Annotated in this window: 48 protein-coding genes (2 of these 48 running past the window's edge); 27 read left to right on the top strand and 21 right to left on the bottom strand. The window is 66.7% G+C overall.

What is annotated here, in order from left to right; translation table 11 throughout:
• Nucleotides 1-393, top strand: partial view of a protein translocase subunit SecF gene (gene secF / locus ACO056_RS13790; RefSeq protein ID WP_421847671.1) — the final stretch only. It extends 585 nt beyond the left edge of the window; only the last 393 of its 978 coding nucleotides appear in the window; the start codon falls outside the window, past its left edge; it ends in the stop codon at nucleotides 391-393.
• Between the two features lie 131 nt (nucleotides 394-524).
• Here secF and ACO056_RS13785 read toward each other — a convergent pair whose 3' ends face one another.
• Both ACO056_RS13785 and ACO056_RS13780 read right to left on the bottom strand, forming a co-directional pair.
• The gene (locus ACO056_RS13785) at nucleotides 525-1,727 is read right to left on the bottom strand and encodes a glycosyltransferase (protein WP_421847669.1); all 1,203 of its coding nucleotides are present in this window, start codon (nucleotides 1,725-1,727) and stop codon (nucleotides 525-527) included.
• 157 nt (nucleotides 1,728-1,884) lie between these two features.
• On the bottom strand, nucleotides 1,885-2,454 hold the full coding sequence (locus ACO056_RS13780) for a helix-turn-helix domain-containing protein (RefSeq protein WP_421847667.1): 570 nt from the start codon (nucleotides 2,452-2,454) through the stop codon (nucleotides 1,885-1,887).
• Nucleotides 2,455-2,589: 135 nt separating this feature from the next.
• Here ACO056_RS13780 and ACO056_RS13775 point away from each other — a divergent pair, with 135 nt between their 5' ends.
• Nucleotides 2,590-3,081, top strand: a complete 492-nt coding sequence (locus ACO056_RS13775) for a DUF6456 domain-containing protein (RefSeq protein WP_421847665.1) — start codon at nucleotides 2,590-2,592, stop codon at nucleotides 3,079-3,081.
• 91 nt (nucleotides 3,082-3,172) lie between these two features.
• Nucleotides 3,173-4,987 (top strand): DUF885 domain-containing protein, encoded by a 1,815-nt coding sequence (locus tag ACO056_RS13770; RefSeq protein ID WP_421847663.1) that lies wholly within the window; start codon nucleotides 3,173-3,175, stop codon nucleotides 4,985-4,987.
• Nucleotides 4,988-5,005: 18 nt separating this feature from the next.
• Here the strand turns inward: ACO056_RS13770 and ACO056_RS13765 are convergent, their stop codons facing one another.
• Both ACO056_RS13765 and ACO056_RS13760 read right to left on the bottom strand, forming a co-directional pair.
• Entirely contained in the window at nucleotides 5,006-5,995 is a 990-nt protein-coding gene (locus ACO056_RS13765) for a c-type cytochrome (RefSeq protein ID WP_421847661.1), read from the bottom strand.
• Nucleotides 5,996-6,081: 86 nt separating this feature from the next.
• Nucleotides 6,082-7,875, bottom strand: a complete 1,794-nt coding sequence (locus tag ACO056_RS13760) for an ABC-F family ATP-binding cassette domain-containing protein (RefSeq protein WP_421847659.1) — start codon at nucleotides 7,873-7,875, stop codon at nucleotides 6,082-6,084.
• 160 nt (nucleotides 7,876-8,035) lie between these two features.
• Here ACO056_RS13760 and ACO056_RS13755 point away from each other — a divergent pair, with 160 nt between their 5' ends.
• The 3 genes from ACO056_RS13755 to ACO056_RS13745 all read left to right on the top strand — a co-directional run bounded on the left by ACO056_RS13755 (nucleotide 8,036) and on the right by ACO056_RS13745 (nucleotide 10,744).
• Nucleotides 8,036-8,353 (top strand): hypothetical protein, encoded by a 318-nt coding sequence (locus tag ACO056_RS13755; protein ID WP_421847657.1) that lies wholly within the window; start codon nucleotides 8,036-8,038, stop codon nucleotides 8,351-8,353.
• A gap of 274 nt (nucleotides 8,354-8,627) precedes the next feature.
• Nucleotides 8,628-9,305 carry a response regulator transcription factor gene (locus ACO056_RS13750; protein ID WP_421847655.1) on the top strand — a complete coding sequence of 226 codons (678 nt, stop codon included), beginning with the start codon at nucleotides 8,628-8,630 and terminating at the stop codon, nucleotides 9,303-9,305.
• A gap of 116 nt (nucleotides 9,306-9,421) precedes the next feature.
• Nucleotides 9,422-10,744: a sensor histidine kinase gene (locus ACO056_RS13745; protein ID WP_421855510.1), complete on the top strand. Its 1,323-nt coding sequence runs from the start codon at nucleotides 9,422-9,424 to the stop codon at nucleotides 10,742-10,744.
• A gap of 2 nt (nucleotides 10,745-10,746) precedes the next feature.
• On the opposite strand, the gene ACO056_RS13740 is transcribed toward ACO056_RS13745, so the two are convergent.
• Genes ACO056_RS13740 through hemW form a run of 4 tightly spaced genes read right to left on the bottom strand, consistent with a single transcriptional unit; the run spans nucleotide 10,747 to nucleotide 13,396 of the window.
• Complete coding sequence (locus ACO056_RS13740) at nucleotides 10,747-11,043, bottom strand: type II toxin-antitoxin system RelE/ParE family toxin (protein WP_421847653.1); 297 nt, start codon at nucleotides 11,041-11,043, stop codon at nucleotides 10,747-10,749.
• Entirely contained in the window at nucleotides 11,040-11,312 is a 273-nt protein-coding gene (locus ACO056_RS13735) for a type II toxin-antitoxin system ParD family antitoxin (protein ID WP_421847651.1), read from the bottom strand. Before ACO056_RS13735 ends, ACO056_RS13740 begins: the two co-directional genes overlap by 4 nt.
• A gap of 42 nt (nucleotides 11,313-11,354) precedes the next feature.
• Nucleotides 11,355-12,248: a tyrosine recombinase XerC gene (locus ACO056_RS13730; protein ID WP_421847649.1), complete on the bottom strand. Its 894-nt coding sequence runs from the start codon at nucleotides 12,246-12,248 to the stop codon at nucleotides 11,355-11,357.
• Complete coding sequence (gene hemW / locus ACO056_RS13725) at nucleotides 12,245-13,396, bottom strand: radical SAM family heme chaperone HemW (protein ID WP_421847647.1); 1,152 nt, start codon at nucleotides 13,394-13,396, stop codon at nucleotides 12,245-12,247. The genes ACO056_RS13730 and hemW overlap by 4 nt, the downstream gene beginning before the upstream one ends.
• 48 nt (nucleotides 13,397-13,444) lie before the next feature.
• Here hemW and ACO056_RS13720 point away from each other — a divergent pair, with 48 nt between their 5' ends.
• On the top strand, nucleotides 13,445-14,077 hold the full coding sequence (locus ACO056_RS13720; protein ID WP_421847645.1) for a CAP domain-containing protein: 633 nt from the start codon (nucleotides 13,445-13,447) through the stop codon (nucleotides 14,075-14,077).
• Here the strand turns inward: ACO056_RS13720 and rdgB are convergent.
• A complete protein-coding gene (gene rdgB / locus ACO056_RS13715) occupies nucleotides 14,022-14,651 on the bottom strand; it encodes an RdgB/HAM1 family non-canonical purine NTP pyrophosphatase (RefSeq protein ID WP_421847643.1) in 630 nt (209 codons plus the stop codon). The two genes, ACO056_RS13720 and rdgB, sit on opposite strands and share 56 nt — an antisense overlap.
• A gap of 127 nt (nucleotides 14,652-14,778) precedes the next feature.
• The gene (gene rph / locus ACO056_RS13710) at nucleotides 14,779-15,495 is read right to left on the bottom strand and encodes a ribonuclease PH (RefSeq protein ID WP_421847641.1); all 717 of its coding nucleotides are present in this window, start codon (nucleotides 15,493-15,495) and stop codon (nucleotides 14,779-14,781) included.
• Between the two features lie 128 nt (nucleotides 15,496-15,623).
• On the opposite strand from rph, the gene hrcA reads away from it, so the two are divergent.
• The gene (gene hrcA / locus ACO056_RS13705; protein ID WP_421847639.1) at nucleotides 15,624-16,688 is read left to right on the top strand and encodes a heat-inducible transcriptional repressor HrcA; all 1,065 of its coding nucleotides are present in this window, start codon (nucleotides 15,624-15,626) and stop codon (nucleotides 16,686-16,688) included.
• Nucleotides 16,685-17,248, top strand: coding sequence for a nucleotide exchange factor GrpE (locus ACO056_RS13700; RefSeq protein WP_421847637.1), 564 nt, complete (start codon nucleotides 16,685-16,687; stop codon nucleotides 17,246-17,248). The genes hrcA and ACO056_RS13700 overlap by 4 nt, the downstream gene beginning before the upstream one ends.
• A gap of 134 nt (nucleotides 17,249-17,382) precedes the next feature.
• Here the strand turns inward: ACO056_RS13700 and ACO056_RS13695 are convergent, their stop codons facing one another.
• Nucleotides 17,383-18,051 carry a cysteine hydrolase family protein gene (locus tag ACO056_RS13695; RefSeq protein ID WP_421847635.1) on the bottom strand — a complete coding sequence of 223 codons (669 nt, stop codon included), beginning with the start codon at nucleotides 18,049-18,051 and terminating at the stop codon, nucleotides 17,383-17,385.
• Nucleotides 18,052-18,208: 157 nt separating this feature from the next.
• Here ACO056_RS13695 and ACO056_RS13690 point away from each other — a divergent pair, with 157 nt between their 5' ends.
• Nucleotides 18,209-18,466 carry a glycine zipper domain-containing protein gene (locus tag ACO056_RS13690; RefSeq protein WP_421847633.1) on the top strand — a complete coding sequence of 86 codons (258 nt, stop codon included), beginning with the start codon at nucleotides 18,209-18,211 and terminating at the stop codon, nucleotides 18,464-18,466.
• A gap of 21 nt (nucleotides 18,467-18,487) precedes the next feature.
• Here the strand turns inward: ACO056_RS13690 and ACO056_RS13685 are convergent, their stop codons facing one another.
• Nucleotides 18,488-18,985, bottom strand: a complete 498-nt coding sequence (locus tag ACO056_RS13685; protein ID WP_421847631.1) for a vgr related protein — start codon at nucleotides 18,983-18,985, stop codon at nucleotides 18,488-18,490.
• On the bottom strand, nucleotides 18,982-19,542 hold the full coding sequence (locus ACO056_RS13680) for a copper chaperone PCu(A)C (protein WP_421847629.1): 561 nt from the start codon (nucleotides 19,540-19,542) through the stop codon (nucleotides 18,982-18,984). Before ACO056_RS13680 ends, ACO056_RS13685 begins: the two co-directional genes overlap by 4 nt.
• Before the next feature lie 169 nt (nucleotides 19,543-19,711).
• Between ACO056_RS13680 and dnaK the strand changes: the two genes are divergently transcribed.
• Together dnaK and dnaJ are read left to right on the top strand one after the other, a co-directional pair.
• Complete coding sequence (dnaK, locus tag ACO056_RS13675) at nucleotides 19,712-21,619, top strand: molecular chaperone DnaK (protein WP_421847627.1); 1,908 nt, start codon at nucleotides 19,712-19,714, stop codon at nucleotides 21,617-21,619.
• A gap of 74 nt (nucleotides 21,620-21,693) precedes the next feature.
• Complete coding sequence (gene dnaJ / locus ACO056_RS13670) at nucleotides 21,694-22,824, top strand: molecular chaperone DnaJ (RefSeq protein WP_421847625.1); 1,131 nt, start codon at nucleotides 21,694-21,696, stop codon at nucleotides 22,822-22,824.
• 205 nt (nucleotides 22,825-23,029) lie between these two features.
• Here dnaJ and ACO056_RS13665 read toward each other — a convergent pair whose 3' ends face one another.
• Nucleotides 23,030-25,348 carry a patatin-like protein gene (locus tag ACO056_RS13665; RefSeq protein ID WP_421847623.1) on the bottom strand — a complete coding sequence of 773 codons (2,319 nt, stop codon included), beginning with the start codon at nucleotides 25,346-25,348 and terminating at the stop codon, nucleotides 23,030-23,032.
• Nucleotides 25,349-25,585: 237 nt separating this feature from the next.
• Here ACO056_RS13665 and ACO056_RS13660 point away from each other — a divergent pair, with 237 nt between their 5' ends.
• From ACO056_RS13660 to ACO056_RS13640, 5 genes are all read left to right on the top strand, one after another.
• Complete coding sequence (locus ACO056_RS13660; RefSeq protein ID WP_421847621.1) at nucleotides 25,586-26,971, top strand: TIGR03013 family XrtA/PEP-CTERM system glycosyltransferase; 1,386 nt, start codon at nucleotides 25,586-25,588, stop codon at nucleotides 26,969-26,971.
• 20 nt (nucleotides 26,972-26,991) lie between these two features.
• Complete coding sequence (gene prsK / locus ACO056_RS13655) at nucleotides 26,992-29,121, top strand: XrtA/PEP-CTERM system histidine kinase PrsK (protein ID WP_421847619.1); 2,130 nt, start codon at nucleotides 26,992-26,994, stop codon at nucleotides 29,119-29,121.
• Complete coding sequence (gene prsR / locus ACO056_RS13650) at nucleotides 29,118-30,509, top strand: PEP-CTERM-box response regulator transcription factor (protein ID WP_421847617.1); 1,392 nt, start codon at nucleotides 29,118-29,120, stop codon at nucleotides 30,507-30,509. Before prsK ends, prsR begins: the two co-directional genes overlap by 4 nt.
• A gap of 16 nt (nucleotides 30,510-30,525) precedes the next feature.
• Complete coding sequence (locus ACO056_RS13645) at nucleotides 30,526-32,094, top strand: tetratricopeptide repeat protein (protein ID WP_421847615.1); 1,569 nt, start codon at nucleotides 30,526-30,528, stop codon at nucleotides 32,092-32,094.
• A 70-nt stretch (nucleotides 32,095-32,164) separates the two neighbouring features.
• Nucleotides 32,165-33,232 carry a CaiB/BaiF CoA transferase family protein gene (locus tag ACO056_RS13640; RefSeq protein WP_421847613.1) on the top strand — a complete coding sequence of 356 codons (1,068 nt, stop codon included), beginning with the start codon at nucleotides 32,165-32,167 and terminating at the stop codon, nucleotides 33,230-33,232.
• Between the two features lie 194 nt (nucleotides 33,233-33,426).
• Here the strand turns inward: ACO056_RS13640 and ACO056_RS13635 are convergent, their stop codons facing one another.
• Complete coding sequence (locus ACO056_RS13635; protein WP_421847611.1) at nucleotides 33,427-34,494, bottom strand: DUF475 domain-containing protein; 1,068 nt, start codon at nucleotides 34,492-34,494, stop codon at nucleotides 33,427-33,429.
• Nucleotides 34,495-34,539: 45 nt separating this feature from the next.
• Nucleotides 34,540-35,409 carry a 3-methyl-2-oxobutanoate hydroxymethyltransferase gene (gene panB / locus ACO056_RS13630; protein ID WP_421847609.1) on the bottom strand — a complete coding sequence of 290 codons (870 nt, stop codon included), beginning with the start codon at nucleotides 35,407-35,409 and terminating at the stop codon, nucleotides 34,540-34,542.
• A 251-nt stretch (nucleotides 35,410-35,660) separates the two neighbouring features.
• Here panB and ACO056_RS13625 point away from each other — a divergent pair, with 251 nt between their 5' ends.
• The 5 genes from ACO056_RS13625 (at nucleotide 35,661) to ACO056_RS13605 (ending at nucleotide 44,015) form a co-directional block, all read left to right on the top strand.
• Nucleotides 35,661-37,181, top strand: a complete 1,521-nt coding sequence (locus ACO056_RS13625) for an amino acid permease (protein WP_421847607.1) — start codon at nucleotides 35,661-35,663, stop codon at nucleotides 37,179-37,181.
• 135 nt (nucleotides 37,182-37,316) lie between these two features.
• A complete protein-coding gene (locus tag ACO056_RS13620) occupies nucleotides 37,317-38,093 on the top strand; it encodes a hypothetical protein (protein ID WP_421847605.1) in 777 nt (258 codons plus the stop codon).
• Entirely contained in the window at nucleotides 37,993-39,591 is a 1,599-nt protein-coding gene (locus tag ACO056_RS13615; protein ID WP_421847603.1) for a DUF6504 family protein, read from the top strand. Before ACO056_RS13620 ends, ACO056_RS13615 begins: the two co-directional genes overlap by 101 nt.
• Nucleotides 39,592-43,284, top strand: a complete 3,693-nt coding sequence (locus ACO056_RS13610; protein ID WP_421847601.1) for an error-prone DNA polymerase — start codon at nucleotides 39,592-39,594, stop codon at nucleotides 43,282-43,284. It abuts the gene before it with no gap.
• 239 nt (nucleotides 43,285-43,523) lie between these two features.
• Nucleotides 43,524-44,015: a GNAT family N-acetyltransferase gene (locus tag ACO056_RS13605; protein ID WP_421847599.1), complete on the top strand. Its 492-nt coding sequence runs from the start codon at nucleotides 43,524-43,526 to the stop codon at nucleotides 44,013-44,015.
• Here the strand turns inward: ACO056_RS13605 and ACO056_RS13600 are convergent.
• Complete coding sequence (locus ACO056_RS13600; protein ID WP_421847597.1) at nucleotides 44,012-46,675, bottom strand: hypothetical protein; 2,664 nt, start codon at nucleotides 46,673-46,675, stop codon at nucleotides 44,012-44,014. The genes ACO056_RS13605 and ACO056_RS13600 overlap by 4 nt on opposite strands.
• Here ACO056_RS13600 and ACO056_RS13595 point away from each other — a divergent pair.
• The 4 genes from ACO056_RS13595 to ACO056_RS13580 all read left to right on the top strand — a co-directional run bounded on the left by ACO056_RS13595 (nucleotide 46,647) and on the right by ACO056_RS13580 (nucleotide 50,776).
• Nucleotides 46,647-47,051 carry an Hpt domain-containing protein gene (locus ACO056_RS13595; RefSeq protein WP_421847595.1) on the top strand — a complete coding sequence of 135 codons (405 nt, stop codon included), beginning with the start codon at nucleotides 46,647-46,649 and terminating at the stop codon, nucleotides 47,049-47,051. The genes ACO056_RS13600 and ACO056_RS13595 overlap by 29 nt on opposite strands.
• Nucleotides 47,052-47,141: 90 nt before the next feature.
• Nucleotides 47,142-48,365, top strand: a complete 1,224-nt coding sequence (locus ACO056_RS13590) for a hypothetical protein (RefSeq protein ID WP_421847593.1) — start codon at nucleotides 47,142-47,144, stop codon at nucleotides 48,363-48,365.
• Nucleotides 48,366-48,416: 51 nt separating this feature from the next.
• The gene (locus tag ACO056_RS13585) at nucleotides 48,417-49,373 is read left to right on the top strand and encodes a hypothetical protein (RefSeq protein WP_421847592.1); all 957 of its coding nucleotides are present in this window, start codon (nucleotides 48,417-48,419) and stop codon (nucleotides 49,371-49,373) included.
• On the top strand, nucleotides 49,370-50,776 hold the full coding sequence (locus ACO056_RS13580) for a sensor histidine kinase (RefSeq protein WP_421847590.1): 1,407 nt from the start codon (nucleotides 49,370-49,372) through the stop codon (nucleotides 50,774-50,776). Before ACO056_RS13585 ends, ACO056_RS13580 begins: the two co-directional genes overlap by 4 nt.
• Before the next feature lie 3 nt (nucleotides 50,777-50,779).
• On the opposite strand, the gene ACO056_RS13575 is transcribed toward ACO056_RS13580, so the two are convergent.
• From ACO056_RS13575 to gltX, 3 genes are all read right to left on the bottom strand, one after another.
• On the bottom strand, nucleotides 50,780-50,971 hold the full coding sequence (locus ACO056_RS13575) for a hypothetical protein (protein ID WP_421847588.1): 192 nt from the start codon (nucleotides 50,969-50,971) through the stop codon (nucleotides 50,780-50,782).
• A 32-nt stretch (nucleotides 50,972-51,003) separates the two neighbouring features.
• Nucleotides 51,004-52,290, bottom strand: a complete 1,287-nt coding sequence (locus tag ACO056_RS13570) for a citrate synthase (RefSeq protein WP_421847586.1) — start codon at nucleotides 52,288-52,290, stop codon at nucleotides 51,004-51,006.
• Between the two features lie 83 nt (nucleotides 52,291-52,373).
• A complete protein-coding gene (gene gltX, locus ACO056_RS13565; RefSeq protein ID WP_421847584.1) occupies nucleotides 52,374-53,846 on the bottom strand; it encodes a glutamate--tRNA ligase in 1,473 nt (490 codons plus the stop codon).
• 112 nt (nucleotides 53,847-53,958) lie between these two features.
• Here gltX and ACO056_RS13560 point away from each other — a divergent pair, with 112 nt between their 5' ends.
• Entirely contained in the window at nucleotides 53,959-56,106 is a 2,148-nt protein-coding gene (locus ACO056_RS13560; protein ID WP_421847582.1) for a ComEC/Rec2 family competence protein, read from the top strand.
• On the opposite strand, the gene lexA is transcribed toward ACO056_RS13560, so the two are convergent.
• Nucleotides 56,103-56,141: the 3' portion of a transcriptional repressor LexA gene (gene lexA / locus ACO056_RS13555; RefSeq protein ID WP_421847580.1), read on the bottom strand. Its footprint extends 654 nt past the window's final position; only the last 39 of its 693 coding nucleotides appear in the window; the start codon falls outside the window, past its right edge; the stop codon is at nucleotides 56,103-56,105. The genes ACO056_RS13560 and lexA overlap by 4 nt on opposite strands.

Below are 56,141 nucleotides of genomic sequence, written 5' to 3'. Positions count from 1 at the left end.
TTCGACCTCACGATCGTCGCGGCGCTGCTGACGCTGATCGGCTATTCGCTCAACGATACGATCGTGGTCTACGACCGCATCCGCGAGAACCTGAAGAAATACCGCAAGATGCCGATGCCCGAGCTGCTCGACCTCTCGGTCAACGAGACGCTGCACCGCACGCTGGCGACCTCGCTTTCGATGCTGATCACGCTGACGGCGCTGCTGCTGCTGGGTCCGGGGGTGATCTTCGGCTTCACCGCGGCAATCACGCTGGGCATTTTCGTGGGTACCTACAGCTCGATCTATATGGCGGCGCCGATCCTGATCTGGCTCAAGGTGACGTCGAAGAGCTTCGTGCCGACCGAGAGCCCGCTGGACAAGCAGGAGCGGATGGCGCGCGAAGGCGCCTGAAGGCGGACGGAGCGCTGGCATCCTTCGACAGGCTCAGGATGAACGGATGTTTGCAAATGAGAGAGCTGACGGGATGATGGCTCAAATCACTACCCGCTCGTGCTGAGCTTGTCGAAGCACGTTGCGCACCCTCAGCGGCTGGCGGCTTTTTCGTAGATTTGCGCGAGGGCTGCAGCGTTGGCGTCCCAGCTGAAGCGGGCGGCGCTGGCGGCGACGTCTGCTTGCGCGGGGGATGCGGCCAGCACCTCGGCAATGGCGGCGGCGATTGCGGTGGGGGTGCGTTCGGCGAGGCGGCCGGCGGCGGGGCAATCGACCACTTCGGGTGCGCCGCCGACGGGCGGGATGACGAGCGGAGTGCCGCAGGCGAGCGCTTCGATCCAGGCATTGGCAAGCCCTTCGCGCTCCGACGGCAGCACCATGACATCGGCGGCGCTGAGCAGCACGGGCAGCGTCTCGTGGCTCACTGCGCCGAGGAAATGCACCCGGCTCGACACCCCATGCGCGGCGGCGCGGGCGCGCAGTGCGGCTTCGTCCGCACCGGTGCCGGCCAGCGCGAGCTGGATATCGCCGGGGAGGCTGGTCAGCGCTTCGATGGCGAGCGCCTGCCCCTTGATCGCGATCAGCGCGCCGACGCAGACGGCGAGGCGATCTGCCGGGCGCAGTGCGAGGGCGGGCAGGCGGGCGGCAAGCTGCGCGCGGGCTTCGGGGCGGGGCAGCGGCTGGAAGCGCGCGCGGTCCAGCCCGGTGTAATGGACGGTGATGCCGCCGGGCGGGGCGAGGCCGAGCGCGTTCATGTCGCGCGCGAGGGCGCCCGATACGGCCAGTACGGCCGCTGCGCTGCGGGCTGCACGGCGCATCTGGAGGAGCGCTGCGGGGCGGTCTCCCCACAAGTGGATATCAGAACCGCGCGCCTTGATCGCATGGGGCAGGCCAAGCGCGGCGGCGACATCTGCGGCGGCAGGGCCATCGGGGTAGAAGAACTGCGCGTCGACCAGATCGAACGGCGCCTCGCGGTGGAGTTTGCGCGCCAGCGGCAGGACCGCGCGGGTGATCGCCCAGGGATTGAAACGGCCGGACAGGCCCGGGACCAGCAGGAAGCTCGGATGGTGCACGGTGACGCGCCCGCTGGTCTCGAGCGGGGGGATGGCCGCGAGCGGCTTGTAGCGGCCCATCGCGCTGAACGGGGCCGGGGGGAGGCCAATCGGGTTGATCACGGTGACGTCCCAATCCTCCCGCGCGGCCAGCGCCTCCATCTGGCGCGCCACGAAGCGGCCGAAACCCGGACGGGTCGGCGCGGGATAGAGCGTCGAGATCGACAGCAGGCGGCGTTTCACCGGAGGATCACACCATGGTCTCAGTTTGGGGCACACGTGTTTGCAAAGGCCCGCTCATGCTGAGCTTGTCGCAGCACTTCGGCGCTACCGTCGCGCCAGCACCCTTCGACAAGCTCAGGGTGAGCGGGCCTTTGGTGTTTGCGGCTGGCACAGGCAATCAGAGCGAGCGGACGAGCAATTCGGCGACGCCGATCCAGGTGGGGTGATCGATCACCACCTGGCGCTGGCCGATGCCGGGGGGAAGCAGCGCGACGCGGTCTCCATCGCGATCGATCATCCGGCCGAACGCGAAGCGGCCACCGGGGCGAGGGGCAAGCACATCGCGGTTGAGCGCGCGGCCGAAATCCTCAGGACCGATCTGCCGCAGCCAGACCTGATCTCCGGCACGATATTCGCCGGCGCTGGCCTCGACCGATAGGACGACAAGCTGGGCCGAGCCCGGGCCGACCGGGAACACCGCAGACATCGGTTTGGCGAGCGCTTCGGCGCCATTTGCGGCGAGGCGGGCGATGATCTGCGGCTCGCGGTCCACTTCTGCCTTCACCAGCAGCTGGGGATCGACGTCCAGCGCGGCGGCGATGCGGTTCATCCAGCCGAGCGAGAGCGAGCGCATGCCCGTTTCCAGCCGCCCAATGGTCTGCGCCGTCGTCGGCGGCACGCAGCGCGCAGCGACATCGGCCAAGGTTAGGCCCTTCTGACGACGAATATCGCGGATGCGGTTGATCATGGTCGGGGCACTCTTGGGGGCCTCATACTTACGTTTTACAGCTTTTGTGCGATGCGGCAAGTTTTGTACTTTCCTACATGCGGAGCATTACGGCAATAGATGCTTCGTTCCTGATTTGTTCGAGAGGAGAGGGCCGTGGCGCAAGTGCTGGTGGAGCGTGAACTGACCGAAGAAGGTCCGCGGCGGCTGGCGGGTCTGCGTCCGGGCGCAAGCGGAGTACGCGGCGCGGTGCGCAGCGTGAAGGTCAATCTCGCCGAATCGCCGCTGACCTGGCTGCACGCGCGCGGCCATCTGAGCGACCGGCAATTTGCCGCGGGCGAGCGGCTGCGTGCCGACTGGGAGCGCGCTGACCTCGCGCCATCGGTGACGATGCGCTGGGACCCGGTCCGCGTGGCTGGCGGCGAGCCGGGCCTGACGGCGGGCGAGCGGCAGTTTGCCGCGCGGCGCCGCTTCGATGGCGCGATCGCGGCGGCGGGGCCGGGGCTCGCCGATATCCTCTGGCGGGTGGTCTGCGCCGGGGAAGGCGTGCCGGTGGCGGAGAAAGCGCTGGCCTGGCCCGCGCGTAGCGGCAAGCTGGTGTTGGAGCTGGCGCTCGACCGGGTGGCAGGGTTTTACGGCATGCCGTGATGATTTCCACTGCCCGCCCCGGTGGACCACTTGCCTCCCGGCAGCGGAATATGCCACCAGATTGGTTCTTTCGCAGTGCGGAGCTTAGTCCATGGAAAGACGTGAATTTCTTGCCGGAGCGGCGACTGCCGCGCTGACGACCTTGCTGCCTGCAAAGTCCCTTGCAGCTGCGGTTGCGGCGCCCGGCGATGCCGCTTTTGCGGGGCTGGCCGACCGGCTGTTCTACGACAATCTGCTGCTGACACCGCAGCACGCGACCGGGCTTGGGCTCGATACCGGTGTGCGCGCGGCGCTGCGTTCGCGGCTCGATGACGGTAGCGAGGCGGGCCGCGCAGCCAAGCAGGCGTTCAACCGGGCCGGGCTTGCCGCCATGCGCGGGGTCGATCCTGCAAGCCTCAGCCCCGGGGTGCAGCGGCAGCGCGAGCTCCTTGCCTACATGTTCGAGCGGCGGCTGGCGGGCGTGCCGTTTGGCATCGAGAGCGTGCAGCAGCCCTATCCGATCACGCAGCAGCAGGGCGTCTATTTCGAAGTGCCGGACATGCTCGACAGCCAGCATCCGGTTGAGACGGCGGCGGATGCCGAGGCCTATCTTGCACGGCTCAAGGCCTTTGCTTTTGCGCTGGATGAGGACACGCTGGGCCAGAAGCGGCTGGCGGCGCGCAGGGTGATCGCGCCGCGCTGGTCGCTCGATCTGGCGCTCGGCCAGCTGGCCAAGCTGCGCGGGCCGGCGCCCGAGGCAAGCGCGCTTGTGCGTTCGCTAACGCGGCGTACCACGGCCAAGGCGATTCCCGGCGACTGGGCGGCGCAGGCGGCTAAGATTGTTGGCGGCGATGTCTATCCCGCGCTCGACCGGCAGATCGCGCTGGTGCGGTCGCTGCGCATGAAGACCCCGGCGGGCGACGGCGCATGGCGCGTGCGCGGCGGCGATGCGATCTATGCGGCGGCCTTGGCCGAGGCGACGACGACCAAGCTGAGCCCCGAGGAAATCCACAAGATCGGGCTTGAGCAGGTCGCCGATATTACCGGCAAGCTCGATGCGATCCTCAAGGCCGCGGGCTATACCAAGGGCACGGTGGGCGAGCGGCTGACCGCGCTGAACCATGCGCCGGACCAGCTTTACCCCGATACGGACGCGGGCCGGGCGGACCTGATCGCCTCGCTCAATGCGGGTATCGCGGCGATGGCGAAGAAGCTGCCGCAGGCCTTTGCGAACTATCCCAGCGAGCCGCTGGAAATCCGCCGCGTGCCGGTGGAGATTCAGGATGGGGCCTCGAACGGATACTACTACAGCGCCAGCCTCGATGGTTCGCGCCCGGCGATCTACTGGATCAACCTCAAGTCGGTGGGCGATTGGCCGCGCTATTCGCTGCCTTCGCTGACCTATCACGAAGGCATCCCGGGGCACCACTTGCAGGGTGGCTATGCGCAGAAAGCCGGCGCGCTTCCGCTCTATCTCAAGAACTTCTTCCTTTCGGCGCACGGCGAGGGCTGGGCACTTTATGCCGAGCAGCTGGCGGACGAACTGGGCGGCTATTCCGCGCTGGAGCGGGCCGGATACCTGCAATCGTTCCTGTTCCGCGCGGCGCGGCTGGTGGTCGATACCGGCATTCACCACTATCGCTGGAGCCGCGAGAAGGCGGCCGCCTATCTGGTCGCTACCACCGGCTTTGCTGAGGCGCGCAGCCAGCGCGAGGTGGAGCGCTATTGCGTGCTGATCGGGCAGGCGTGCAGCTACAAGATCGGCCACACCGCATGGGTTGCGGCGCGCACGAAAGCGCAAGCGGCGCTGGGGGACAAGTTCAGCCTGCCGTGGTTCCATGGCATTCTGGAAGAAGGCACGATGCCGCTGTTCATGCTGGAAAAGCGGATCGAGGAGCGGACGGCGGAGCGGCTGGCGGCGGGTTGAGGGGGCTAACGCCCCAAATCATGCAGGCGGCGGCGGGGCTTGTGCGGCCAGATAGGCGGCAACGTCTCTGATCTCGGACGGTGTCAGACCTCTTGCGACGGCCCGCATGGGCGCTACGGCTTGGTTTCGTCTTGCTCCTGTCCGGATATCCCACAGCGTTCGTGCGATATAGCCGGCCGGACGCCCGGCAATCGGAGGCACGGAGCCGGATCCGGTCAACTCTGCGCCGTGGCAAGTCTGGCATGGCATGGCTGAGACACCGCCGGTCTCGGCGATCCGCTTGCCGCGCGCGATCGCACCGCGTGGAACGTAGTCTGTTAGCAGAACGTGATCATCACCGAGCATCGCACGAGGCAGATCGGCGGACAATTCGACGATCCGGTCACCTAACGGCTCCGACCCGCCGCCCGGTGCTGGATTAAGCCAGCCATATTTGTCGGGGAAGGTTCGCGGTGCGGTGTCGCTTTCAATGACCCGCAGCCAGCGTGATCTTGGCAAACGTGAGAAGTATGCTGCCGCCTGCTGAAGGGCCACAGGATCGACGCCTTGGGCTGTCTTGATCATTTCCGCGGTATTTGGCTGACCCGCATTGGCGGATTTCCGCTCACCTGATCGGAACGCATTGACCTGTTCGATGATGTAGGCTGCTGGCAATCCGGCAAGATCGGCCGACGCGGGGACGCCAGCACCGTTTAGAAAATGGCACTCTGCGCATGGTGTTGCCGCGCCGCCATATGGGCCACCGACGACCGGCGGAGCAGTTGGATGGTCTTCCGGGTGCCAATCGATCGGCCCTTTGGACTGAGCAACTTGCGCGCGGGTCAAGATCAGTTTGCTTCCCGGCACCTGGAATGGCCCCGGGCCGAGCGGCTGGCCGAAAGTGGTCGTCGCGCCTGTGGGATAGGCCCAGGCCAGAGCCGCAGTTGGGTCCGTCTCACGCTGACAGCCTGAAAGTGCCATCGTGGCGGCGATCAGCGATACGGCGACAAATCGGACTTGCTTGCTCATCATACGCGCCGATGCGCTAACCCTTCAAACTATCGCGAGCGCGAACTTAGGCGATCGAGCAGACTTGCCAACCTGTTTGACGCCTCTCACCCCTCGACCATCTCCGCCAGTTCCAGCCACCGCTCTTCCGCTGCGTCCTTTTCCGCGCGGGCCTTGTCGATTGACGCGGTGAGGGCGGCGAATCGGGTGGGGTTTTTGGTGTAGAGGTCGGGGTCGGCCAGCGCGGCTTCGTCGCGGGCGATGGCTTTTTCCAGCTCGGAGATGCGATCCGGAAGGATCTCGTAGTCGCGCTGGTCCTTGTAGGTGAGCTTGGCCTTTTTGGGCGGCGGAGGCGGGGGCGGCGCGGCGGCGGGTTTGTCTGCCGTTTCGCGCGCCACGGGCTTGCCGGCGAGGCGCTGTTTGCGCTGCTTTTCCCAATCGGCATAGCCGCCTGCAACGATATCGACTTTGCCTGAGCCATCCATGCCGAGCGTGATCGTGACGGTGCGATCAAGGAAATCGCGGTCGTGGCTGACGATGAGGACGGTGCCTTCGTAGTCCGAAATCACTTCCTGCAAGAGGTCGAGCGTTTCGAGATCGAGGTCGTTGGTCGGCTCGTCGAGCACGAGGAGGTTCGAGGGGCGGGCGAACTCGCGCGCGAGCAGCAGGCGCGAGCGTTCGCCGCCGGAGAGCGTGCCGACGCGCGCCTCGACCATGCCGGGATCGAACAGGAAGTCCTTGAGATAGCCGTGAATGTGCTTGCGCACCCCCTGCACGTCGATCCAGTCGCTGCCTTCGGCCACCACATCGCGGATGCGCTTTTCAGGTGACATCAGGCTGCGCTGCTGGTCGATGATGACGGGGGTGAGCGTTTTTGCCAGCGTGACGGTGCCGCTGTCGGGCTCCAGTTCGCCGGTGAGGAGCTTGAGCAGCGTGGTTTTCCCTGCGCCGTTCGCGCCGACGAGGCCGATGCGGTCCTTGCGGGTGATGCGGAGGCTGAAATCCTTGACGATCACGCGTTCGCCGAAGCGCTTGGTGATCTTGTCCGCGACGATCACCGCCTTGCTCTTGGCATCGTCGCTGCCGAGGCTGAGCTTGGCGGTGCCTTGCGGGCTGAGCATCGCGGCGCGGGTGGCCCTCATTTCCCAGAGTTTTTCGAGGCGGCCCATGTTGCGCTTGCGCCGCGCGGTGACGCCGCGTTCGAGCCAGTGGGCTTCGATCTTGAGCTTGGCGTCGAGCTTGTCGGCCGCGCGGGCTTCTTCGGCGTAGACCGCTTCCATCCACGCTTCATAGCCGCCGAAGCCGATCTCGCGGCGGCGGAGCGCGCCGCGATCCAGCCATAGCGTGGCCTTGGTCAGGCGTTCGAGGAAGGTACGGTCATGGCTGATGACGACAAACGCGCCGTTGTAGCGCTGGAGCCACGATTCCAGCCATTCGATGGCGGCGAGATCGAGGTGGTTGGTCGGCTCGTCGAGCAGCAGCAGATCGGGCTCGCTGGCGAGCGCGCGCGCCAAGGCGGCGCGGCGGCGTTCCCCGCCCGAGGCGCTGTCGGCTTGTCGCGACAAGTCGATGCCCAGCTGGCCGGCGATGGCTTCGACTTCGTGGCGCGGCGGGGCATCCTTGCCCGAAAGCGCGAAGTCCATGAGGGTTTCGTAGCCGGTGAAGAACGGGTCCTGCTCAAGCGTCACGACGCGCGTGCCCGGCTGGACCGAGCGGGTGCCCTTGTCGGCATCGACTGTGCCGGCGATCAGCTTGAGCAGCGTGGTCTTGCCCGCGCCGTTGCGGCCGATAAGGGCGAGCCGGTCGCGCGGGCCGATCTGGACGTCGAGGCCCTGGAACAGCCAATGCGTGCCCTGGTTCAGGCCGAGGCCTTCCCAGCTGAGGATTGGTGCTGCTGCCATGATGCAGCGGCGCTTAGCGGGGCGGGACGGCGAGGTCCAGTATCTGCGAAAGGCGGCTTGGCACCGGCTTGCCTGATCTGCCATAAGTATGTGCAGGGGAGCGGACATTGGGGGACCAGACCCGGCCGCGCGTTCACAAGCTATTCAAAGGCCGCAGCCTATGGCGCTTCGCATTATGCGCTCTACATCAGCAATCATCGCCCTGGGCCTCCTCGTTCTGCTTGCCCCTGCTGCCGATGCGCAGCAGCGGCGGACCGATGAACAGCGTGAGGCGCGGCTCGATTTGCGCAACGGCAACGTGCGCTCGCTCCGCGAGATCGAGGCGCGGGTGCTGCCGACAAAGCGGGGCATGCAGTACCTCGGCCCCGAATACGATCCGACCGCGATGGCCTATCGGTTGAAGTTCATTCAGGACGGGCGGGTCGTGTTCGTCGATGTCGATGCGCGGACGGGGCAGATCCTGGGCGAATCGCACTAGCGGCGAGGTTTCGAATTTCGCGCAGAGGCGCAGAGGCGCAGAGATCATGGTCATTGCGATAAAGCTGCTCGCCATGCCGGGCTGATGAGTTGGAGCAAACGGCCTTTGGCCGGGCAAAGCCTCTCCGCGCCCGCTGCGCCTCTGCGCGAAATCTTTGTTCGCCGTACCTCTGAAGACAAGCCTGCCCCCGTTCCTTGACCGTTCAGGTTTGTCGCTCCATCAAGCCAATACATGAGAAGGGCCGCCCAGCAGGCGGCGCAGCAAGGGGCAAGTGATGCGTATCCTGATCGTCGAGGATGAACCGACCCTCGGCAAGCAGCTCAAGTCAACGCTCGAGGCCAATGGCTATGCGGTCGATCTTTCGGTCGATGGCGAGGACGGGCATTTCATGGGCTCGACCGAGGATTATGACGCGGTGATCCTCGATCTCGGCCTGCCGGAAATCGACGGGCTGACCGTGCTCGGCATGTGGCGCAAGGAGGGGCGCAAGTTCCCGGTGCTGGTGCTGACCGCGCGCGACAGCTGGTCGGACAAGGTGGCAGGCCTCGATGCGGGGGCGGATGATTACCTCGCGAAGCCCTTCCAGAGCGAGGAACTGATCGCCCGCCTGCGCGCGCTGATCCGCCGCGCTTCGGGCAATTCCTCGTCAGAGCTGATTGCGGGCGGCGTGCGGCTGGATACGCGTTCGGGCCGGGTGACCCTGGACGGCGAGCCGGTGAAGCTGACCGCGCAGGAATACAAGCTGCTCTCCTACCTGCTTCACCACAAGGGCAAGGTGGTGAGCCGCACCGAGCTGATCGAACATATCTACGATCAGGATTTCGACCGCGATTCCAATACGATCGAGGTGTTCGTCACGCGCATCCGCAAGAAGCTGGGACCTGATGTGATCACCACCATCCGCGGGCTGGGCTATAGCCTCGACGATCCGGCACAGCCCGGGCGCGGCTGAGCGGCGACGGGGCGCACGGCGTGGAACACAGCGTGATTGCCCCCGGGGAAACCCCAGCCGCGGTGCCCGACGCCCCGCGCGCGACGGCCGCGCACACGGGTTCGCTCTCGCGGCGCATGCTGCTGATTGCGGTCGCATGGATTTCGGTGCTGCTATTGGGCGGCGGCTTTACGCTCGATCGCACGATGACGGGGCTTGCCACGAGCAACTTCGACAAGCAGCTCGACTATATGCTGACCGCCATGGTCGGCTCGGCGGAGATCGGGCCGGACGGCGAAGTGTTCTTCAACCGCGCGCTTGGCGATCAGCGCTTCCTTGAACCGAACAGCGGACTTTACTGGCAGATAAGCGGCAAGGGGCATGAGGATTTCCCCTCACGCTCGCTGTGGGACCGCACGCTGAAGCTGAAGGGCGATCACTTCGACGGGACGCCGCACGTTTATGACAGCGCGCAGTTCGGCGACGAGCGCCTCAGGATCATCGAGCGTTCGGTGATCCTGCCGGGCAGCCCGATCAACTGGCAATTCGCAGTCGCCGCAAGCCGTAGCGATCTCGACGCACAGATCCGGCGGATCCGGGCGATCCTGATCTGGTCGTTCGTGGTGCTGGGGCTGGGCCTGATCGCGATGGCGGCGATGCAGACTTACTACGGCCTTGGCCCCTTGCGCCGCGTCCGCCGCGCGATTGCCGACATGCGCGAGGGGCAGGCGCGCCGGGTTGACGAGCCGCTACCGCTCGAGGTGCAACCGCTGGTCGAGGAAATCAACGCGCTGCTCGCGCATTCGGAGCGGCAGGCCGAGGAAGCGCGCACCCATGCGGGCAACCTTGCGCATGCGCTCAAGACACCGCTGACGGTGGTGATGAACGCAGCGACGGCGAAGGCGGAGGACCTTTCGGATACGGTAATCCGCGAGGCGGCGGTGATGCGCCGGCAAGTCGACCACCACCTTGCCCGCGCCCGCGCCGTGGGGCGCCGCGCGACAGGCCTTGCCCGCGCCAGCGTGGGCGAAAGCGCGGAGGCGGTGGAGCGCGCGGTGGTGCGGCTCTATCCGCATGTGCGCTTTGACATGGATGGCAACCGTGAGGCCAGCGTTGCGATCGAGCGGCAGGATCTCGACGAGATTCTCGGCAACCTGATCGAGAATGCCGCGAAGTATGGCGGCGGCTCGGTTTTCGTGACGATCGATGCCGTGCCGGAGGACCCCAAGACCTGCGAGATATGGATCGAGGACGACGGCATGGGCATCCCCGACGCGGCCCGGGACACGCTGTTCGCGCGTGGTGCCCGGCTCGATACCGGCAAGCCCGGCACCGGCCTCGGCCTTGCCATCGTGCGCGATGTTGCCGAGCTCTACGGCGGTTCGATCACGCTGGGTGAAAGCGAGGATCTCGGCGGATTGATGGCAGTGCTGCGGCTGCCGCGATCAGCGGGGAAGTAGGGTTACTTCAGGCCCAACAGGCGGTCGTGATCCTGCCCGGGGCCAAGAACACGCAAGATAGCTATCGTATCGTTCCGAAGCACATAAAGAATGCCATAACCGCGCCATGACCGACGGCGGATACCTTGCTGCTCATGTCTTGGGACCAGAGGAAAGCCGCGTGGTGCGTCACTGATCCGAAGCGCGACCTCCTCCAATGCCGATATGAATGATTCGGCTCTTGGTGGGTTGTCCTGAGCTATGAAGCGGGCAACCGTAGCCAGATCACGGCGCGCCGCACGCAGGAATATAACCTTCATTGTGTTACTGTTTTTGGCCCCAACAAACCGATTTCTGCACGAATTTCCGCACATACCGTGTGAAGATCTTCGCCACCGCCCGCATCAAGCTCAGCGAGGCCCTGCGCAATCGATGCGTCAAGTTCGGCAAGCCAGCGCGCTTCGTCCTCGACAATGCCCTGATCCCTGCGGATCAGATCCCGCACGTAATCACTGACGCTGGCGTATTGGCCGCTCTCGATGCGCTGCTGGACGAACTCGCGCATGGGTTCGGGCAGGGATACGTTCATGGTAGCCATATGCTGCTTTATGGCAAAAATTGCCAATGACGTCTAGGCCCGCGGATGCGCGTTGCGGTAGACGTCTAGCAGCGTTGCTGCATCAACCTTCGTGTAGATCTGCGTCGAGGACAGGCTGGCGTGGCCGAGCAGTTCCTGCAGGCTCCTCAGGTCCGCTCCTGCGCCGAGCAGGTGCGTGGCGAAGCTGTGGCGCAGCGCATGGGGGGTGGCGGTGGCGGGCAGGCCGAGCACGGTCCGCGCCCGGGCCACGGCGCGCTGGATCATGGCCTGTGCGAGCGGGCCGCCCTTGGCGCCGCGAAACAGGGGCGCGCTGCGGTCGAGCGGGAAGGGGACTTTGGCGGCATAGTCCTCCACCGCCGCTTTCACGATCGGCAGGATGGGCACGACGCGCTGGCGGCCGCCCTTGCCGGTGACGGTAAGCGTATCACCGAGCGGGAGGGCGGCGGCGGTGAGCGAAAGCGCCTCGGCGATGCGCAGGCCTGCGCCGTAGAGCAACAGAAGCACGGCGCGGTCGCGCGCGCCGATCCACGGTTCGCCGCCTTCATCGGCGACCATGGCAGCGAGGTTTACCGCGTCATCCGGGGTGACGGGGCGGGGGAGGCCTTTCTTGATCCGCGGCCCGCGCAGGCGGGGCGGCGGGGCGTCGGCGCCGCCAGCCTGCGTGCGGGCGAAGGCGAGGAATGCTTTCAGGGCCGATAGCTCGCGCGCGGCGGAAACGTTGCCGATACCGTCCGCGCGGCGAGCGGCCATCTGGGTGCGCACATCGCCGACTTCGAGCTTGGCGAGTGAGGGCCAATCATGCGGTGGGGGCAGCACGGCCAGAAACCGCGCGGCGGTGGCGACATAGGCGCGCACCGTGTGCGGCGAGCGGCGGCGGGCAAGTGCGAGGTGGCTGCCCCAGGCTTCGAGCAGATCGGGCGCGCTCATGCCGTGACGAGCCCGGCCGGGACGAGCTCCGCCAGCAGGCCATCGAGCAGCGGCATGCCGGCATCCGTCACGATCAGCCGGTCTGCTTGTTCGGTGAGCAGGCCCTGCGACCTATAGAACGCCCGCTTGGCAGGATCGATCAGTTCGGCTTCGGCGAGGCCGAAGCGCTCGGCCAGTGCGGCGGGTGCTATGCCTTCGGCGAGCCGCAAGCCCATGAGGAGCGCTTCGGCAGCCTGTTCGCGCGTGCCGAGTTCGCGGATTTCGGCAATGCCGTGGTGCTGGGCGGCGACGGCCTTGAGGAAGTTCTCCGGCTTGCGGTGGCGCACGGTGGCAAAGCCGCCGCGCCGGCCGTGCGCGCCGGGGCCGATCCCGGCGTAATCCTGATAGCGCCAGTAGACGAGGTTGTGGCGGCTTTCCTCGTGCGCGCGGGCGTGATTGCTGATCTCGTAGGCCGGGAGGCCGGCAGCCGTGGTCAGCTCGCGGGTGAGGGCAAAAAGATCGCCCGCCGCGTCATCATCGAGCGGGGTGAACTTGCCCTCGCGCACCAGTGTGGCGAAGCGGGTCCCGGGCTCGATGGTGAGCTGATAGAGCGAGAGGTGGCCGGTGCCGAGCGCCAGTGCGCGGGTAAGTTCGGCTTCCCACAATGCGGGGGTGTGATCGGGCCGCGCGTAGATGAGATCGAAGCTGACGCGGCGGAAATGGCGCTGCGCGACTTCCAGCGCAGCGAGGCCTTCGGCGGCATCGTGCAGGCGGCCGAGGAACGACAGCGCGGCATCGTCGAGGGCCTGCAGGCCGAGCGAGACGCGGTTGATGCCCACACCTGCGAGCGCCGCGAAGTTTGCCGCTTCGACCGAGGAGGGATTGGCCTCGAGCGTGATCTCGATATCGGGGGCGAAGCGCCAGTGGCGGCCGGCGGCTTCGATCAGCGTGGCGACCAGCGCGGGCGGCATCAGCGAAGGAGTGCCGCCGCCGAAGAAGATCGAGGAGAGCTCGTGCCCCCCGGTCAACGCCGCCTCGTGCGCCATGTCGGCAAGCAGGGCGGCCTGCCATTGTGCCACGTCGATGCCCTCTCGGACATGGCTATTGAAATCGCAATAGGGGCACTTGGCGAGGCAGAACGGCCAGTGGATATAGAGGGCGAAGGCCATCCGCCTTTCCAGCCTGAGTCGGGCCGGCAAAGTCAAGGGAAAGCGCATATGCCACGCATTCGAGCGCTTGCGATTGTCGCCATTGCTGCCTCCGTCGCGGCGGCGCCGGTGGCGGCTCAGGTGACTGTGACGCCGACCGAAGCAGTGGCGGCGCGGTTGCTCGCAGCGCATAATGCCGAGCGGGAGCGGCTGGGGCTGAAGCCGCTGGTCTGGAGCGCGAAGCTAGCGGATCACGCGAAGAAGTGGGCGCAGACGCTCGCGGTATCTAACATGTTCGAACACGCACCGGTCGGCGCCGATGGCGGCGAGGGCGAGAACCTGTGGTACGGGACCAAGGACGATTATAGCCCCGAGGAAATGATCGGTTTCTTCATCGAAGAGAACAAGCAGTTCAAACGCGGCGTATTTCCCGATGTCTCGACGACGGGGGTCTGGGAAGACGTCGGGCACTATACCCAGATGGTGTGGAAGGACACGCGCGAGGTTGGCTGCACGGTTGCGAGCAACCCGGTGCGCGATTTTCTGGTGTGCCGCTATTCGCCGGCCGGGAATGTGATGGGTCAGCCGGTGTTCGACTACAAGCGGTCGGCGGCGGCAGGTGCGTCGGCTGCCGCCACGGATGCGGTCAATCCGTCAGCGCAGAAGAAACGAGCTTCGAAAAAGCGTCGGCGCGGTGGCTGATGCGGTGCTTTTCGGCCGGGTCCAGCTCGGCGAAAGTGCGCGTATCGCCTGAAGGCACGAAGACCGGGTCGTAGCCGAAGCCCAGCGTACCGCGCGGGGGCCAGGTGAGCGAGCCCATCGCGCGGCCTTCGAACACGGCCTCGCGGCCATCGGGCCAGGCGAGCGCGAGGACGCAGGCGAACCAGCAGTCGCGAGGTGTATCGGGGCCGAGCTCGGCAAGTTTGCCCTCGACTTTGCCCATCGCCATGTACCAGTCGCGGCCCGGACCGCCTTCGAACGGCGCGGCTTCGGCCCAATCTGCGGTATAGACACCCGGCGCGCCGCCGAGCGCGGTGACGCAGAGGCCGGAATCATCGGCGAGCGCGGGGAGGCCCGAGGCGCTGGCCGAGGCGTGGGCCTTGATCAGCGCGTTTTCGGCAAAGGTGGTGCCTGTCTCGGCGGGCTCGGGCAGGCCCAGTTCGCCGGCCGAGAGGCATTCCATGCCATGGGGCGCGAGTAGCGCCCGGATCTCGCGCAATTTGCCCGCGTTGTGCGTGGCGATGACGAGCTTTCCGGGCGCGAGGAGGCGGGTCATGTCAGGTCCTGTCCCACCCAGACCTCGTCATTCCCGCGAAGGCGGGAATCCAGGGCGGCTGACGCTTCGCCTTGGGCTCTGGATCCCCGCCTGCGCGGGGATGACGAAGGGGAGTGGGCGCAAAGGGTCATTGGCCGACGGCGCGGGCCTGCGCGGCGAAGATTTCGGTGCAGCCGATGCGGGCGAGGCGCAGGAGGCGCAGGAGGCCTTCCTCGTCGTAGGTCGCGCCTTCGGCGGTGGCCTGGACTTCGGCGATATGGCCGCCCTCGATCAGCACGAAGTTGGCATCGGCATCGGCGGAGCTGTCCTCGATGTAGTCGAGATCGAGCACCGGGGTGCCCTGATGGATGCCGCAGGAAATCGCGGCGACCTTGCGGGTCAGCGGGTCTTCCTTGATTGCGCCGCTGTCCATCAGCGTCTGTACGGCAAGGCGCAGCGCGATCCATGCGCCGGAAATCGAGGCGGTGCGGGTGCCGCCGTCGGCCTGGATAACGTCGCAGTCCAAGGTGATCTGGCGTTCGCCGAGCTTCTTCATGTCGGTCACAGCGCGCAAGCTGCGCCCGATCAGGCGCTGGATTTCCTGCGTGCGGCCCGATTGCTTGCCCTTGGCCGCCTCACGGCTGCCGCGGGTGTGGGTCGCACGGGGGAGCATCGAGTATTCCGCCGTAACCCAGCCTTCGCCCTTGCCGCGCATGAACGGCGGCACGCGTTCTTCGACCGAGGCGGTGACGAGCACCTTGGTATCGCCGAAGCCGATCAGCACCGAGCCTTCGGCGTGCTTGGTAAAGCCGGTCTCGATAGTAATCGCGCGCATCTCGTCTGCGGCGCGGCCTGAAGGACGCATGGGAATTCCTTTGTCTGCTGTTTGCGCTGCCTTTAGCCCGCGCGCAGCGGAATGAAAGGCCCTGCGGCACGAAAAGACGGGGGTTGCGACGCCTTTCGCGGCGGGATGAACTGTCCTAGACAAAGGCCATGGCAGGACCCGGACTTTCAGAACTTTCGCTGCGGGCCCGCGATATCTTCCGCCTGGTGGTGGAAGGCTATATCGCGAATGGGCAGCCCGTCGGCTCGCGCACGATTGCGGGGAGCGGGGTGGTGGGGCTTTCGCCCGCCTCGATCCGCTCGGTTTTGCAGGAATTGCAGGACGCCGGGCTGCTGGCAGCACCGCATACCAGCGCGGGACGGATGCCGACCGAGGTGGGCCTGAGGCTCTTCGTTGATGGCATAATGCAGGCAGCGGAACCTTCAGCAGCCGAGCGCGCGCAGATTGAGCGAGGGCTGGCCGAGGGCGGCACGATCGAGGCGGCGCTGGCGGCGGCAAGTCTGGCCTTGTCCGATCTCTCGGCCGGGGCGGGCGTCGTCATGGTGCCGCGCCGGGAAATGCGGCTGGCGCAGATTTCTTTCGTTCCGCTGGGGCAGGCGCGCGCGCTGGTGGTGCTAGTGGGGGATGACGGCAGCGTCGAGAACCGGGTGATCGATCTCCCTGGGGCGGCCAGTGCCTCGACGCTCGAACAGGCGGGCAACTACCTCACCGCGCGCATGGCGGGGCGGACACTTGCTGAAGCGCTCAGTGCCATTCGCGCTGAAATCGCAGGGGGGCGCTCGGCGCTCGATGCGGCGAGCGCGGCGTTGGTCGAGCGGGGGCTGGCGGTGTGGAGCCGCGATGCGGCGCAGCGGCCGGTGCTGGTTGTGCGCGGGCAGGCGAACCTGCTCGACGAGGCAGCGCTCGGCGATATCGAGCGGGTGCGGCAACTGCTCGACGAGCTTGAAAGCGCGGAGGCCATCGCGGGGGTGCTCGATGCCGCGCGCGAGGCGGACAGCGCGCGCATTTTCATCGGCAGCGAGAACCGGCTGTTCTCGCTTTCGGGCTCTTCGGTGATTGCCGCGCCATGGCGTGACGGGGAGGGGCGCGTGGTCGGCGTGGTGGGAGTTATCGGGCCGACGCGGTTGAATTATGCGCGGGTTGTCCCCATGGTTGACTTCACAGCTCAATCCTTGAGCAGGATCATCACGCAGGACGGATTTACGCGAAAATGACTGATAACGACACGCGCCCGACAGATGCCGAAGTGGCTGCCGAACTGGAGGGCGTTCCTTCCGAGCTGACCGAAGGCGGCGATGTTCAGGCTGAATTGCTCGAAGCGCTGAAGGGCGATCTTGAGGCGGCGAAGCAGGACGTGCTCTACGCCAAGGCCGAGACGCAGAACGTGCGCCGCCGCATGGAAAAGGAAATGGCCGACGCGCGCGCCTATGCCGCAACGGCCTTTGCGCGCGACATTCTCTCGGTGGCGGACAACCTTGCCCGCGCGCTCGAATCGATCCCCGCCGAACTGCGCGAGGACGACAAGATGAAGAACCTTGTCGCCGGGCTCGAGGCGACCGGGCGCGAGATCGAGAAGGTGTTCGCAAGCCACGGCATCAGCCGGATCGCCGCCAAGGGCCTTCCGCTCGATCCGCACCAGCACCAGGCGATGCTGGAGATCCCCTCGAATGATGTGGAGCCGGGCACCGTGCTGCAGGAACTGCAGGCCGGCTACATGATCAAGGACCGCCTGCTGCGCGCGGCGATGGTGGCGGTGGCGAAGAAGCCGGATTGAGGGGGTTTCGCTTCCGACCATGCCACCCACATCCGCTCACCCTGAGCTTGTCGAAGGGTGCTGGCGCAGCCGCCGTGCATGATGCTTCGACAAGCTCAGCATGAGCGGGTTTGGTTGCAGGGGTGGGCGCGCGCTCAGCCCAGCAGCGCCAGCACCTCGTCCGTGTCGTAAAGATCGGCGAACACGAACGCCATGTTGTGCAGGGTGGCGGCGTGTTCGGCATCCGTCAGCGCGGCGTTGGCGTCGGCGGCCATCAGTACGCGGTAGTTGAACTGCATCGCATCGCGCGCGGTGCTTTCGCAGCAGCAGTTGGTAAGCGTGCCGGTGATCAGGACGGTATCGATGCCGCGTGCCTTGAGGACCGCGTCGAGGTCGCTCGTGCCCGGGGTGAAGCCGCTGAAGCGGTGCTTGTCGACCACCGCATCGCCGGGCTGGACATCGAGGGTCGGCCAGAAATCGTGATAGTGGGCGCCTGGCGTGAAGGCGGCGCGGTGGGCGGCGGCGCCGGTGCCGAGGCGGCGGACGAAAACTGACCAGCTGGCCGCATCGGGCGTGGTAAAGCGCAGAAACACGTTGAGGCCGCCGCCCGCGCGCACCGCGGCGCTGATGCGGTTGATGTTGTCGACGATGCCGCGCGCAGCCGGGACTTCGACCGGTGAGCCTGCTTCCATGAAGCCGTTCTGCATATCGACGCAGATATGGGCGAGGCGCTTCGGGTCGATATCATCGAATACATTGCGCACGCCCCCGCGCGCGGCGGCAACGGCATCGAGAATGGCGTGCGTGACTACGGCATGCGGCATGGGCGCGATCCTTTTCCTGCAGGGTGAAAGTGCCACGGCCCCGCCTATCTGCGCCAGAGCAGGGTGACGCACCTTTCGCGTGGCGGAACCTGCGGGGGCCCGGCGCATTGTGCCCATTGCGGGGGCACACACCCGGGGGCCGCAAGGAGAATCGACGATGAAACGCAAGATCATGCTTCCCGTAATGGCCGTGGCCGCGCTTTCGCTGGTGGGCTGTGCCCGCAACTACGGCGCTGAAGGCGCGCTGGCTGGCGCGGCAGGCGGCGCACTGATCGGCGGTGCGACGGGCGGCGATGTCGGCACCGGCGCGGCCATCGGTGCTGCGGCCGGCGCGATCGGCGGTTCGCTGATCAAGAAGCACGGCCGCTGCTATCGCCGCGACCGCGACGGCTACGAATATCAGGTCCGCTGCTGAACGGCTGCTGCGCGCGCCCGGTCAGGCTCGCCGGACCGGGAACGGCAGGACGGATTTCAGCACGCCAAGCGCAGGGGCCGCCGCATGCGGCGCACCCCTCGCCGCGAGGAAGGCGTGCGCGACGAGTTCGGCCTGCTGCTCGATGCCGTAGGCCGCGAAAGGCCGAGCCGGATCGAAACGGTAGGCGTAGCGGCAGAACGGGTGGCGCATCAGCGGGAGGTAGAACCGCCCGCGCTGCTGCGTTTGCCAGACGTGCACGAGCTCGTGGATGAAAAGGGCCTGCAGGCCGAGCGGGGCTTCGGCAAAATCGTCGCGGTAAAGCGGGCTTGCCGGGTGGAAATGCACGTGCCCCATCGGCGCCATCACGGTGCCGCGCGGCTGGAAGGGGAAGAAACGGCGGCGCCGGATCCGCACGGGTGCAAGATCGAGCGCGCCGCCGAAGACGCTCTCAGCCAGGGTCTGCTCCCCGCCCGTCAGCGGACGTTCGCCGCCAGGAGGAACCCTGAACGGCAAGGTCACATATGGTCCATCATGCCGTCCATCGCGCCGACTTCCTCGACTTTCGCGAATGTGCTCACCTTGTCGCCATTGGCGAGCGTGAAAGTGACTTCTACATCCTTGCCCGGCTTCACCGTATCGGCGAGCTTGAACAGCATGACATGGTAGCTGCCGGGCTTGAATTCGGCGGGCTGGCTTTCGCTGAAGGTTACCGCCGAGACCGGATCCATCGACGAGACGCCGTTCACGGTCTTGGTTTCATGCATTTCGGCACGCTCCGCGCCATCGACATGGACGGCCACGAGCGTGTTCGCTGCGCCTGCGCTTTGCTGGATCGTGAAATAAAGCACGCCCGGATTGCCGGGCACGGCGGGGAGCTTGATCACCGGTTCGATCACGCTGACGTTGGGCGCATTGTCGGGCGCGAGCCCATTGGGTGCAGAGCCCTTGGCATCCAATGCCACTTCCGTTTCACCGGAATCGGGCGCAGTGCCGCTGCAAGCCGAGAGGGCAAGCAGGCTTGCAGTGGCGGCAATGGCAAGGCCGAAGCCGGAGGCTCTGGAACGTATGGGGGGCATCGAGGCTCTCTCCAGTCTTGAAACGAGACGTAACATAGGCGCGGGTCTGGGCCTTGTCCCGGGCAGAAGGCGACCTATATCGCCCACTGACGGAGCTGCATAGACGAAGGCTTGCCCGGTTCGGGGGGCCGCAAGTGCAGCGTCCACAGGGCAAGGAAACAGGAACATCATGGCTAAAGTTATCGGCATCGACCTCGGCACGACCAACAGCTGCGTTGCGGTGATGGATGGCGGCACATCGAAGGTTATCGAGAATTCCGAAGGCGCGCGCACGACGCCCTCGATCGTCGCTTTCACCAAGGATGGCGAGCGCCTGATCGGGCAGCCGGCCAAGCGTCAGGCCGTGACCAATCCCGACAACACCATCTTCGCGGTGAAGCGCCTGATCGGCCGCCGCTTTGAAGATCCCATGACCCAGAAGGACATGGCGCTGGTTCCCTATGGCATCGTCAAGGGCAAGAACGGCGACGCGTGGGTCAAGGCTGGCGGCGAGGATTACAGCCCTTCGCAGATTTCGGCCTTCATTCTCCAGAAGATGAAGGAAACCGCGGAAAGCTATCTCGGCGAGACCGTGACGCAGGCGGTGATCACCGTGCCGGCCTACTTCAACGACGCGCAGCGTCAGGCGACCAAGGACGCCGGCCAGATCGCGGGCCTCGAAGTGCTGCGCATCATCAACGAGCCGACCGCGGCCGCGCTCGCCTATGGCCTCGACAAGCAGGACGGCAAGACCATCGCGGTCTATGACCTTGGCGGCGGTACGTTCGATATCTCGGTGCTCGAGATCGGCGACGGCGTGTTCGAAGTGAAGTCCACCAACGGCGACACGTTCCTCGGCGGTGAAGACTTCGACAACGTGCTGGTCGAGTACCTCGCGGACAAGTTCAAGGCCAAGGAGAACATGGATCTCCGCACCGACAAGCTCGCCCTCCAGCGGCTGAAGGAAGCCGCCGAAAAGGCCAAGATCGAGCTTTCGAGCGCGCAGACGACCGAGATCAACCTGCCGTTCATCACCGCGCGCATGGAAGGTGGCAGCACCACCCCGCTGCATCTGGTGGAAAACGTCACGCGTTCGGACCTTGAAAAGCTCGTCTCGGGCCTGATCCAGCGTACGCTTGAGCCGTGCCGCAAGGCGATTGCCGACGCCGGTCTCACCGCCAAGGACATCGATGACGTCGTGCTCGTCGGCGGCATGACCCGCATGCCGCGCGTGCGCGAAATCGTGAAGGAGTTCTTCGGCAAGGACCCGCACACCGGTGTGAACCCGGATGAAGTCGTCGCCATGGGCGCGGCAATCCAGGCCGGCGTGCTGCAGGGCGACGTCAAGGACGTCCTGCTGCTCGACGTGACCCCGCTTTCGCTGGGTATCGAGACGCTGGGCGGCATCATGACCAAGATGATCGACCGCAACACCACGATCCCGACCAAGAAGAGCCAGGTCTACTCGACTGCCGAGGACAACCAGCAGGCGGTGACGATCCGCGTGTTCCAGGGCGAGCGCGAGATGGCGCAGGACAACAAGCTGCTCGGCCAGTTCGACCTCGTCGGCATTCCGCCGGCGCGGCGCGGCGTGCCGCAGATCGAGGTTACCTTCGACATCGACGCCAACGGCATCGTGAACGTGTCGGCCAAGGACAAGGGCACCGGCAAGGAACAGCAGATCCGCATCCAGGCCTCGGGCGGCCTTTCGGACAACGACATCGAGCAGATGGTGCGCGATGCCGAGAAGTTCGCCGAGGAGGACAAGAAGCGCCGCGAGGCGGCCGAGGCGCGCAACAACGCCGACAGCCTTGTCCACGCGACCGAGCGGCAGCTTGAGGAGAACGGCGACAAGATCGACGCTTCGCTGAAGGCCGAGATCGAGGCCGCGATTGCGGACGCGAAGAAGGCAATCGAAGGCGGCGATCCGGCCGACATGAATGCCAAGACCCAGGCGCTCACCGAAAAGGCGATGAAGATGGGCCAGGCGATCTACGAGAAGGAGCAGGCTGCTGCCGCTGCACCTGGCGCCGAAGCTCCGAAGGACGCCGAAGATGTGGTCGACGCCGAGTTCTCGGAAGTCGACGACAACAAGTGATGTTGCGCTGAACCGGCCCGCCGCCTGACCTTTGGGCGCAGGCGGCGGGCCGTTGTTCTGGGATGGGAACCGCAATGTCGGCTGAAATCGATTTCTACGAACTGCTCGAGGTAGAGCGCACTGCGGACGACAAGGTATTGAAGTCCGCCTACCGCAAGCTGGCGATGAAGTATCATCCGGACAAGAATCCGGGGTGCCAGGACAGCGAAGCGAAGTTCAAGCAGATCAACGAGGCCTATGCATGCCTCTCGGACCCGCAGAAGCGGGCCGCTTACGACCGCTATGGCCATGCCGCATTTCAGCAGGGCGGCGGCGGCTCGGGCGGCTTTGGCGGCGGCGCGGATTTCGGCGATCTGGGCGATATCTTCGAAACGATCTTCGGCGGCGCCTTTGGTGGCGGCGGGCGCAGCCAAGCGCGGCGCGGCGGCGATCTGCGCTACGACATGGAAATCACGCTGGAAGACGCGTTCCACGGCAAGTCCGCCGAGATCGCGGTCGAGGTGGCGCAGAGCTGCCAGCCATGCGGCGGCACCGGCGCGACGCCGGGCACTTCTGCGCGGCGCTGCAACTTGTGCGGCGGGCACGGCAAAGTGCGCGCGCAGCAGGGCTTCTTCATGGTCGAGCGGACCTGCCCGACCTGCCACGGCCGCGGCGAAGTGATCGAAAGCCCCTGCAAGAGCTGCCGCGGCGAGGGCCGCGTCGATGCCGAGCAGAAGCTTGAGGTGCAGATTCCTGCAGGTGTGGACAACGGCACGCGCATCCGCCTTGCCGGGAAGGGCGAGGCGGGGCCGTTCGGTGCGCCGCCGGGCGATCTCTACATCTTCCTCCACATCAAGCGCCACCGCATGTTCGAGCGCGACGGGACGACGCTGCTCACGCGTTGCCCGATCAGCTTCACCCAGGCGGCGCTGGGTGGCGAGATCGAAATCCCGGGCGTCGATGGCGCGCGCCACCGGATCGAGATTCCTGCCGGCATTCAGTCGGGCAAGCAGCTGCGCAAGCGCGGGGCAGGCATGCCAGTGCTGCAGGGGCGCGGTTCGGGCGATCTGGTGATCGAGATCCAGGTCGAAACGCCGACCAAGCTCTCGGCCCGCCAGCGCGAGCTGCTGCGCGAGTTTCAGGCGACCGAGACGGGCGAGGAAACCCCGCAGTCAAAGGGTTTTTTTGACCGGATCAAGGATGCTTGGAACGATCTGACGGAGTGATCTGCGGTTCTTTTCGAACCAGCCGCTCTACCCTTTCACCTCGTCGCGGGTGACGACGGGGGTGCGCTAGTATCTTCATGCTCCCAACTCCGCTCACCCTGAGCTTGTCGAAGGGTGTTGGCGCGGTCGCCGGGTATGATGCTTCGACAAACTCAGCATGAGCGGGTTTGGGTTTGCGCCAGTGTGGGCCAACGCGGTTTGCTGTCTATCCCCCCGCAAACATCGCGTTCACTTCGGCGATGACGCCATCCACCATCCCTGCCTCGGCGGTGAGGCGCGGCTTTTCCTCGGCGAGGATGGCGAGGAACATATCGCGCTTGAAGGCGCGGATCACGCCGGGCGGGAGTGGCGGTTCGGCGGTGGAGGCGATGAGGTCGACCGTGCGTTCGGCGCCGTGGAGGCGGCCCCAGAGGTAGTCGTTCTCGCGGTAGGCCCGCGCGAAGAACGCGCCGAAATGGAAGAATTCGACCCCCTTGAGGCAGGCATACGTGCCGCCGGTGCGGATCGATACCGCGTCTTCGGGGGAGATCCGGTCGACTTTCACGGGATCGAACTCGCCCATGCCTTCGCCCTGGAGCAGGGGCAAGGTGGCAACATCGTAGAACGGGAAACCGAGATAGGCGTAGAGGAAGCGGCGGCGCAGCGGCTTGCTCATCGCGGCGAGGCCTTCGACGAGCATGGCATCGACAGCAAGGTCGATGCCGGTGAGATCGCGCCGGGCCGCGATGGCGGCGAGCACATCGGCGGGGCGGGCAAGCGCTTCGGCGGCGACCGCCGCGAAATCCTCGCCCAGCCCGGCGGCGGTCTGCTTCGCCTGATAAAGCGCCTGCGCGTGGTAGACTACGGCGCGGGCGGCTTCGCGCTCGGCCGGGCTGATCCCTTCGGCATCGTCCCAGTCCTGCGTGAGCCGGCGGGCGAGCAGCTTGAGGCGGCGAATGCGGAAACCCAGATCGTGCGCCCGGAAGAAGGCGATGGCCGCCGCGGTTGCGCCGCCTCTTTCTTGTGCCAGCCGGTCGAAGCCAAGCGTTGCGAGGTGCGCCCAGAGCTCGGCCTCGACCGCGCCGCGCGGGGGTGCCTCGATCATCGCTTCCTCGATCACTTGCGCCAGTGCAGTGACAACCCCGGCAAGCTTGACCTGCGCATAGCCGTGGAACGCGAAGCCTGCCTGCTCGGCCGCGGCCTGCTGCGCCTTGGCGCGCCATGCGGTGAGGCGCTTCTGGTTCGGATGATCGAAGAAGAAGGTATAGCCGAACAATCGCTCCACGGCAGTGTCGATCTCGCCGCGCAGGGTGTCGACAATCATCCTGAGGCGCGCCCGCTCGCGCGATTGGGCTTCGAGTGCCTCGAGGTTGTCGCGGATCGGCTGCTCGCGCGGGATCGAGGAGAGCGAGCCGAAGATCGCCGAGAAGAAGCCGACCGTGCGCTCCATGTGATCGGGCATTGCGAGGTGGGCGGGGCTGGGGTCGATATAGACGAAGCGGCGATCGACCTCGCGCTGGGCGGGCCGATCACGCAGGACGGCCATGGCGGGTGCAAAGGGCCGATTGACGAGCACCGCCCCATCGACCAGCGCGACATCCGCCAGTTGCCCGCGCTTCCAGCGGCTGGGCATCACGCGCTTGAGAAACGCCTCGCGCCCATGCCAGGCAAGCCCGCGCTGGGCGGTGAGCTGGTCCATTTCCGCGAGCATGAGCGGCGGGAAAGCGCCGGGAAAGCTCGCGGTGGACCGCGCCGCGAAGACGAGTTCGGCGCGCTCGGCAAGATCCTCCCCCGCACCCTGGGCGGCGTTGCGGCGAAAGCCGATAGCGAGCCGGTGCTCGCTTTCCTCAACCACCGGCGGGCTGTTGAGCATCAGGTCTTCGAGATGACCGTTGAAATCGGTGGCGGTGACGAGAAGGTCTAGCGGGTGGCCGGGAGGAAGCAGCGGCGCGGCAGTGCCGCCGGTTTGCGCCATGGCATCAAGCGCTTCGGCAAGGAGATGCGAAAAACCTATCCCGCTGAACGGCGGCGCGAACCAGCGCGCGCGGATGAGGTGGGAGAGCTTGAAGCGCACTTCCTTGCGCGTGCTGGCCGAGGCGACCGTGCGGCTGACGACATTGCCCGGGCGCTTCAGCAGGAACCACACCAGCGGCTGCGCCCAGAACTTGGCAAAGCGGCTCCAGGGCCGCGCATCGGGATCGAGCAGGACTTCGACATCGGCCCGCTCCAGCCACAGCGTGGTGAGCGGCTCGAGGCTCTGCCCGCTCGCCAGCGCCTGCGCGAGGAACACGCCGTTGATCCCGCCAGCGCTGGCCCCCGAGATGATATCGGGAAGGATCCGCAGCCTGAGATCGCGGGTGTGTGCGATCGTTTCGAGCAGGCGCCGATAGACGGCCTCGGCGCCGGTGCTGGAGGGCGCCTCCTCATGAAACGCGCGGCTGGCGCGCGTGGCGTACCAGATCTCCTTGGTCACGCCGTGCATGTAGACTGCAAGGCTGATCCCGCCGTAGCAGATCAGAGCCAGCCGCAGTTCCTTCTCACGCATAAGGCGTACCATGACAGCGAACGCGGCGCTTCGCCAGTGCAGTGCATGCATAAGTCATTGCTGTAAGGCGGGCCGACATTTTGCGTCCCCAGCAGCGCCAGCACGGCGAAAAATCGGGATAGGCAAAGGTTAACACGCCGAAACAGGGTGTCAGATTTACCGACGCTTTACCCCTCTGAGCCTAGAACGGCGCGAGAAGGTCCGCTCCGGACCGCATAGACGGATGATTGCGGCATCATGATCCGCCTGTTCAAGCTCTATATTCCGAACGCGGTGTTCCTGCTCGCGCTCCTCGATTTCGTCCTGCTGATTGCAGCGGGCGAGCTGGGCTGGATGGTGCGAGCGCATCAGATCGGCATCGATGGCGGCGTCGTGGTGGACCGCTGGATGCCGCTGCTGATCTTTGCGGTACTGGTCCAGACCGCGATGATCGCGGTCGGAGTCTATGGCTCGGATGCGCTGCGCTCGATGCGCTATGCCACCGCGCGCCTGCTGGTGGCGATCAGCCTTGGCATCATCGCGCTCTCGGTCGTCTATTTCATGCTGCCCGGGCACACCTTGTGGCGGTCCAACCTGTTCTACGCGATGTTCATCGCGATGGCGCTGCTGGTGTTCGTCCGCATCCTGCTTGGCGGACTGCTCGGCACTGCGGTGTTCCGCCGGCGCGTGCTGGTGCTGGGCGCGGGGGACCGGGCGGAGCGGCTGCGGCAGCTGGGCGAGCGGGTTGAAGCGGGCTTCGTCATCGTCGGCTTTGTCGGCATGAGCGACAGCGCGCCGGTGATCAAGGAAGCGATCAACCGCACTGCGATCCACAATCTTACCCGCTATGTCGAGAACCTCGGGGTCAGCGAAGTCGTGCTCGCGCTGGAAGAGCGGCGTAATGCGCTGCCGCTGAAGGACTTGCTGCGGATCAAGACGACCGGCGTCCACGTCAACGATTTCTCGACCTTCATGGAGCGCGAGACGGGCCGCGTCGATCTCGATACGGTCAATCCCAGCTGGCTGATCTTTTCGGACGGATTTTCCTCGGGCCGGATGATCTCCAGCGCGATGAAGCGCGTGTTCGACATTTGCGCCAGCCTCGTGCTGCTGCTGCTGACCGCGCCGGTGATCGCGGTGTTCGCGCTGCTGGTGAAGATCGACAGTCGCGGCCCGGCGTTCTTCCGCCAGACCCGTGTCGGCCTTTATGGCCAGCCCTTCAGCCTCATCAAGCTGCGCTCCATGCGCACCGATGCCGAAAAGGGCGGCGCGCAGTGGGCGGCCAAGGACGACCCGCGCGTGACCCGCGTGGGCAAGCTGATCCGCAAGCTGCGGATTGACGAGCTGCCGCAGGCCTGGACGGTGCTGAAGGGCGAGATGAGCTTTGTCGGCCCCCGTCCGGAACGGCCGGAATTCGTCTCCGACCTCGAGGACAAGCTGCCCTACTATGCCGAGCGCCACATGGTGAAGCCGGGCATCACCGGCTGGGCGCAGATCAACTATCCCTATGGCGCCTCGATCGAGGATTCGCGGCACAAGCTCGAGTTCGATCTCTACTACGCCAAGAATTACAGTCCGTTCCTCGACCTGCTGATCCTCCTCCAGACGCTGCGCGTGGTGCTCTGGAACGAGGGTGCGCGCTGAGCGGTAGCAGGGGCGCGCCCATGCACAGTCCGCTTGGATGGACCGGCCTCAGCCAGTGGAGCTACCTCGTCGCGGCTTTCGCGGCGATGTTGCTGACAGTGTGGCTGGCGGATCGGCGGCGGCGGCGCAAGGAAAACGGCCGCGCGCTGATCGCGGCCCTTGCGCTGACGACGGCGTGGACTTTGCTCAACTCCTCGTTCGGACCCAACGCCGCGATCACGCAAGTGTTCGAGCTGCTGCGCAACCTCTGCTGGCTGACGGTGGTCTATTCGCTGTTTGCGCGCGACAACCGGCATACCAGCGTGGTGCAGGTGCGCCCGGTGCTGGCGGTGCTCGCGATGGTCGAGCTGTTCCAGATCGTGCTGCTGGTGATGGCGATCCGCTTTGCCGGAAACCAGCCCGCCACGGCGATGATCTTCCAGCTATCGGTGATGTTCCGCCTGCTCCTGACGACCGGCGCGCTGGTGCTGGTTCACAACCTCTATGTGGGCGCCATAAGCGGACAGCGGGACGCCGTGCGCTGGACCGCACTCGCGCTCGCGCTGATGTGGGGGTACGACCTCAATCTCTACACGATCGCCTATCTTGGCCGGATGATCCCGCAGGAAATGGTGGCGCTGCGCGGCCTTGTGCAGCTGGCGGCCCTCCTGCTCGTTTCGGTGGGCGCCGTGCGCGGCGGATCGGCGCTGCGCTTTTCGCCCAGCCGTTCGGTCGCGTTCCAGTCGCTCTCGTTGCTGGTGATCGGTGGCTATCTGATCCTGATGGTTGCGGCGGCGCAATCGGTTGCCTGGCTTGGCGGCAATGTCAGCCAGCTGGCGCAATTGGGCTTTGCTTTCGCGACGACGGTGGTGATCCTCGCGCTGGTCCCTTCGGGGCGTCTGCGCGGCTGGCTCAACGTGATGCTCGCCAAGCATTTCTTCCAGCACCGCTATGACTACCGCGCCGAGTGGCTGCGCTTTACTCGCACCATCGGCCGCGGCGGGCCGGGCGCTTCGCCGCTCCATGCGCGTGTGGTGCAGGCACTGGCCGATATCACCGACAGCGCCAGCGGGATCATGCTGATCCCGGGCGAAGGGGGCGATCTCGTGCTCGCTGCGCGCTGGCAGTGGCCGACGATCGAAGTGCCTGCCGAGGCAATGCCGCTGGCTGCTGCACAGTTTTTCGAGCGGCGCGGGTTTATCGCCGATCTCGACGAAGTGCGCGCCGGAACCGACCATGAAGGCGAGGCGGCAATCATGCCGCAATGGCTGCTGGAAGAACACGGCGCTTGGGCGCTGGTGCCCCTGCTGCACTTCGACCGGCTCGTCGGCCTTGTCGTGCTGGGCCGGCCTCCGCTGGCGCGCAAGCTCGATTGGGAGGACTTCGACCTTCTGCGCGTGGTGGGGCAGCAGCTCGCCAGCTATATCGCCGAACACAACGGGCAGAGCGCGCTGCTCGAGGCGAGCCGGTTCGACGAGTTCAACCGCCGCATCGCGTTCGTGATGCACGATATCAAGAACCTTGCGAGCCAGCTGGCGCTGCTCGCCCGCAATGCCGAACGGCACGCCGACAATCCCGCGTTTCGCAAGGACATGCTGGTGACGCTGACCAACGCGGCAGACAAGCTCAATGCGCTGCTCGCGCGGCTTTCGCGCTATGGCGCGGGCGGGGTGCAGCGGATCGAGGCTATCGATGCCGCCGGTGTGATCGAAGCGGTTGCGGCGCGCTATCGCGGGGCAGGGGCAGATTGCCCGGTCTATGTGACGCCGGGCCAGCCGTGCCTCGTGATGGCGAGCCGCGAGACGCTGGAGCAAGTCCTCGCGCATCTCGTGCAGAACGCGATCGATGCGAGCCAGCCCGGCATGGCGGTTTTCCTCCAGGCCCGGTTCGATGGCCTCAACGGCGTGATCGAGGTTGCCGATACCGGCAGCGGCATGAGCGCGGACTTCGTGCGCAACCGGCTGTTCAAGCCGTTCGTCTCGACCAAGGCAGGCGGCTTCGGGATCGGCGCGTTCGAGGCGCGCGAACTGGTGCGCGCGATGAACGGCCGGCTCGAAGTCGAAAGCCGCGAAGGTCTCGGCAGCCGGTTCGCGGTGCGATTGCCGCTGGCCATGGCAGGCGCCGGCGAAACCAATCCTGACGGCACGTCAGATGACAAGAAGGTGGCATGATGATCCAGGACCGGCCTCCAGCGCCAACGAAGGCGCTGCCCAAGCTCCTCATCGTTGAGGATGACCCGGGTCTGCAGGCCCAGCTGAAGTGGGCCTACGAGGACTTCGAGGTGCTCATCGCGGGCGACCGGCAGACCGCGCTGGCCTTGCTGCGCTCGGAGGAGCCGGCTGTCGTCACGCTCGATCTTGGCCTGCCGCCCGATCCCGACGGGACGAGCGAGGGCTTTGCCGTGCTTGATGCGATCATGGCCCTGAAGCCCGATACCAAGGTGATCGTCGCCAGCGGCCACGGCGCACGCGAAAGCGCGCTGCGGGCGATCAGCCAGGGTGCTTATGATTTCTACGCCAAGCCGGTCGATATCGATGCGCTGGGCCTCATCGTGCGGCGCGCTCTGCACCTCCATCGGATCGAGACGGAGAACCGTCAGCTCGCCGAGCGGGCGCCGGAAGGCAACAGGGTGCTCGGCCGCCTGATCACCGGCGCGCCCGAGATGGTGAAAGTCGCGCGCACGATCGAGCGCGTGGCGGGGACCAATGTCTCGGTCATGCTGCTGGGCGCGAGCGGCACCGGCAAGGAACTGCTGGCACGCGGGCTGCACGAGGCGAGCCCGCGCCGGCACGGTGCGTTTGTTGCGATCAACTGCGCGGCGATCCCGGAAAACCTCCTCGAAAGCGAGCTGTTCGGCCACGAGAAGGGCGCTTTTACCGGCGCTGTGAAGACCACCGAGGGCAAGATCGAGCAGGCCAGCGGCGGCACGCTGTTCCTTGATGAAGTGGGTGACATTCCGTTCCCGCTGCAGGTCAAGCTGCTGCGCTTTCTGCAGGAGCGCACCATCGAACGCATCGGTGGGCGCCGCTCGATCGAGGTCGATACCCGCATCGTCTGCGCAACGCACCAGAACCTTGAGGCGATGATCACCGATGGGCGGTTCCGTGAGGATTTGTTCTACCGCCTTGCCGAGATCGTCGTGCGCATCCCGAGCCTTGCCGAACGGCCGGGCGATGCGGCGCTGCTGGCGAAGGTTTTCCTCACGCGGTTTGCCGCCGAGATGAACCCCTCGGTCAAGGGCTTTGCCCCGGACGCGCTGGCCGCGATCGATGCCTGGACCTGGCCCGGCAACGTGCGCGAGCTTGAAAACCGGGTGAAGCGCGCGGTGATCATGGCCGATGCCAAGCTGGTGACCGCCGCCGATCTCGATCTTGCCGAACCGGGCGAGGACGAGGCCAATCCGCTCAACCTCAAGTCCGCGCGCGAGGCGACCGACCGCAAGATGATCCGCCATGCGCTTGCGCGGAGCGAGGGGAACATCTCCAGCACGGCACGCCTGCTGGGGATCAGCCGGCCGACGCTTTATGACCTCCTCAAGCAGTACGACCTTCAGCATTAAGCGCAAGGCTGCCCTTTTGCTGGCCCTTCCGGCGCTGGCTGTCCTCGCGCTGGCCGGGCCGGCGGCGGGGGCCTCGCGGCTCGATGACGTGCGCGCCAAGGCGCAGGCGGCAATCGAGCGGCGCGATCCGGTCTCAGCGGAAGTCATGCTGCGCAGCGCGATCAAGGGCGGTGCCAGTGAGGATGCACTGCGCGCGCATCTGGGCGAGGCGCTGATGGCGGAGGGCGACCGCGCCGAGGCGCGCAAGGTTCTCGAAGGCGGGGCGTTCGCGCCCGGTACCGAGGCGCTTGGCTGGCGCGTTCGCGGCCAGATCGCGCTGGCAGGCGGCGATCTGCGCAGCGCGGCGAACGCTTTCGATACGGCGCTGAAGGCCAATCCGCGCGATTCCGATTTGTGGGTCGCGATTGCCTCGCTGCGCTTTTCGGGCGGGGAGCAGTTGCAGTCCATCGAGGCCGCGGACCGCGCCGTCGCGCTCGATCCGAAGAATGCCCGTGCGCTGGCGTTCCGGGGCCTGCTGATCCGCGAGCAATATGGCCTTGCCGCCGCGCTGCCGTGGTTCGAGGCGGGGCTCAAGGTGCGGCCCGACGATCCCGCGCTGCTTGGCGAATATGCCGCGACGCTGGGTGACATGGGCGATTACCGCGCGATGCTGATCGTGTGCCGCAAGCTGGCGCAAGTCGATCCGAAGAACCCGCGCCCCGCGTTCCTGCAGGCGGTGCTTGCCGCGCGCGCCGGGGAAACCGATCTCGCCCGCACGATCCTCCAGCGCACCGGCACCGCCTTTCGCGACATGCCCGCGGCAGTTCTGTTGACGGGCGTGCTCGAGTACCGCGCGGGGAATATCAACGTCGCTGTCGAGCAGTTCGACCGGCTGGTGCGGATGCAGCCCGATAACCTCGAGGCGCGGCAGATGCTGCTGCGCGCGCTGGCCCGGCAAGGCAGCGATCCGCTGATCACCGAGCGCTTCGATGGCGATGCGGCACAGCCCTGGGCCGCGCCCTACACGCTGCGGCTTGTCGGCGCTAGCTGGCGGCGCATGGGCAACAAGGCCCGTGCCGCAGCCCTCCTGGCAAGGGCTGAACACCCGGTGGCGCATGGGCCCGCGCCGCTTGCGACGGAATTCGGCACTTCCGTGCTCGCGGGGGCCTATGCCGATGCTCCGAACCAGGCCCAGACGGCCGTGCCCTATATCCGCGCGCTGCTCAAAGAAGGGCGCAAGGACGAGGCGCAGGCCGCAGCCGACCGGCTGCGCGATGCCAATCCGGGCGCGGCCGAAGCGCATTTGCTGGCGGGCGATGTGCGTATCTTGCGCGGCGAGGCGGCGGGGGCGCTCGCCGACTACCAGAACGGCGCGGCCATCCGCTTCAACGAGCCGGTGCTGCGGCGAATGGACGCGGCGCTGCGCGCGCTTGGCCGCACCGCTGATGCCGATGCGATGACCTCACGTTTTCTAGCGCAGAACCCGCAGAGCCTTGTCGCCATGAAGCTCCTCGCCGCAGCATGGGCCAGCGGACCGAACCGCGATGCCTATGGCGCGGTTTCGCGGGCCTTGGCCGCGCGCGGACAGCCTTCACCTGCGCAATAAGTCTCGACAGCGGCGCAATCGCGCGGCAAACCGATTTTCAATTGATCGGTTAAAACAATCGGGGTGAGTGATGGCTGGTGCGCTGGAAGGTTTGACGGTTCTCGAGTTCGCCGGGATCGGACCGGGGCCCTTCGCATGCATGATGCTGGCCGATCACGGCGCGCGCGTGATCCGCATTGACAGGCCGAGCAAGGGCGCGCGGGTCGGCGATCAGGGTAACCGTGATATCCTCAACCGCAACCGTGTGCGGATCGAACTCGATCTCAAGGATCCTGCCGCCATCGCGCGCATCCGCGAGCTGGTGAAGGAAGCCGATGCCATCATCGAAGGCTACCGCCCGGGCGTGATGGAGCGGCTCGGGCTGGGGCCCGATGTGCTGCTCGCTGACAATCCGCGCCTCGTCTACGGGCGCATGACGGGCTGGGGCCAGGAAGGCCCGATGGCACCGCTTGCTGGGCATGACATCAACTACATCGCGCTGGCCGGCGCGCTGCACACGTATGGGCAGGCCGGCGGCAAGCCGCAGTTTCCGGTCAATGCCGTGGGCGATTTCGGCGGCGGCGGGATGATGATGGCGTTCGGCGTGCTCGCCGCGGTGCTTTCGGCGCAGCGTACCAGCAAGGGCCAGGTGATCGATTGCGCCATGGTCGATGGCGCAGCGATCCTATCGGCGATGACCTGGACGTTCTTCGGCAATGGCCAATGGAAGGACGAACGCGGGGTCAACCTGCTCGATGGCGGCGCCCATTTCTACGACACCTACGAGACGAGCGACGGCAAGTGGATCGCGCTCGGTTCCATCGAGCCGCAGTTCTATGCGCTGCTGATGGAAAAGAGCGGCCTTGGCGCCGATCCTGCCTTCGCCGCGCAGCATGACCAGTCCGCGTGGCCCGCGCTCAAGGCCAAAGTCGCGGCAATGATCGCGACGAAGACCCGCAGCGAGTGGGAAGCGATCATGGAAGGCACGGACATCTGCTTTGCACCGGTGCTCAGCCTCAAGGAAGCGCCGCACCACCCGCACAACGCCGAGCGCGGCATGTTCGTGGAGGATGGCGGCATGACTATGCCCGCACCCGCCCCGCGCTTCCTCGGCACGCCTGCGCCTGCGCCCAAGCTGGCGTCCGAGCCGCTGGATTGATTGGTTCGTGCAGAGGCGCAGAGGCGCAAAGAGGGAAGCAGGGGGTTCGCACAGAGCTCGCAGAGACCGCAGAGAGGCTCTGCGCCGCAGGCATTCGTGGCCTGGCACTTTGGGGCGGATGAAGAAAGCGGCTTCGCCGCGGCGCTACATCTCTGCGGTCTCTGCGAGCTCTGCGCGAACCCGCCTTTCTTGTTCTACTCCGCCCGCAGCGCGTCCTCGATTTCGCCATCGGGGAAGCGGCGGTTGTGGCGGACCGACCACCACAGCGAGAGTCCGATCAGCACCGCACCGATCAGGCCGGTCACGGTCTCGGGGATCTCCACGTGGGCCGAGATCAGCATGATCGCGGCCAGCGCAACGATGGCCCAGAAGGCCCCGTGCTCGAGGTAGCGGTATTCCGCCAGCGTCCCCTGCTTGACCAGCAGCAGCGTGAGCGAGCGCACGAACATCGCCCCGATGGACAGGCCAAGCGCGATGACCACCATGTTGTTGGAGAGCGCGAAGGCCCCGATCACCCCGTCGAAGCTGAACGAGGCATCGAGCACGTTGAGATAGAGGAACCCCGCAAGCCCTGAGCGCACCATCTGCCCCGCCGCCTTCTGCGCGGCCTCGCGCATTTCGAGGATAGTGCCGACCGCCTCGACGGCAATGAAGGTGACGATGCCGAGCGCGCTCGCGCCAAGGAACGTCAGCGCCTCGGCCGGGGGCAGCAGCAGCGATATGCCGTAGACCGCAACCAGCAGGATCGCGATTTCAGCCGCCTTGATATCGGCAAAGCGGGCCAGCCGTGTTTCGATCCAGGTGATCCAGTGGACGTCTTTCTCCCCGTCGAAGAAAAACGAAAGGCCGACCATGGCGAGGAACGCACCGCCGAAACCGGCAATGCCGACATGCGCGCCGGAGACTATTTCTTCGTAGCGCTTAGGCTCGGTCAGCGAGATGCGGACGGCCTCGATCGGCCCGATCCCCGATGCGATCGCCACGATCGCCACCGGAAACACGATGCGCATGCCGAACACCGCGATCACCATGCCCCAGGTGAGGAAGCGGCGCTGCCACACCTCGTCCATCTCGCCCAGCACCACGGCGTTGACCACCGCATTGTCGAATGAGAGCGATATCTCGAGCACCGAGAGCATCACCACGATCCACAGCATCGCCAGCGTGGCAGGCACGGAGGCCGTCTGGATCCAGCCATAAGCGGCTGCCAGAAGCAGGCAGACAAGCGTGAAGGCGATCGAGCCGCCGAAGTTCCTGAGCAAGCGTGGGTCCCGTCATGGCCGCAACGCTTGCGGCTGGCGAAGTCCTTACTTCGGCTGGTACGTCTGTTCCACCCCCGGAAAGGTGCGTGCGCGCACTTCGGCGGCATAGGCCGCGGCGGCGGTGGAGATCGTCTCGGCAAGGTGCTCGTAGATCTTCACGAAGCGCGGCGTGCGCTCGAACATGCCGAGCATGTCGTCGGTCACCAGCACTTGCCCGTCGCACTGCGCCGAAGCGCCGATGCCGATGGTGGGGCAGGGGACGGCCTGCGTGATCGCGATGGCCAGCGGTTCGACCACGCCTTCGACGACGATGGAAAAGGCCCCGGCCTCGGCAATTGCACGGGCATCGCCGATGATCTTTTCGGCTTCCGCCGCGCTGCGCCCGCGTGCGTTGTATCCGCCGAGCACGTTGACCGCCTGCGGGGTGAGGCCGACATGGCCCATTACCGGAATGCCGCGCGCGACCAGAAACGCTACGGTTTCCGCCATCGCGACCCCGCCTTCGAGCTTCACCGCATCGCAGCCGGTTTCCTTGAGCAGGCGCGATGCGCTCTCGAAGGCCTGCTGGGGTGATTGCTCATAGGCGCCGAAGGGCATGTCGACCACGACCGCTGCATGGTACGAGCCGCGCACCACCGCGGCGCCATGCGCGCACATCATGTCGAGCGTGACAGGGACGCTAGAGGGCAGGCCATAGATCACCTGGCCAAGCGAATCCCCCACCAGCAGAAGGTCGCAATGCGCATCGAGCAACTGCGCCTGGCGCGCGGTATAGGCCGTCAGCATCACCACCGGCTGCTCGGTCACCCCATCCACCTTGCGCTGGCGGATTCCGGGAATGTTGAGCCGCTTCATCGGCGCCGGGGTCGGATGGGCGCGGCTGGTAGCGGTGTCGAGGACATAAGTCGTGGACATGTCCAATACTCCTGTAGCGGGTTCCGTTTCGCGGGACCCGCGCTTTTAGAGCAATGCCGCAAAGCCGCAAGGGCAGGTCCGTTTCGGTGCATGACTGTTTCGTGGCGGTGCACAGGGTTGGGGAAAAAGCGCTTTGCGCCTGCGCACGGCGGCGCTAGCTATCGAATTAGCAAACCTGGTTTCCGGCCAGCCTTGCCAGCGCTATCAGGGCGCGCGGCGTGCAGGGCGGCGGACCAAGGCGGGAGATATCAATGTTCGGTCGCGTCAAACCACTCGACGCTATTCTTGCAACTGCCGAGAAGAAATCGCTTCACCGATCGCTCGGCGCTTTCCAACTGACCATGCTCGGCGTCGGCGCTGTCATTGGCACCGGCATTTTCGTGCTGACGGCCGAGGCTGCGCAGAAGGCGGGCCCGGGCATGATGGTGAGTTTCATCATCGCCGGCTTCGTCTGCGCCGTGGCAGCTTTGTGTTACGCTGAAATGGCGGCGATGGTCCCGGTTTCGGGTTCGGCCTACACCTACAGCTACGCCGTGATGGGCGAACTGGTCGCCTGGATGGTCGGCTGGGCGCTGATCCTCGAATACGCGATTGCCGCTGGCGCCGTTTCGGTCGGCTGGTCGGGCTACATGATCGGGTTCATCCAGCACAGTTTCCATGTCACCGTGCCGCTCGAATTCGTGCGCGGGCCGTTTGACGGCGGGTTGATCAATTTGCCCGCCATGGGAATCGCGGCGGTGATCACGTGGCTCCTCGTGCTCGGCACCAAGGAAAGCGCCACGGTCAACGCGGTGCTGGTGGCGATCAAGATCGCGGCGCTTTCGATGTTCGTGGTGCTGACCCTTCCGGTGATCCAGTCGGGCAAGTTCGTGCCTTTCGCGCCGCTCGGCTTCACCGGTATCTCTGGTGCGGCAGCTTCGATCTTCTTCGCCTATGTGGGCTTCGATGCGGTCTCGACTGCTGCGGAGGAAACCAAGAACCCGCAGCGGAACATGCCGATTGGCCTCATCGGCAGCCTCGCGATCTGCACCGTGTTCTACATGCTGGTCGCTGCCGGTGTGATCGGCACCGTTGGCGCGCAGCCGATGTTCGGTCCGGCAGGCGAAGTGCTCTCACCGGGCACGCCCGCGCTCTCGGCAGCTTGCGCCGCGATCCAGGACAATGCGGTAGTCTGCTCGAAGGAGGCGCTGGCCTGGACGCTGCGTTCGGTTGGCTATCCCTTCGTCGGCTGGCTGGTCGGCGCGGCTGCCATTCTGGCGCTGCCCTCGGTCATTCTGATGATGATGTTCGGCCAGACCCGCATCTTCTTCGTGATGAGCCGCGATGGCCTGCTGCCCGAATTCTTCTCGCGCATTCACCCCAAGTTCCGCACCCCGCACGTGATCACGATCCTCACCGGCGTGTTCGTCGCGCTGTTTGCGGCGTTCTTCCCGGTTGGTCTGCTGGCTGACGTTTCCAACTCGGGCACGTTGTTCGCCTTTGCTGCGGTTTCGATCGCGGTGCTGGTGCTGCGCCGGACCGATGCGGGCCGCCACCGCCCGTTCCGCACGCCGGCCGTGACGCTCGTCGCGCCGATCTCGATCGCGGGCTGCGTCTACCTGTTCTTCAGCCTCTCGCGTGAGACGATCCTCCTGTTTTTCGGCTGGGCGCTGGTCGGACTGGTGATTTACTACACCTACAGCCGCAGCCGCAGCCATCTCGGCCGGGGCACGGTGGAAGTGCACGAGACGGACACCGACATTCCGCCGCAGTCGGTGCCGCCCATCGCCTGATCGGCAGATGCGCTGACATGAGGGCCGCTTCCCCCACCGGGAAGCGGCCCTTTTGCATGGAAGGGCAGTGGGCGGGAAGGGCAGGAGGTACGGGGAGGCGCTTGCATGACGGGAGAATAAGAACATAATAGGAACATGAACCGAATCGAAGCCTGTTCCCCTGTCCATGTTCTCTCACCGCCGCTGCCTGCCGGATTGCGCCGCGGCCGCGCCTCCCGCGTTCTTTCCGGCGCCCAATCGGCGCGCTGGCGTCCCGGTATCGCCACCGGTTGCCGCCATGCCGAAGTGTTTGCCCCTGCCGGGGAGGCGAGCGGGGCAGGGCTGGCACTCGCACTTGCGCGCGATGCCCTGTTCGATGATGCAGAGGATCAGCGCCCCTGGATGTGGGTGCAGGACAAGGCGGCGCTGCGGCTTTCGGGCCGCCCCTATCGCCCCGGGCTCCCGCCACACTTGCGCCACCGCCTGATCCATGTCGCCGCCGAGAAGCCGGAAGACGCGCTCTTCGCGCTGGAGGAAGGCCTGCGCTGCCGCGATCTCGCGTTCGTGATCGGTGAGATCGCGGGCAACCCCCGCGCGCTCGATTTCACCGCCTCGCGCCGCCTCAGCCTTGCGGCGGAAAAGCATGGCACCGCGCTCTGGCTGGTGCGGCTGGACGCGCGCACCGATCTCGGCTCGGCGCGGATGCGCTGGCGCACTGCCGCCACCGCCTCGCCCCCGCCGCGCTGGAACCCGCAGGCGCCCGGCCGCGCGACATGGAACGCCGAGCTGTTCCGCGCCCACACCTTTCAACCCGGACACTGGACCTTGCGCGATGACGACACCGCTCTTGCCGCCGAGCCCGCCGGTTCTGGCACGCCGGATCATGGCGATCTGGTGCGCGGACCTGGCGCTCGATCGCTGGCGGCTGGCTGAAGGCTGCGCGGCGGGCGAGGGCAGCGATGCCGCACCGCTCGCGCTCATTGCCGAAACGGCGCACGGGCCCCGCATCGCGGCGGTCAACGCTGCGGGCACTGCGCAAGGCGCGCGCATGGGCGCGATGCTGGCCGATGCCCGCACGCTCTGCCCGGCGCTGGCCGTGCGCCCGGCCGATCCGGCGGGCGATCTCGCCTTCCTCGAAAGCCTCGCGCTCTGGGCGCAGCGCTGGGGGCCGTGGAGCGCGCTCGATCCGCCCGATGGCCTGATCATCGATATCACTGGCGCGGCGCATTTGTTCGGCGGGGAGGCCATGCTGCTGGCGGACGCGCGCGCGCAGCTGCGGCGGCGCGGCCTTGTGGCACGCGCGGCGATTGCGCCGACCGCGGGCGCGGCCTGGGCGTTGGCGCATTTTGGCGCGCATTTCGAGCCGGAGGGCGCAATCCTCGAAGCCGGGGACGATCTCATGGACCGCCTCGCCGCACTGCCGGTCGCGGCCTTGCGGCTCGATGACGATGTGCTGCTGCTGCTGCGCCGGCTCGGCCTCAAGCGGCTGGGCGATCTTGCCGGCATCGGGCGCGAGGCGCTGGCGCGGCGCTTCCGCAACCGCCGCTCGCCCGGCGCGAACCCGCTTGTGCGGCTCGATCAGCTGCTCGGCCGCGTGCCCGAACCGCTGCTCCCGGTGGTCGCCGCCGAGCAGCCCATGGTGCAGCGCCGCCTGCTCGAACCCATCCGCCACCGCCCGCTGCTCGACCGCGTGCTCGCCGATCTTGCCGAAGACATGGCGCGCGCGCTCGAAGCGCGGGGGGAAGGCGCGCGGCGGCTTGAGATGGCGGCGTGGAAGGTCGATGGCGAAGTCGTGGTGCGGCGGCTCGAGATGGCCGCTGCCACCCGCGATCCGGCGCATGTCTGCCGCCTGTTCGCGGCGCGGCTCGATGATCTCGATGCGGGCTTCGGGATCGAGCTGGTCCGGCTCAGCGCACCGTGGACCGAGCCGCTGGCGCTTGCGCAGGCCGAGCTTGATGCCGCTGCAGAGCGCCACGGCACCAGCCTTGCTGCCTGTATCGACCGGCTGACCGTGCGGCTGGGCGAGGGAGCAGTGCGCCGCCCCGTGCCGCGCGCCAGCCACCTGCCCGAACGCGCACAGCGCTGGGCCCCGCCGCTGGAGCCGCTGCCGGGCCTGCAGGAAGACTTCGCCTTCCACGAGCGGCCGCTGAAACTGCTCGACCGGCCCGAGCCCATCGCGGTGATCTACGAAGCGCCCGACGGGCTCCCCCGCCTGTTCCGCTGGAGGGGCGGGGTGCACGAGATCGCGCGCGCCGAAGGGCCGGAGCGCATCGCGCCCGAATGGTGGCGCGAGCGTTCCACCGTGCGCCTGCGCGACTATTACCGCATCGAGGACAGCACCGGCCGCCGCTATTGGATCTACCGCCACGGCCTTGCCGGCGATGGCCGCGGCGGCGCGCCCGAGTGGTTCCTGCAGGGGCTTTGTGCGTGAATGCCTGAGGGGCCGCTCACCCCGGCGCGCCGCCATGTCGCGCCTGATGACGCCTCAGGCGCGCCGTCCCCCGGTACTTTGGCACGCGCGCCCTTCGTCGAACTGGGGCTTGCGACCTGCTTTTCGTTTCTGCGCGGCGCGTCCGATCCGGTCGATCTCGTGCTCGCCGCGCACCGCCTTGGCTACGATGCGATTGCGGTGGCGGACGCCAATTCGATGGCGGGCGTGGTGCGCATCCATGGCGAGGCGAAGGCGCTGGGTGTGCGGCCCGTGATCGGCTGCCGGATCGAGACTGTCGAGGGCCTTGCCTTCCTCGCCTATCCCGCAGACCGCGCTGCCTATGGGCGGCTGTGCCGGCTGATCTCCGCCGGGCGCATGGCGCGGCTTGACGGGGAATGGCAGGCCAAGGGCGTGTGCGAGATCGACCTCGCGCTGCTGGCGGCGCATGCCGAGGGCGTCCACCTCGTGCTGATCCCGCCGCGCGATCTGGATGAGAAATTCACCGTAGAAGTCGAAAGCAACGTCGTCCCCCTCCCGCTTGCGGGAGGGGTCAGGGGTGGGCCCGAGTCAGGCGCAGCGCCCGAACAGCCCACCCCCAGCAGCATGTTATCCCTGCCTTTTGCCGCGCTTGTCCCCCACCTTGTCCACAGGCTACCCAGCTTGCGCCACATCGCCGCGAGCTATCTCTACAGCGGCGATGATATCGCGCGGATCACTGCGCTTGATGCGCTGGCTCGGGCGCATGGCCTCGGCCTCCTCGCCACCAACGATGTGCTCTATCACGAAGCGGCGCGGCGGCCCTTGCAGGATGTGATGACCGCGATCCGCCACAAGACCACCGTGGCGCGTGCCGGGCATCTGCTGCACCCCAATGCCGAGCGACACCTCAAATCGCCCGATGAAATGGTCCGCCTGTTCGAGCGCTGGCCTCATGCCATCACCGCCGCACGCGAGCTTGCCGATGCCTGCCAGTTCAACCTCGATGAACTGCGCTACGAGTACCCTGAGGAAATCTGCCCCGAAGGTCACACCCCGCAAGACTGGCTGGAGGAGCAGACCTGGACCTGTGCAGCGGGGCGCTACCCTTCCGGCGTGCCCGGCAGCGTGCGCGATACCCTGGCGCGCGAACTGGCGCTGATCGGCAAGCTGAACCTCGCGACTTACTTTCTGACCATCAAGGATATCGTTGATTTTGCGCGCAATCAGGATCCACCAATCCTGTGCCAGGGGCGCGGCTCTGCGGCCAATTCGGCGGTGTGCTATTGCCTTGGCATCACCGCGGTGGATCCTGCGCGCCACGCGCTGCTGTTCGACCGCTTCATTTCCGAGGATCGCAACGAGCCGCCCGACATCGACGTCGATTTCGAGCACGAGCGGCGCGAGGAAGTGATCCAGTACATCTACCGCCGCTATGGCCGCCAGCGCGCCGGGCTCTGCGCCACGGTGATCCACTACCGCCCGCGCATGGCGATCCGCGAGGTGGGCAAGGCGATGGGCCTCACCGAAGACGTCACCGCCGCGCTCGCGCGCACCGTCTGGGGCGGGTGGGGCAGCGAGGTGGCCGAGAAGAACGTCGCGCAGGCCGGGCTCGATCTCACCGATCCACACCTCAAGCGAGTTCTCAAATTGACCGAGCAGATGATTGGCATGCCGCGCCATCTCTCGCAGCATGTCGGCGGCTTCATCCTCACGCAGGGCCCGCTGACCGAGACCGTGCCAATCGGCAATGGCGCGATGGCGGACCGCAGCTTCATCGAATGGGACAAGGATGATATCGACGCGCTTGGCATCCTCAAGGTCGACGTCCTCGCGCTCGGGATGCTGACCTGCATCCGCAAGTGCCTCGATCTGCTGGGTGCGCACCATGGCCGCGATCTCACCCTCGCCACCGTGCCGCGCGAAGACCCGGAGACTTACGCCATGCTGCGCAAGGGCGATTCGCTGGGGGTGTTCCAGGTCGAAAGCCGCGCGCAGATGAACATGCTGCCGCGCCTGCGCCCGCGCGAGTTCTACGATCTCGTCATCCAGGTGGCGATCGTGCGGCCCGGGCCGATTCAGGGCGATATGGTCCATCCCTACCTGAGGCGGCGGCGCGGGGAGGAAGCCGTCAGCATCCCCGCGCCGGGCCCCGCCTTCGGCCCGCCGGACGAGCTCACCTCGATCCTCGGGCGGACGCTCGGTGTGCCGATCTTTCAGGAACAGGCGATGAAGATCGCGCTCGATGCGGCGAAGTTTTCGGGCGCGGAGGCCAATCGGCTGCGCAAGGCGATGGCGACCTTCCGCCGCCGGGGCATGGTCGACGAATTGCAGGACATGATGGTCGAGCGCATGACCCAGCGCGGCTACGACCGCGATTTCGCGCAGCGCTGCTTCAACCAGATCCGCGGTTTCGGCGAATACGGCTTTCCCGAAAGCCACGCGGCGAGCTTTGCGCACCTCGTCTACGTCTCGTCCTGGCTGAAGTGTCACTACCCGGCGGCGTTTGCCTGCGGGCTGCTCAATTCGCAGCCGATGGGCTTCTATGCGCCTGCGCAGATCGTGCGCGATGCGGTGGAGCACAGGGTTACGGTGCTGCCGGTGGATGTGAATCATTCGATGTGGGACTGCACTTTGGAGGGTTTGGAAGAGGGTTCACGCGGAGGCGCGGAGGCGCGGAGAGAAGAAGGATGGGGTTCGCGCAGAGATCGCAGAGATCGCAAAGATGCATGGGATGGCGGCGAAGCCGCTTTTGATCCCGATGGTCCGTCAAATTCACTTTCTGCCTGCGGCGCACGCAACGCCTCTGCGGTCTCTGCGAACTCTGCGCGAACTTCCTCTCCCCTTCTCCGCGCCTCCGCGCCTCCGCGTGAACCCCAATTCGCCCTCCGTCTCGGCCTGCGCCAGATCGACGGTCTGCCCGAACACGTCGCCGCCGCGCTCGTTTCAGCGCGCGAGGCAGGGGGGCAGTTTGAAGATGTCGCGGCGCTGAAAGTGCGCGCCGGGCTTTCGCCTGCGATGATCGAGCGGCTGGCGGCGGCCGATGCCTTCGGCTCCATGGGCCTGCCGCGCCGGCAGGCGCTGTGGGATGCGCGCAGCCTTGTTGCCGCGAATGCCCTGCCGCTTTTCGCCGCGGCCGATGCGCGCGAGGAGGGGGAGGAGCGCGCGCGGACCCGGCTGCCCACCATGCCGCTCTCGGAGGAAGTCGTCGCGGATTACCAGACGCAGCGGCTCTCGCTGAAGGCACACCCCATGGCCTTCCTGCGCGCGGAACTGGCCGAGCGCGGCTTTGTGCGAGCGGCCGATCTCAGGGACCGCAAGGCGCGCTCGATGGTCCGCGTGGCGGGTGTGGTGCTGGTGCGCCAGCAGCCGGGAAGCGCCAAGGGCGTGTGCTTCATCACGCTGGAGGACGAGACGGGCGTGATCAACCTCGTGATCTGGCCCGATCTCAAGGAAAAGCAGCGCAGCGTGGTGATGGGCGCGCGGCTGATGGAAGTGCGCGGGCGGGTGGAATACGACGACGAGGTGATCCATGTGATCGCCCAGCACCTGACGGACGCAAGCGAGGGGCTGGCGCGCCTGTCCGATGACGTATTGCAGCCCGCGATGGCCCGCGCCGACGAGGTCAACCGCCCCGTGCCCGGCCGCGTGCCGCCGCCCGCGCGCAGTCATCCGCGCAATGTCCGCGTGATCCCGAAATCGCGCGATTTCCACTGAGGGCGAATACGCGGGCGCGCATGCCACAATTGCGCCGCGAATTCCGGCCAGCGATTACTCCGCGAAACCGAAGCACTCGCCCCAACCCCGTTCATGCTGAGCTTGTCGAAGCACTGTCCTTCCACTTGCGGACGAGGCGCACGCCGCAAGGAAATGCAGTCCTTCGACAAGCTCAGGATGGACGGGTGTAGGGGAGGCGGGTGGTTCAGAAACGATGCACGATACTGTAGGCGGCGCACATGGAAATCATGCGACTGGACCCTGACGATACGACGCGCTTCCTCGCGCTGCGCCAAATGATGTTCGAAGCCGAGGCGATGAGCTTTCGCGGCGCCGGGGCGGATGATGACGCCATCGGCGTGGCCGCGTGGCGCCAGCGGCTGGCGCAAGATCATGTCTATGCCGTGGTGCAGGGGAGCGAATGGCTTGCCGTCGGCGGCCTCACGCGGATCGCGGGGCAGAAGCTCGATCACAAGGGCCTCGTCTGGGGCATGTACGCCGTCCCCGCCGCGCGCGGCACAGGCGCAGCTGCGCGCATTCTGGAACAGCTAGAGGCCGATGCCCGCGCGCTCGGCCTGCGCCAGCTGCAACTGACCCTGATGGCCGACAACCCCCGCGCCCAGGCGCTCTACGAACGCCACGGCTATGTGCTCTACGCCAAGGAACCGGATTCGGTGCACCGCAGCGACGGCAGCTATGTGGATGAAGCGCTGATGTGGAAGCGGCTCTAGGTCCGCAGCCGCTCGATCCCCTGCGCCAGCGCCACGTAAAGCTTGCCCATATCCGATGAGAGCAGCGTCACGCCCAGTGCATGGCCGTCGCGGGTCGAGAGCAGCTGGCGCAGCATCGCTTCGAAATCGTGGATGTAGCGGTTCACGTGGCCGCGGAATTCGGTGTCGGCCTCGTAATGCTGCTGCACCGCGCGCACTTCGCCGCTGTCGAGCAGGCTGACCGCGCGGCGGGTGAAGATGCCGCGGTCTCCGCGCAGGTAGGAGGCCCAGGCGGTTTCCGAAACGTCTGCAGAAAGCACCTTGGTGATGTCGATCGCGGTGGAATTGAGCGATTCGGTGATCAGTGCCGTGCGCCGAGCGAAGTCGTTGTCGACTTGCTCCTCGGCGCGTTCGCGCGCGCGGGCGACGCGGTTTTCGAGGTTGCCAGCGAGCTCGTCCACCTTGGCAAGCTGATCGCGCATCTGGATCGCGGTCTCGCGGCTGGCAGAAGCGGCGCTGTCGATCGCCTCTTCGAGCCGGGCGACCAGTTCGGCGCCGCGGCCCTGCAGGACGCGGACAATGGCGCCCGAAAGCTGCCCGTCGATATTCTGCGACAGCGCCTCGCTGTCCTCCCGCGCGGCTGCGAGCAGCGCGCGCAGTTCGCCGAGCCGCGCCTCCTGTTCGGCCGATTGCGCAGCGAGCGTCTTCTGCATGCGCGCGGCTTCGGCCATCGCCGCCTTGAGGCCGCTGCGCGTGCTTTCCACGTCCTGTGAGAGCGCGCGGCCCGTCTCGCCCGCTTCGTCTAGCACCGTGCGCATCCGCTCGACGCGGTTCTCGAACGCGCCGAGCTCTGCTTCCGCACTGCCCAGCGCTGCGGGAAGGACGGTCCCAGCATGCTCGCCGCCCGCCTGGATAAGCTCGAGCAGCCGTACTGCCGAATCGGTGAGCGTGCCGATCTGCCCGTCAGTCCCGGTCAGCGCCTCGCGCATGGCGATGAGCCGCTGGCCGAGCGTCGTCAGCGCGTGCTCGACGGTGGCCGCAGTCGTATCGCCAGCCTCGCCGGAGGCTTTGATCGTCTCGCTGAAGGCGGCGACTTGCGCGGCAATCGCCTCACACTGGCTGCCGAGCGCGCGCGCTTCCTCCAGCTGGCGCAGGCGCTGCGCTTCGACTGCAAGATCGAGATCGGCAAGCTTGCGGGCCAGCGCCTCGGCCGCTTCCGCGCCGGCGGCCGCCATCGCGGAGCGGCGTTCGCGGATGGCGCTGTCGAGATCGGCAAGGCTCTGCGTGAGCGCGGCGCGCTGCTCGGCCGAGGCGACTTCAAGATTGGCGCGCCGGGCGGCAAGCTGTTCGTCAAGCAGGCGCGCATCCTCGGCAAGGCGGCGAGTGAGATCGGCGGCATTGGCCTCAAACGCCGCGAGCCGGTCGCGCGAGGCGGAAATGAGTTCCTCGTGATCGCTGCCAAGTGCTTCGATGGCCTGGCGCAAGGCCGCGAGCTGGGTTTCGGACCGCTCGGCGAACTGCCCTAGCGCAGTGTCCTCCGCGCTGCTGAGCGAGCGGCTGAACGCGCCGCTTTCCGCGCGCATCGCGGCAAAGCGCGCACCAAGCGCGGCGAGCGTGTCCTCCTCGCTGCGGACGATCGCCTCGCGCTGGCGGGCAAGTTCTTCGCCCAGCGTTTCGGAGCGGGCGCGGATGGCGGCGAGGGCGGCGATTTCCTCGGCATCGAGGCGCTGGCGATGCGCCTCGGCCCCTTGTTCGAGCGCGGCGAAACGCGCCTCGCTCAGCTCGGTGATGCGGCCCGCGCTTTCTTCGAACGCGGCGAGCGCGGCATCGACCTGCTCGCGCACGGTGGCGACCTGCCGCTCGCTTGCCTGACCGAACTCGTTGAGCCGCTGGAACCCGGCGACGAGGTCCTCCAGCTGGGCATGCGCGGTGCGCCCGGCATTGGCGATGGTGTTGGTGACGTCCTTCGCCGAATTGGCAATCACTGGCAGCTGGCCGCGTAGCTTCTCCATGTTCTCGAGCGCATGGTCCGAGACGGTACCGATGCGGTCAACCTGCACGCCATTGCTCGCGATCAGTGCCTGCAACTGCCCGGCATTGCCGCTGATGCGCTCCACGGCGATGCGGCCGAGCGATTCGAGATCGCGGCCCTGTGCCGCCAGAAAATCGCGCGCGAGCGAAAGTTCGGTGTTCACCGCGGCAAGGCGGCGTTCAAGCTGCTGCGATTCGATGCGGAGCAGCTGCGCGGCATCGCCGAAACGCGCCGCCTCGCGGCGGCTGCCACGCCGCACGAGCAGGAGCGCAACCAGTACCACCAGCACCGGCGCGGACCACTCCGAGATCAGTCCGGTCCACACGCCGAGCGGCTGGGCCTGCTGGAACGCGGGAAGGTTGGCCATGACGAATACGCCGGTCCATGCAGCGATCAGCGCTCCGCCAATGGCAAGCCCGAGCCATTCACGCTGCAACCTCGGGGCTCCTTCGTCTTCATCGTCCCAGGCGGCCGCGCTTTCGTCCGGAGCCGACGAGATCGGCCAGCCGCCTTCCGCTGCCGCGCTGCCGTCCGCATCTTCCAGCCGCGCTTCATCCGCCAGGCGCGTGCCCAGCTGGATGGCAGCCGCATTGGCTGCATTGTCGTCCGCGCCGCCTTCGATGGCGATGATCTTTCTTCCCCCGGCCATGTCCGCGTGCTTATCACACTTGGGGCCGCCGCTTAAAGGCAACTTAACTTCGTTCTTATATTCTTCGGCCATGGCTTACCTTGGCGATGCGATCGATGCCCATCTGGCTGCGGCGACCGGAGACGATGCGGAGCTGTTTCGCGAATTGCGCGCGGCCTTCGTCGAAAGCGCGCGCCGACAGCTCGATCTGCTTGGCCGCTCGCGGTGCGACGGCAATTGGGAAATGGCGGCCATGCGGCTGAAAAGTCTTGCCGCAACCTTCCATGCCGAAGAGCTTATCGTGCTGGCCGACCAGGCTCTCAATAGCGCTCCGGGTGAACCGGCGGTCCTGCGCCGCATTGCAGCCGCTCTGGACTCCATAGAACCGACCGGCTGATATTTGCTGCCAAGCTTGGCAGCGCGCGCGCCTGCGCCTAGCATGGGGCAAAGGGAGGTCGCCGCCTTGCGGGTTGCATTGTTGTCGTTGATGGACGCCGCACAGGGCGAGCCACAGGGTCTTCGCGGCCTGCTCCCGATTGGCGGGCGCTCGATTCTGCGCCATCAGCTGGGCCTTGCCATGGCGCTTGGCTGCTCGCGCATCGTGGTTCTGGCCGAGACACTGACCAGCGATCTCGTCACGCTTCAGCATATAGCGGAGGCGGGCGGTGCGCGCTTTCATGTCATCGCATCTGCGCGGGCGCTGGCGCCGCTGGTCGCGGCCGAGGATGAACTGCTGGTGCTGGCCGAGGGGCTGCTGGCAATGCCCGAGGATGCGCTGCGCCTGCTGGGTGACGGGCCGGTCATGCTCACTGTGCCGGTCGAGGCCGGTCTGCCGCTCGGCTTCGAGCGCATCGATATCAACAATGCCGGGGCGGGGGCGATGCTGCTGCCGGGCAAGCTGATTGCCGCGCTGGGCGATCTGCCGGGTGACTGGAACCCCGGCTCGGCGCTGCTGCGGATTGCTTCGCAGGCCCGCGTGGTACAGCGCGAACTTCCCGCACTACTGCTCGATCAGGGCCGCTGGCGCCTGATTCGTGACGAGGCCGAGGCGCACCGGGCCGAGCCCGGCTGGGTGCGGCTGCACACTGCCGGTGCCGAAATGCGCTCGCCGGGTTCGTGGATCGCTGCGGGAATCGTGCGGATGCTCGGTCCGGCGCTGCTCCATGCCGGCACGCGGCCCTATGTGATTGCACTTGGCGCAGTGATTACCGCACTGCTCGGCACCGGCGCGGGCTGGTTTGGCTGGTGCGGCCCCGGTTTTGCCATGTTCGCGCTGGCGTGGCTGGTGCATCAGGTTGCGGGCCTGCTCGCGCGGGTCGAGCGGGATTCGCTGATCGCGTGGTCGGGCGGGGCGCCGCTTGATCGCCTTGCTGACTGGATTCTCGATGGCATGTTCGTCACGCTCTGTGCCTGGCGCAGCGAGATTCCCACGGTCACCGGGGTTCCCTGGGGCATTGCGTGGTTTCCGCCAGTGGTGCTGTTCCTGCTGCTGCGGCTGTTCCAGCGCCTCCAGCCTGAAGAGGCGTGGATCTGGTGGTTGGGGGACCGCTTCGTCATCGGCGTGGCGCTGGCGCTGTCCAGCGTCCTGCTCCCGTTCGATTTCGTGCTGCGTGCGCTGGTGGTGTCGCTGCTGGTTGCCGGGCTGTTGCTCGCGGGGCGCTTCGACGGGCCTTTGGGCAAAGCCCCCGGGGATGGGGGGCGGCCCGCGTGACAGCAATCACCCTAACCCCGAATTAACCAGCGCGGATTAAGGCTGGGGATGATGGCCACACCTGCACCTTCCGGCGCCCCGGCAAGCGCGAGCACCTCGCCGCTGGCGCAGGATAGCGCCGCTGCGCGCAGTGCGGTGGCCCATGTCGTGCCGATCCTGCGCCATCTTTTGCGCAGTGATGACAACTCGATTTTCAGCGACGAGATCGTCGCGCGGGTGCGCGGCATGTTCGTCGATCTGGCGCGCCAGCTGGTGATCGCGCTGGCGGCGGCGGCAGGTCACGCCGAGCCCGAGGGGTGGGCCCACGAGGCGGCCGATGAACTCGCCCACGTGCTTGCCGATAATCCCGCGTTCCTCGAACATTTTCATACGCTTGCCCTCGAGTGGCAGTGGACCTTGCGGATGGAGCGCAGCCGTACGATCGATCCGGTCCTGCCGCCGCTCGTGCAGGCACGCATCGCCGATCCCGACCCGGCTGTCTCGGCCGCGGCGATGAGCCTCCTCGCCGCGCAAGCCCGCTTCTGCCAGAATCAGCGCCGGATGCAGCTGCCGCTGGGCGAGATGCCCGGCGATCTGGTGCACATTGCACTGGTCACTCTGCGCGCGCATGTCGGCATGGACGCTTCGGCGGATGCCTATGCCGTGATCGCTGAACGCAGCGTGCGAGCCCAGATCGACGAGACGCGCTCGCGGCTCACCCAGATGAGCCGCGTGCTTGATGCGATGGGTGCCAGGGCGGCAGCTGCGCTCGAAATCGATCAGTCCGGCGTTGCGCTGTTCTTCACCGCGCTTGCCCGCGGATCCGGCCTCAGCCGCGAAGCTGCGATCATGACGACCATCGAAGGCCAGTTGCCCCGCCTCGTGCTGGCGCTGCGCGCTTGCGGCCTTGCCCCTGCCGCCGTTGCTGCCGCCGCGCTGGCATTCCATCCCGATGCGAACCTGCCGAAGGACCATGCGGACCTGTCCCCCGGCGAGGCCGCCGCGCTGCTTGGCGAGCCTTGCTCATGAGCGCGCTGCGCGAAGAGGGGGCCGCCCCGACGGCGCCGGGCGGCATGATCCGTGCCCGCACCGATGGCGAGGACCGCCTGATCGCGGCGGACGAGCCGCTGGCGGGCCTGCAACTGCGCAGCGGCAGCACCGTGCCGGGCGCCATCGCGGTGCCGGCGCTGCTCGCGCTGGTGCGCCGCGTGCGCCGGACCGGGCAGGCTGCATCGCGGACGATTCTTTCTGTTGATGAAGGTCATCCGGTCAGCGCGCTCGCTTCGGTGACGCCTGAAGGCGAGGGGACCGCTATCGAACTCAGCCAGTGGCAGCGCGGTGAGGAAGCAGCCGCCGAATTGCCCGTGCCCGAGGCGCTGCTGCATCATGTTGCCGAGGCCGAAATCCTGCTCGACGAGGCGCAGCGCGTGATCGTCGCCGATGTACGCGCGCCCGATCTCGCCAGCCTTGCCAGTGCGCTGGAAACCGGCCGCGGCCGGTACTGGACCGACTTCGTGAAGATCGAGCGGGTGAGCGATCTGATGACAGCGCGGCAGGGCCCGCTGCACTGGCGTCTGCTCGATGATGCCCCGTTCACGGTCGAAGGTTCGGCCCGCAGCTGGCGTGCGCGTATCCTGCCGCGCGGACAGGGCGGCTTTGTGCTGCTCGCGATCCCGGAGGCCATCGAAGCACTTCCTGCCAGCCTGGCTGCCACCGAAGCAAAGCCCACCGAGGAAGACGAGCAGCCCAGCTGGAACCGCCTGCTCGGCCGCGATCTGGCGCCGGCCCTGCGCCAGCCGATTACCCGCATCATCGCCAATGCCGAGACGATCCGCACGCGGCTCGCCGGGCCGCTCGCCGATGAATATGCGAGCTACGCGCACGATATTGCCGAGGCCGGCCGCCATTTGATGAGCCTGATCGAGGATCTCGCCGATCTCGAAGCGGTCGAGGCCCCGGGTTTCGCGCCGGCGCCCGATCATATCGATCTGGCCGATTGCGCAAGGCGCGCAGCCGGGATCCTTTCGGTGCGCGCGCAGGAGCGCGGGATCACGCTGCATACCCCCGATGCGGGCCTGCGCGTACCGGCCATCGGCGAGTTCCGCCGTGTCCTGCAGGTGCTGCTCAATCTCGTCACCAACGCCATCCGCTATGGCCCGGCGGGCTCCGCCGTCACGCTCGCGGCAGGGCTCGATGCGCGCGGCGCGTGGATCGCGGTGCAGGACGAGGGGCACGGCCTCACGGCCGAGCAGGCGTCACGCGTGTTCGAAAAGTTCGAGCGGCTTGGCCGCACCGGTGATGGCGGGACGGGCCTCGGCCTCTATATCTCGCGCCACCTCGCGCGGGCGATGGGCGGGGATCTCGTCGTCACCAGCGCGGCGGGCGAAGGCGCCCGCTTCGAACTCACCCTGCCGCCCGACCGGACGGCCTGAGCCCTATCGGCGGCGCTGCGCCAGCACCAGCAGGCCGGCCCCGGCCGCAGCCAGCACGCCGCCCCACAGGATCCAGACTTTCTGCTCCAGCATGAAACTGGACGCCGGCCACATGATGATGCCGGCCCCCTGGCCCATCCAGAGCAAGCCCATGAGGAGGGCGGCGATACCGAGTACGCGCAGGATCAAGGCCATGTCGCTTTTCCTTCGTTTCGCCGCCCGTAGGCTCAGCGCTTCTCAACCGGAATGTAGTCGCGCTGCACCGGACCGGTGTAGAGCTGGCGCGGGCGGCCGATCTTCTGGCCGGGATCGCTGATCATTTCGTTCCATTGCGCCACCCAGCCAACGGTACGGGCGAGCGCGAAGAGAGCGGTGAACATCGCGGTCGGGAAGCCGATCGCCGAGAGGATGATGCCCGAATAGAAATCGACGTTCGGGAACAGCTTCTTCTCGATGAAGTAGGGATCGGAAAGCGCCAGCTCCTCAAGCCGCAGCGCGGTTTCGAACAGCGGATCGGTGACCTTGAGCGAGGCGAAGACCTCGCGCACCGTCTGCTGCATCACCGTCGCACGCGGGTCGTAGTTCTTGTAGACGCGGTGGCCAAAGCCCATCAGGCGGAACGGATCGTTCTTGTCCTTGGCGCGCGCGATGTAGTGCGGGATCTTGTCGGGCGTGCCGATTTCCTTGAGCATGTTGAGCGCAGCTTCGTTCGCGCCGCCATGCGCCGGGCCCCACAGGCATGCGATGCCCGCCGCGATGCACGCGAAGGGATTGGCGCCCGAGGAACCGGCAAGGCGCACGGTCGAGGTCGAGGCGTTCTGCTCATGGTCGGCATGAAGGATGAAGATGCGGTCAAGCGCGCGCTCGACCACCGGGTTCACTTCGTACTCCTCGGCCGGCACCGCAAAGGTCATGCGCAGGAAGTTGCCGGTGTAGGAGAGGTCGTTGCGCGGATAAACGAAGGGCTGGCCGACCGAATACTTGTAGGCCATCGCCGCGATCGTCGGCATCTTCGCGATCAGGCGGTGGGCGCTGATCTTGCGCTGTTCAGGGTCTGAAATGTCGGTCGAATCGTGATAGAACGCCGAGAGCGCACCGACGACGCCGCACATGATCGCCATCGGGTGCGCGTCGCGGCGGAAGCCGCGGTAGAACACCGAAAGCTGTTCGTGGACCATGGTGTGCCGCGTGATCGTGCGGCTGAAATTCGCGAGTTCATCGGCCGAGGGCAACTCGCCGTTGAGCAGCAGGTAGCTCACTTCCATGAAGCTCGAATTCTCGGCCAGCTGGCCGATCGGATAGCCGCGGTGGAGCAGCACGCCTTCGTCGCCGTCGATGTAAGTCAGTGCGCTGTCGCAGCTCGCCGTGCTGGTGAAGCCCGGATCGTAGGTGAACTTGCCGGTCTCGGCATAGAGCTTGCGGATATCGATGACATCGGGACCGATAGTGCCGCTCTTGATCGGCATCGTGGTATCCTTGGTGCCGTCGTTCAAGGTCGCCTGATTGTCGCTCACGCTCTAGCCTCCTGTTTTCTTCTTCGTGCTGCACGGCGCTGGGCCGGCTTGTTTCGGTTCGGGCGGGGGCCCTTAAAGTTACATCATGCGGCCTTGCCGGCCTGGTCAGCGATCCGGGCGAGCGACTCGTCTCGTCCCAGAAGTACAAGTACGTCGAAAATGCCCGGGGAGGTAGTCGTGCCGGTCAGCGCGGCGCGCAGCGGCTGCGCCAGCTTGCCGAGTCCGAGCCCGCGCTCCTCCGCCATGGCCTTGAGCGCGGCTTCGAGCGGGGCTGCAGCCCATTCCTCGCCCGCAAGCCGCGCGGCCACCGCGCCAAGCAAGGCGCGTGCATCCTCGTTCAGCAGGCCCGCAGCCTTCTCGTCGAGCCCCAGCGGGCGCTGCGCGAACAGGAACCGCGCTCCGGCGGCCAGCTCCATGAGATCGGCCGCCCGCACCTTGAGCACCGGCATCGCCGTAGTCAGCAGCGCAAGCCCCGCCTCGTCGAGCCCGCCCAGCCGCGGCGCGATCAGCGCGGCCAGCCGTGCGTCGTCAGCCTCGCGGATGTAGTGGCCGTTGAAGTTTTGCAGCTTCTTGAGATCGAACCGAGCTGCGCCCTTGCCGACATCGCCGATCTCGAACCACGCGACTGCCTCATCGCGGCTGATGATCTCGGCATCGCCGTGGCCCCAGCCGAGCCGCAGCAGGTAGTTGAAAACCGCTTCGGGCAGCAGTCCCAGCTCGTCACGATAGGCATCGACACCCAGCGCGCCGTGGCGCTTGGAAAGCTTCGCACCGTCCGCGCCGTGGATCAGCGGGATATGGGCATAAGCCGGGTCTTCCCAGCCGGACCCTTCCACCGCCTGCATCGCGCGGATGATCACCAGCTGGCGGAAGGCGTTGTTGATATGATCGTCGCCGCGGATCACGTGGGTCACGCCCATGTCGTGGTCGTCCACCACCACCGCGAGCATGTAGGTTGGCGTGCCGTCCGAGCGGAGGATGACGTAATCGTCGATCTCCACGTTCTGGACGGTGATCGGGCCCTGCACGAGGTCATCGATCGTCGTCGCGCCATCACGCGGGGCCTTGATCCGCACGACCCACGGCTGGCCTTCGGGCCAGGTCGACGGGTCCGCATCGCGCCACTCGCTCTCGATCCGGAAGGGACGCCGCTCGGCCTGCGCGGCGGCGCGGCGGGCAGCGAGCTCCTCCTGCGTGAGGTAGCAGCGATAGGCGTGGCCCGCCTCGAGCAACTTGTGCGCGACTTCGGCATGGCGCTCGGAACGCGCGAACTGGAACACCGGTTCCTCGTCGCCGCCAAGGCCGAGCCAGTTTAGCCCGTCAAAAATGGCCTCGATCGCCGGTTCGGTCGAACGCGCGCGGTCGGTATCCTCGATGCGGAGCAGATAGGTGCCGCCGTGATGGCGTGCAAAGAGCCAGTTGAACAGCGCTGTGCGCGCGCCGCCAATATGCAGGTAGCCGGTCGGCGAAGGCGCAAACCGTGTGACCACGCCTTTGCGCACACCAGCAGAGTCCGCGCCTGATCCTGCAGAAACGGTGTCACTGGCGCTTGCCATTGTTGGCGCGATCCTTCCTAATCCGGTCATGTCGCGGACATTGGCCCAACCTCTCGGCGAACCCGCGTCGCGGACGCCACGCCTCTGGGACAAACTTGCCGCCTTGTCCAGCATGCACCGCACCATTGAGGCGTTCCTTGCCGCCCGGCCGTTCGAGCGCGGGCCGTGGCTGGCAGTGGGCTTTGCGCTTGGAATCGCTTGCTGGGCCGTGCTTCCGGGGCCGTGGCAGTGGTCGGGTTTCCTGGCATTGTGCGGTGCGGCGGCGATGGGCGGTTTGCTGATCGATTCGGAGGGTGATCTTGGCCACCTGCGGGCAGCCCTGATCGGCATTGCACTTATGCTTGGCGCAGGCTGCGGCACGATCTGGATCAAGTCCGCGCTGGTCGGAATGCCCGGCATCGCGCGGCCCGAAGTGGCGGTGATGCAGGGCCGGGTGATCGACCGGCAGGTGGAAGGCGCGCGAGACCGGGTGCGCCTGCTGGTCAGCGCATATGTGGAAGGACATCCCAAGCCGCTCCTGGTGCGGCTCAATCTGCCCGATGCGGGCGATTCGCCCGGGCTTGTCGAAGGCGCCGAAGTTCGCCTGCGCGCGCGGCTCATGCCGCCGGCTCCGCCGATGTTGCCCGGCTCCTACGATTTTGCCCGCGCAGCCTGGTTTCAGGGGCTGGCGGCAACCGGCAACGTGGTGGGGCCGGTCACTCTCGTCGCGCCCGCGCGGGAAGGCTGGTCGCTTCGGCAATGGCAGCAGCGGCTTGCGGACCATGTCCGTGCGCAGTTGTCCGGCTCCCCGGGCACGATTGCCGCCGCCTTTGCCAGCGGTGACCGCGGCGCGATCGCGCAAACGGATGAGGACGCCATGCGCGATGCGGGCCTCACGCACTTGCTGTCGATCAGCGGGCTGCACGTGAGCGCGGTGATCGCGGGTGCCTATTTCCTGACGATCCGCCTGCTTGCACTGTTCCCGTTCATCGCCCTGCGCGTGCGTCTGCCGCTGCTGGCGGCAGGTGTCGGGGCGGGGGTCGGCTTGTTCTACACGGTGCTGACCGGCGCCGAAGTGCCCACGGTGCGCTCGGTGGCGGGATCGCTGCTGGTGCTGACCGCGCTGGCGCTGGGGCGCGATCCGCTCTCGCTGCGGTTGCTGGCGACGGCCGCGCTGATTGTCATGCTGCTCTGGCCAGAGGCAGTGCTGGGGCCGAGCTTTCAGATGAGCTTCGCCTCGGTCATCGCCATCGTATCGTTCAGCACGGCAGCGCCGGCCAAGGCGTTTCTTGCGCACAGCCACGAGGGGCGGGTGACGCGGCTGGCGCGGCATCTGGCGATGTTGCTGATGACCGGCCTTGTGATCGAACTCTCGCTCATGCCGATCAGCCTGTTTCACTTCCACGGCGCAGGCATCTACGGCGCCGCGGCGAACGTGATCGCGATCCCGCTCACCACCGTGCTGACAATGCCGCTGATCGCACTGGGGCTGGCGCTGGACGTGTTCGGGCTGGGCGCACCGGCGTGGTGGGCGGTGGGCAAGTCGCTCGAACTGCTGCTGTGGCTCGCTCATCTGGTTGCCGCCCAGCCCGGTGCGGTGACGATGATGCCGGGGATGAACGGCGGCACGTTCGCGCTGTTCGTTGTCGGGCTGCTGTGGCTGGCGCTGTGGACGGGGCAAGTGCGGCTGTGGGGCTTCGCGCCGATCGCGCTGGGGGTGGCGGCGGTACTGTTGACGCGGACGCCCGATGTGCTTGTCTCGGGCGATGGGCACCATGTCGGGATTACGGGGGAGGGGCCGGATCTCCTTGTGCTGCGCGCGGTGCGAGAGGAAAGCTATACCCGCACGGCGCTGCTTGAAAACGCGGGGATGACGGGCGACGCGGTGGCGCTGGAGGATTGGAAGGGCGCCCGCTGCAATCAGGATTTCTGCGCGATCTCGCTAACGCGGGGTGGGCGGCGGTTCGATCTGCTGATGGCGCGGGGCAAGGATCTGGTGGCGGTGCCGGTGCTGGCCGCAGCCTGCGCGCGCGCCGATATCGTGGTGGCGGATCGCCGCCTGCCTTCCGCCTGCAAGCCGCGCCTCCTCAAAGCGGACCGGGCGCTGCTCGGCCAGACCGGCGGGCTCGCGATCGATCTCGTCTCGGGCCGGGTCCGCAGCGTGGCGGAGACGCAGGGCGAGCATGGCTGGTTCCGCCGACCGCCGCCTTACCGGCCCCGCGCCAGACGCGACTGGCCGGCCCCGGTCGCCAGCGGGGCGCCGGAGCCGTCATCCACTTAGTGATAGCGGCGGAGCAGTCCTGCGAGCTTGCCCTG

This window comes from Novosphingobium sp. (assembly GCF_965228995.1).
GTDB lineage: Bacteria > Pseudomonadota > Alphaproteobacteria > Sphingomonadales > Sphingomonadaceae > Novosphingobium.
Note: the sequence above shows the minus strand (reverse complement) of the source record. Positions and strands in the feature narration are given on the sequence as shown.

What these genes read in the sequence shown, in the direction of transcription:
- ACO056_RS13780 (WP_421847667.1), bottom strand. Translation starts at nt 2,454, where the DNA reads ATGATCAACCGCATCCGCGATATTCGTCGTCAGAAGGGCCTAACCTTG.
- ACO056_RS13770 (WP_421847663.1), top strand. Translation starts at nt 3,173, where the DNA reads ATGGAAAGACGTGAATTTCTTGCCGGAGCGGCGACTGCCGCGCTGACG.
- ACO056_RS13765 (WP_421847661.1), bottom strand. Translation starts at nt 5,995, where the DNA reads ATGAGCAAGCAAGTCCGATTTGTCGCCGTATCGCTGATCGCCGCCACG.
- ACO056_RS13760 (WP_421847659.1), bottom strand. Translation starts at nt 7,875, where the DNA reads ATGGCAGCAGCACCAATCCTCAGCTGGGAAGGCCTCGGCCTGAACCAG.
- ACO056_RS13755 (WP_421847657.1), top strand. Translation starts at nt 8,036, where the DNA reads ATGGCGCTTCGCATTATGCGCTCTACATCAGCAATCATCGCCCTGGGC.
- ACO056_RS13750 (WP_421847655.1), top strand. Translation starts at nt 8,628, where the DNA reads ATGCGTATCCTGATCGTCGAGGATGAACCGACCCTCGGCAAGCAGCTC.
- ACO056_RS13745 (WP_421855510.1), top strand. Translation starts at nt 9,422, where the DNA reads ATGCTGCTGATTGCGGTCGCATGGATTTCGGTGCTGCTATTGGGCGGC.
- ACO056_RS13740 (WP_421847653.1), bottom strand. Translation starts at nt 11,043, where the DNA reads ATGAAGGTTATATTCCTGCGTGCGGCGCGCCGTGATCTGGCTACGGTT.
- ACO056_RS13735 (WP_421847651.1), bottom strand. Translation starts at nt 11,312, where the DNA reads ATGAACGTATCCCTGCCCGAACCCATGCGCGAGTTCGTCCAGCAGCGC.
- ACO056_RS13730 (WP_421847649.1), bottom strand. Translation starts at nt 12,248, where the DNA reads ATGAGCGCGCCCGATCTGCTCGAAGCCTGGGGCAGCCACCTCGCACTT.
- hemW (WP_421847647.1), bottom strand. Translation starts at nt 13,396, where the DNA reads ATGGCCTTCGCCCTCTATATCCACTGGCCGTTCTGCCTCGCCAAGTGC.
- ACO056_RS13720 (WP_421847645.1), top strand. Translation starts at nt 13,445, where the DNA reads ATGCCACGCATTCGAGCGCTTGCGATTGTCGCCATTGCTGCCTCCGTC.
- rdgB (WP_421847643.1), bottom strand. Translation starts at nt 14,651, where the DNA reads ATGACCCGCCTCCTCGCGCCCGGAAAGCTCGTCATCGCCACGCACAAC.
- rph (WP_421847641.1), bottom strand. Translation starts at nt 15,495, where the DNA reads ATGCGTCCTTCAGGCCGCGCCGCAGACGAGATGCGCGCGATTACTATC.
- hrcA (WP_421847639.1), top strand. Translation starts at nt 15,624, where the DNA reads ATGGCAGGACCCGGACTTTCAGAACTTTCGCTGCGGGCCCGCGATATC.
- ACO056_RS13700 (WP_421847637.1), top strand. Translation starts at nt 16,685, where the DNA reads ATGACTGATAACGACACGCGCCCGACAGATGCCGAAGTGGCTGCCGAA.
- ACO056_RS13695 (WP_421847635.1), bottom strand. Translation starts at nt 18,051, where the DNA reads ATGCCGCATGCCGTAGTCACGCACGCCATTCTCGATGCCGTTGCCGCC.
- ACO056_RS13690 (WP_421847633.1), top strand. Translation starts at nt 18,209, where the DNA reads ATGAAACGCAAGATCATGCTTCCCGTAATGGCCGTGGCCGCGCTTTCG.
- ACO056_RS13680 (WP_421847629.1), bottom strand. Translation starts at nt 19,542, where the DNA reads ATGCCCCCCATACGTTCCAGAGCCTCCGGCTTCGGCCTTGCCATTGCC.
- dnaK (WP_421847627.1), top strand. Translation starts at nt 19,712, where the DNA reads ATGGCTAAAGTTATCGGCATCGACCTCGGCACGACCAACAGCTGCGTT.
- dnaJ (WP_421847625.1), top strand. Translation starts at nt 21,694, where the DNA reads ATGTCGGCTGAAATCGATTTCTACGAACTGCTCGAGGTAGAGCGCACT.
- ACO056_RS13665 (WP_421847623.1), bottom strand. Translation starts at nt 25,348, where the DNA reads ATGCGTGAGAAGGAACTGCGGCTGGCTCTGATCTGCTACGGCGGGATC.
- ACO056_RS13660 (WP_421847621.1), top strand. Translation starts at nt 25,586, where the DNA reads ATGATCCGCCTGTTCAAGCTCTATATTCCGAACGCGGTGTTCCTGCTC.
- prsK (WP_421847619.1), top strand. Translation starts at nt 26,992, where the DNA reads ATGCACAGTCCGCTTGGATGGACCGGCCTCAGCCAGTGGAGCTACCTC.
- prsR (WP_421847617.1), top strand. Translation starts at nt 29,118, where the DNA reads ATGATGATCCAGGACCGGCCTCCAGCGCCAACGAAGGCGCTGCCCAAG.
- ACO056_RS13640 (WP_421847613.1), top strand. Translation starts at nt 32,165, where the DNA reads ATGGCTGGTGCGCTGGAAGGTTTGACGGTTCTCGAGTTCGCCGGGATC.
- panB (WP_421847609.1), bottom strand. Translation starts at nt 35,409, where the DNA reads ATGTCCACGACTTATGTCCTCGACACCGCTACCAGCCGCGCCCATCCG.
- ACO056_RS13625 (WP_421847607.1), top strand. Translation starts at nt 35,661, where the DNA reads ATGTTCGGTCGCGTCAAACCACTCGACGCTATTCTTGCAACTGCCGAG.
- ACO056_RS13620 (WP_421847605.1), top strand. Translation starts at nt 37,317, where the DNA reads ATGAACCGAATCGAAGCCTGTTCCCCTGTCCATGTTCTCTCACCGCCG.
- ACO056_RS13615 (WP_421847603.1), top strand. Translation starts at nt 37,993, where the DNA reads ATGACGACACCGCTCTTGCCGCCGAGCCCGCCGGTTCTGGCACGCCGG.
- ACO056_RS13610 (WP_421847601.1), top strand. Translation starts at nt 39,592, where the DNA reads ATGCCTGAGGGGCCGCTCACCCCGGCGCGCCGCCATGTCGCGCCTGAT.
- ACO056_RS13605 (WP_421847599.1), top strand. Translation starts at nt 43,524, where the DNA reads ATGGAAATCATGCGACTGGACCCTGACGATACGACGCGCTTCCTCGCG.
- ACO056_RS13595 (WP_421847595.1), top strand. Translation starts at nt 46,647, where the DNA reads ATGGCGATGATCTTTCTTCCCCCGGCCATGTCCGCGTGCTTATCACAC.
- ACO056_RS13600 (WP_421847597.1), bottom strand. Translation starts at nt 46,675, where the DNA reads ATGGCCGGGGGAAGAAAGATCATCGCCATCGAAGGCGGCGCGGACGAC.
- ACO056_RS13590 (WP_421847593.1), top strand. Translation starts at nt 47,142, where the DNA reads ATGGACGCCGCACAGGGCGAGCCACAGGGTCTTCGCGGCCTGCTCCCG.
- ACO056_RS13585 (WP_421847592.1), top strand. Translation starts at nt 48,417, where the DNA reads ATGGCCACACCTGCACCTTCCGGCGCCCCGGCAAGCGCGAGCACCTCG.
- ACO056_RS13580 (WP_421847590.1), top strand. Translation starts at nt 49,370, where the DNA reads ATGAGCGCGCTGCGCGAAGAGGGGGCCGCCCCGACGGCGCCGGGCGGC.
- ACO056_RS13575 (WP_421847588.1), bottom strand. Translation starts at nt 50,971, where the DNA reads ATGGCCTTGATCCTGCGCGTACTCGGTATCGCCGCCCTCCTCATGGGC.
- gltX (WP_421847584.1), bottom strand. Translation starts at nt 53,846, where the DNA reads ATGGCAAGCGCCAGTGACACCGTTTCTGCAGGATCAGGCGCGGACTCT.
- ACO056_RS13560 (WP_421847582.1), top strand. Translation starts at nt 53,959, where the DNA reads ATGCACCGCACCATTGAGGCGTTCCTTGCCGCCCGGCCGTTCGAGCGC.